47 protein-coding genes, 1 pseudogene and 1 riboswitch (1 of these 49 running past the window's edge) are annotated in these 57671 nt (G+C 67.1%); of the genes and pseudogenes, 23 read left to right on the top strand and 25 right to left on the bottom strand.

Annotated features, from left to right (window positions below; all coding sequences use genetic code 11):
* The 4 genes from H8S61_RS13100 to H8S61_RS13085 form a co-directional block, all read left to right on the top strand.
* A protein-coding gene (locus tag H8S61_RS13100) for a 4Fe-4S dicluster domain-containing protein (protein WP_114538447.1) crosses the window boundary here: on the top strand, positions 1–254 show its end. The gene continues 541 nt to the left of window position 1, outside the view; only the last 254 of its 795 coding nucleotides appear in the window; its start codon lies beyond the left edge, outside the window; the stop codon is at positions 252–254.
* Between the two features lie 16 nt (positions 255–270).
* The gene (locus tag H8S61_RS13095; RefSeq protein WP_186939287.1) at positions 271–2556 is read left to right on the top strand and encodes a molybdopterin-containing oxidoreductase family protein; all 2286 of its coding nucleotides are present in this window, start codon (positions 271–273) and stop codon (positions 2554–2556) included.
* Between the two features lie 69 nt (positions 2557–2625).
* A complete protein-coding gene (locus tag H8S61_RS13090) occupies positions 2626–3144 on the top strand; it encodes a cytochrome c3 family protein (protein WP_114538448.1) in 519 nt (172 codons plus the stop codon).
* A gap of 28 nt (positions 3145–3172) precedes the next feature.
* Positions 3173–3862 carry a hypothetical protein gene (locus H8S61_RS13085; RefSeq protein ID WP_186939286.1) on the top strand — a complete coding sequence of 230 codons (690 nt, stop codon included), beginning with the start codon at positions 3173–3175 and terminating at the stop codon, positions 3860–3862.
* A gap of 304 nt (positions 3863–4166) precedes the next feature.
* On the opposite strand, the gene H8S61_RS13080 is transcribed toward H8S61_RS13085, so the two are convergent.
* Positions 4167–5615: an alanine/glycine:cation symporter family protein gene (locus H8S61_RS13080; RefSeq protein WP_186939285.1), complete on the bottom strand. Its 1449-nt coding sequence runs from the start codon at positions 5613–5615 to the stop codon at positions 4167–4169.
* A gap of 104 nt (positions 5616–5719) precedes the next feature.
* Positions 5720–6220 carry an L-2-amino-thiazoline-4-carboxylic acid hydrolase gene (locus tag H8S61_RS13075; RefSeq protein ID WP_015760332.1) on the bottom strand — a complete coding sequence of 167 codons (501 nt, stop codon included), beginning with the start codon at positions 6218–6220 and terminating at the stop codon, positions 5720–5722.
* A 149-nt stretch (positions 6221–6369) separates the two neighbouring features.
* Positions 6370–6545, top strand: a riboswitch (FMN riboswitch).
* Between the two features lie 137 nt (positions 6546–6682).
* Between H8S61_RS13075 and H8S61_RS13070 the strand changes: the two genes are divergently transcribed.
* From H8S61_RS13070 to H8S61_RS13050, 5 genes are read left to right on the top strand one after another with little or no spacing between them, the layout of a single operon-like run.
* Positions 6683–7288, top strand: a complete 606-nt coding sequence (locus H8S61_RS13070; RefSeq protein ID WP_186939284.1) for an ECF transporter S component — start codon at positions 6683–6685, stop codon at positions 7286–7288.
* Positions 7289–7292: 4 nt separating this feature from the next.
* Complete coding sequence (locus H8S61_RS13065; RefSeq protein ID WP_015760330.1) at positions 7293–8114, top strand: energy-coupling factor transporter ATPase; 822 nt, start codon at positions 7293–7295, stop codon at positions 8112–8114.
* Complete coding sequence (locus tag H8S61_RS13060) at positions 8090–9067, top strand: energy-coupling factor transporter ATPase (RefSeq protein WP_186939283.1); 978 nt, start codon at positions 8090–8092, stop codon at positions 9065–9067. The genes H8S61_RS13065 and H8S61_RS13060 overlap by 25 nt, the downstream gene beginning before the upstream one ends.
* Entirely contained in the window at positions 9060–9854 is a 795-nt protein-coding gene (locus H8S61_RS13055; RefSeq protein ID WP_186939282.1) for an energy-coupling factor transporter transmembrane component T family protein, read from the top strand. Before H8S61_RS13060 ends, H8S61_RS13055 begins: the two co-directional genes overlap by 8 nt.
* A gap of 42 nt (positions 9855–9896) precedes the next feature.
* Positions 9897–10310, top strand: a complete 414-nt coding sequence (locus H8S61_RS13050; protein WP_009304866.1) for a pyridoxamine 5'-phosphate oxidase family protein — start codon at positions 9897–9899, stop codon at positions 10308–10310.
* 10 nt (positions 10311–10320) lie between these two features.
* Here the strand turns inward: H8S61_RS13050 and H8S61_RS13045 are convergent, their stop codons facing one another.
* Positions 10321–10539, bottom strand: coding sequence for a helix-turn-helix domain-containing protein (locus H8S61_RS13045; RefSeq protein ID WP_009304867.1), 219 nt, complete (start codon positions 10537–10539; stop codon positions 10321–10323).
* A gap of 135 nt (positions 10540–10674) precedes the next feature.
* Here H8S61_RS13045 and H8S61_RS13040 point away from each other — a divergent pair, with 135 nt between their 5' ends.
* Positions 10675–10869 (top strand): hypothetical protein, encoded by a 195-nt coding sequence (locus H8S61_RS13040; RefSeq protein WP_101721836.1) that lies wholly within the window; start codon positions 10675–10677, stop codon positions 10867–10869.
* A 22-nt stretch (positions 10870–10891) separates the two neighbouring features.
* Here H8S61_RS13040 and H8S61_RS13035 read toward each other — a convergent pair whose 3' ends face one another.
* Both H8S61_RS13035 and H8S61_RS13030 read right to left on the bottom strand, forming a co-directional pair.
* Positions 10892–11212 (bottom strand): DUF1292 domain-containing protein, encoded by a 321-nt coding sequence (locus H8S61_RS13035; protein ID WP_009304869.1) that lies wholly within the window; start codon positions 11210–11212, stop codon positions 10892–10894.
* Between the two features lie 93 nt (positions 11213–11305).
* On the bottom strand, positions 11306–12787 hold the full coding sequence (locus H8S61_RS13030) for a response regulator transcription factor (RefSeq protein WP_186939281.1): 1482 nt from the start codon (positions 12785–12787) through the stop codon (positions 11306–11308).
* Positions 12788–12986: 199 nt separating this feature from the next.
* Between H8S61_RS13030 and H8S61_RS13025 the strand changes: the two genes are divergently transcribed.
* Positions 12987–14204 carry a M20 metallopeptidase family protein gene (locus tag H8S61_RS13025; RefSeq protein ID WP_186939280.1) on the top strand — a complete coding sequence of 406 codons (1218 nt, stop codon included), beginning with the start codon at positions 12987–12989 and terminating at the stop codon, positions 14202–14204.
* Complete coding sequence (locus H8S61_RS13020) at positions 14201–15733, top strand: YfcC family protein (RefSeq protein WP_222617715.1); 1533 nt, start codon at positions 14201–14203, stop codon at positions 15731–15733. The genes H8S61_RS13025 and H8S61_RS13020 overlap by 4 nt, the downstream gene beginning before the upstream one ends.
* A gap of 608 nt (positions 15734–16341) precedes the next feature.
* Here the strand turns inward: H8S61_RS13020 and H8S61_RS13015 are convergent.
* Positions 16342–17841, bottom strand: coding sequence for a helix-turn-helix transcriptional regulator (locus H8S61_RS13015; RefSeq protein WP_009304873.1), 1500 nt, complete (start codon positions 17839–17841; stop codon positions 16342–16344).
* Positions 17842–18083: 242 nt separating this feature from the next.
* On the opposite strand from H8S61_RS13015, the gene H8S61_RS13010 reads away from it, so the two are divergent.
* A complete protein-coding gene (locus H8S61_RS13010) occupies positions 18084–19706 on the top strand; it encodes an FAD-binding protein (RefSeq protein ID WP_186939279.1) in 1623 nt (540 codons plus the stop codon).
* 83 nt (positions 19707–19789) lie between these two features.
* Here H8S61_RS13010 and secD read toward each other — a convergent pair whose 3' ends face one another.
* The 3 genes from secD to H8S61_RS12995 all read right to left on the bottom strand — a co-directional run bounded on the left by secD (position 19790) and on the right by H8S61_RS12995 (position 24639).
* The gene (gene secD, locus H8S61_RS13005; RefSeq protein WP_186939278.1) at positions 19790–22492 is read right to left on the bottom strand and encodes a protein translocase subunit SecD; all 2703 of its coding nucleotides are present in this window, start codon (positions 22490–22492) and stop codon (positions 19790–19792) included.
* A 190-nt stretch (positions 22493–22682) separates the two neighbouring features.
* On the bottom strand, positions 22683–23828 hold the full coding sequence (tgt, locus tag H8S61_RS13000) for a tRNA guanosine(34) transglycosylase Tgt (protein ID WP_186939277.1): 1146 nt from the start codon (positions 23826–23828) through the stop codon (positions 22683–22685).
* Between the two features lies 1 nt (position 23829).
* Positions 23830–24639, bottom strand: a complete 810-nt coding sequence (locus H8S61_RS12995; RefSeq protein WP_186939276.1) for an HAD family hydrolase — start codon at positions 24637–24639, stop codon at positions 23830–23832.
* Positions 24640–24718: 79 nt separating this feature from the next.
* Between H8S61_RS12995 and H8S61_RS12990 the strand changes: the two genes are divergently transcribed.
* Together H8S61_RS12990 and queA are read left to right on the top strand one after the other, a co-directional pair.
* The gene (locus H8S61_RS12990) at positions 24719–25456 is read left to right on the top strand and encodes an epoxyqueuosine reductase QueH (protein WP_186939275.1); all 738 of its coding nucleotides are present in this window, start codon (positions 24719–24721) and stop codon (positions 25454–25456) included.
* Between the two features lie 128 nt (positions 25457–25584).
* Positions 25585–26670: a tRNA preQ1(34) S-adenosylmethionine ribosyltransferase-isomerase QueA gene (gene queA / locus H8S61_RS12985; protein ID WP_160942876.1), complete on the top strand. Its 1086-nt coding sequence runs from the start codon at positions 25585–25587 to the stop codon at positions 26668–26670.
* 88 nt (positions 26671–26758) lie between these two features.
* Here queA and H8S61_RS12980 read toward each other — a convergent pair whose 3' ends face one another.
* From H8S61_RS12980 to H8S61_RS12940, 9 genes are all read right to left on the bottom strand, one after another.
* Entirely contained in the window at positions 26759–26962 is a 204-nt protein-coding gene (locus tag H8S61_RS12980) for a cold-shock protein (protein WP_015760322.1), read from the bottom strand.
* A gap of 181 nt (positions 26963–27143) precedes the next feature.
* A complete protein-coding gene (locus tag H8S61_RS12975; protein ID WP_015760321.1) occupies positions 27144–27602 on the bottom strand; it encodes a hypothetical protein in 459 nt (152 codons plus the stop codon).
* Between the two features lie 20 nt (positions 27603–27622).
* A complete protein-coding gene (locus H8S61_RS12970) occupies positions 27623–29308 on the bottom strand; it encodes an FAD-dependent oxidoreductase (RefSeq protein WP_160942877.1) in 1686 nt (561 codons plus the stop codon).
* A 172-nt stretch (positions 29309–29480) separates the two neighbouring features.
* Positions 29481–30977, bottom strand: a complete 1497-nt coding sequence (locus tag H8S61_RS12965; RefSeq protein ID WP_366458477.1) for a helix-turn-helix transcriptional regulator — start codon at positions 30975–30977, stop codon at positions 29481–29483.
* Between the two features lie 98 nt (positions 30978–31075).
* Entirely contained in the window at positions 31076–31576 is a 501-nt protein-coding gene (locus tag H8S61_RS12960; RefSeq protein ID WP_015760318.1) for a hypothetical protein, read from the bottom strand.
* Positions 31577–31619: 43 nt separating this feature from the next.
* Positions 31620–32708 (bottom strand): Holliday junction branch migration DNA helicase RuvB, encoded by a 1089-nt coding sequence (gene ruvB / locus H8S61_RS12955; protein ID WP_041691623.1) that lies wholly within the window; start codon positions 32706–32708, stop codon positions 31620–31622.
* A gap of 47 nt (positions 32709–32755) precedes the next feature.
* A complete protein-coding gene (gene ruvA / locus H8S61_RS12950) occupies positions 32756–33349 on the bottom strand; it encodes a Holliday junction branch migration protein RuvA (RefSeq protein WP_015760316.1) in 594 nt (197 codons plus the stop codon).
* Complete coding sequence (ruvC, locus tag H8S61_RS12945; RefSeq protein WP_015760315.1) at positions 33346–33924, bottom strand: crossover junction endodeoxyribonuclease RuvC; 579 nt, start codon at positions 33922–33924, stop codon at positions 33346–33348. The genes ruvA and ruvC overlap by 4 nt, the downstream gene beginning before the upstream one ends.
* 140 nt (positions 33925–34064) lie before the next feature.
* Positions 34065–35006, bottom strand: coding sequence for a helix-turn-helix transcriptional regulator (locus tag H8S61_RS12940; protein WP_186939273.1), 942 nt, complete (start codon positions 35004–35006; stop codon positions 34065–34067).
* A 277-nt stretch (positions 35007–35283) separates the two neighbouring features.
* On the opposite strand from H8S61_RS12940, the gene H8S61_RS12935 reads away from it, so the two are divergent.
* The 3 genes from H8S61_RS12935 (at position 35284) to H8S61_RS12925 (ending at position 39880) form a co-directional block, all read left to right on the top strand.
* Positions 35284–37134: an amidohydrolase family protein gene (locus H8S61_RS12935; RefSeq protein WP_186939272.1), complete on the top strand. Its 1851-nt coding sequence runs from the start codon at positions 35284–35286 to the stop codon at positions 37132–37134.
* A gap of 110 nt (positions 37135–37244) precedes the next feature.
* Positions 37245–37889 (top strand): TetR/AcrR family transcriptional regulator, encoded by a 645-nt coding sequence (locus tag H8S61_RS12930; RefSeq protein WP_015760312.1) that lies wholly within the window; start codon positions 37245–37247, stop codon positions 37887–37889.
* A gap of 158 nt (positions 37890–38047) precedes the next feature.
* The gene (locus tag H8S61_RS12925) at positions 38048–39880 is read left to right on the top strand and encodes an FAD-binding protein (protein WP_186939271.1); all 1833 of its coding nucleotides are present in this window, start codon (positions 38048–38050) and stop codon (positions 39878–39880) included.
* Positions 39881–39931: 51 nt separating this feature from the next.
* Here H8S61_RS12925 and H8S61_RS12920 read toward each other — a convergent pair whose 3' ends face one another.
* Positions 39932–40828, bottom strand: coding sequence for a MarR family winged helix-turn-helix transcriptional regulator (locus tag H8S61_RS12920; RefSeq protein ID WP_186939270.1), 897 nt, complete (start codon positions 40826–40828; stop codon positions 39932–39934).
* A 347-nt stretch (positions 40829–41175) separates the two neighbouring features.
* On the opposite strand from H8S61_RS12920, the gene H8S61_RS12915 reads away from it, so the two are divergent.
* Entirely contained in the window at positions 41176–43089 is a 1914-nt protein-coding gene (locus H8S61_RS12915; RefSeq protein ID WP_186939269.1) for an FAD-dependent oxidoreductase, read from the top strand.
* Between the two features lie 18 nt (positions 43090–43107).
* The gene (locus H8S61_RS12910) at positions 43108–43890 is read left to right on the top strand and encodes a 2Fe-2S iron-sulfur cluster-binding protein (RefSeq protein ID WP_186939268.1); all 783 of its coding nucleotides are present in this window, start codon (positions 43108–43110) and stop codon (positions 43888–43890) included.
* Between the two features lie 60 nt (positions 43891–43950).
* Here H8S61_RS12910 and H8S61_RS12905 read toward each other — a convergent pair whose 3' ends face one another.
* The 3 genes from H8S61_RS12905 to H8S61_RS12895 all read right to left on the bottom strand — a co-directional run bounded on the left by H8S61_RS12905 (position 43951) and on the right by H8S61_RS12895 (position 49611).
* On the bottom strand, positions 43951–46002 hold the full coding sequence (locus H8S61_RS12905) for a sulfatase-like hydrolase/transferase (RefSeq protein ID WP_366458404.1): 2052 nt from the start codon (positions 46000–46002) through the stop codon (positions 43951–43953).
* A 19-nt stretch (positions 46003–46021) separates the two neighbouring features.
* On the bottom strand, positions 46022–47947 hold the full coding sequence (gene yidC / locus H8S61_RS12900) for a membrane protein insertase YidC (protein WP_186939267.1): 1926 nt from the start codon (positions 47945–47947) through the stop codon (positions 46022–46024).
* A gap of 863 nt (positions 47948–48810) precedes the next feature.
* Positions 48811–49611 (bottom strand): YebC/PmpR family DNA-binding transcriptional regulator, encoded by an 801-nt coding sequence (locus H8S61_RS12895; RefSeq protein ID WP_186939266.1) that lies wholly within the window; start codon positions 49609–49611, stop codon positions 48811–48813.
* A gap of 239 nt (positions 49612–49850) precedes the next feature.
* Between H8S61_RS12895 and bfr the strand changes: the two genes are divergently transcribed.
* Together bfr and H8S61_RS12885 are read left to right on the top strand one after the other, a co-directional pair.
* Positions 49851–50315, top strand: coding sequence for a bacterioferritin (gene bfr / locus H8S61_RS12890; RefSeq protein ID WP_015760309.1), 465 nt, complete (start codon positions 49851–49853; stop codon positions 50313–50315).
* Between the two features lie 197 nt (positions 50316–50512).
* Positions 50513–51688 carry a phosphoglycerate dehydrogenase gene (locus H8S61_RS12885; protein ID WP_186939265.1) on the top strand — a complete coding sequence of 392 codons (1176 nt, stop codon included), beginning with the start codon at positions 50513–50515 and terminating at the stop codon, positions 51686–51688.
* Positions 51689–51790: 102 nt separating this feature from the next.
* Here the strand turns inward: H8S61_RS12885 and H8S61_RS12880 are convergent, their stop codons facing one another.
* Positions 51791–52705: a diacylglycerol/lipid kinase family protein gene (locus H8S61_RS12880; RefSeq protein WP_186939264.1), complete on the bottom strand. Its 915-nt coding sequence runs from the start codon at positions 52703–52705 to the stop codon at positions 51791–51793.
* Positions 52706–52952: 247 nt separating this feature from the next.
* Between H8S61_RS12880 and H8S61_RS12875 the strand changes: the two genes are divergently transcribed.
* Positions 52953–55724, top strand: coding sequence for a metallophosphoesterase (locus tag H8S61_RS12875; RefSeq protein ID WP_186939263.1), 2772 nt, complete (start codon positions 52953–52955; stop codon positions 55722–55724).
* A 152-nt stretch (positions 55725–55876) separates the two neighbouring features.
* Here the strand turns inward: H8S61_RS12875 and H8S61_RS12870 are convergent, their stop codons facing one another.
* Positions 55877–57370 carry an APC family permease gene (locus H8S61_RS12870; RefSeq protein ID WP_186939262.1) on the bottom strand — a complete coding sequence of 498 codons (1494 nt, stop codon included), beginning with the start codon at positions 57368–57370 and terminating at the stop codon, positions 55877–55879.
* Positions 57371–57455: 85 nt separating this feature from the next.
* Positions 57456–57671: pseudogene (locus tag H8S61_RS12865) on the bottom strand (putrescine carbamoyltransferase); the annotation flags it as partial.

Below are 57671 nucleotides of genomic sequence, written 5' to 3'. Positions count from 1 at the left end.
GCGACGCCGTGCGCGTGGACGAGACGTCGTTCTACTACGTGCCCATGAACGGCATGGACGAGAGCCTGCTGCCCACCGCAGCGGGCGGCGCCTATGCCGAAAGCTCGAAGGCGGCTCCCGGCATCGACCCCGTTGCGGCAACGATAGGCGTCGCCGCGGTGGCCGCGGTCGGCGTCGGCGTGGGCGTCGGGGTGAAGAAGTCGAAGGACAAGGCGAAGGCGCAGGCCAAAGCCGACGAAGCGAAGAGCGAGTAGGAAGGAAGGTGCACCCATGACCACGATTAACGACACCACGATGCAGGGCAACATCAGCCGCCGCTCGTTCGTGAAGGGCGCGTCCGCCCTGGCCGCCGGGGGCGCGCTGGCCGGCGCGTTCGGCTTCGACATCGCGCACGCCGAGGGCACGGTGGACCCCGACGCCCCCGTCGAGAAGCGCTACACGTACTGCGACATGTGCAACCAGGTGCCCAAGTGCGGCATGACCGCCTACGTGCAGGACGGCAAGATCGTGCGCGTCGAATCGCGCACGCCCCATCCCACCACGCCGCTGTGCGCGAAGGGCCTCGCCAGCATCCAGGAGCTCTACGACCCCAAGCGCCTGCAAACGCCGCTGCGCCGCACGAACCCCAAGGGCACGGGGCAGTCGCAGTGGGAGCCCATCACCTGGGACGAAGCCTACGACGCCATCGTCAGCGAGTTCAACCGCGTCAAGGAGGAGGACGGCCCCGACGCCGTGATGTTCTACTGCGGCGACCCGAAGGAGCCGCGCCCGCCCATCCAGCGCGTGGCCACGCTGTTCGGCAGCTCCACGTACGGCCTCGAAAGCTCGCTGTGCTCGACGGCCACGAACATCACCTCCCAGCTCGTGTACGGCCGCGGGCAGAGCTCGTCGGGCTCCGACCCCAGCGACGACACGGGCAGCTGCATGATCTGGAGCCTCAACGCGGCCTGGTCGCAGCCGAACCGCCACGCGAAGCTCATGGACCAGAAGGAGCGCGGCTGCAAGTTCGTCATCGTCGATCCGCGCATCACGCCCACCGTCATGGGGCTCGCCGACGTCCACCTGCAGCTGCGGCCCGGCTCCGACGGCGCGCTGGCCCTCGGGTTCATCAACATCCTCGTCCGCGACAACCTCGTGGACAAGCAGTTCGTCGACGAGTGGACGCGCGGATACGAAGGGCTCGCCGACCTGGCCGCGCAGTACCCGCCCGAGAAGGTCGAGGAGATCACCTGGGTGCCCGCGGCCAAGCTGGAAGAGGCCGTGCGTCTGCTGGCCGACAACGCGCCCAGCACGCTGGTCACCAGCTCGGCGGGGCTCGCCCACTCCTCCAACGTGGGCCACGCGCTGCGCGCCGTGTTCATGATCCCCGCCCTCATGGGCATGATCGAGAAGAAGGGCGGCGTCATGTTCGCCTCGGGCGGCCTGCCGCTCGACGTGAGCGCCTCCACTGCCAAGTTCCGCGCCGAAGACGTCTACACCGAGCAGAACTTCGCCGACAAGCGCGTGGACAAGGACGATTTCCCCGCCTGGGTGTCGTTCACCAAGCACTTCCAGACGGCGCGGCTGCCCGAGTACATCGACGAGGGGAAGATCAAGGCCGCCATCCTCGTGGCCAGCAACGTGATGATCTGGCCCGAATCGGACCGCTACCAGGAAGCCCTCGGCAAGCTGGAGTTCGTGGCCGCCGTGGACTACTACGAGCGCCCCTGGACCCACGACTACGTGGACATCCTGCTGCCCGCCGCCATGTGCCACGAGCGCATGGCCCCCTTCGCCGCCTACGGCCGCAAGCTGTTCTTCCGCGAGCCGTGCGTCCAGCCGGCCGGGCAGGCGCGCGAGGATTGGAAGATCATGCTCGACCTGGGATGCAAGCTGGGCTTCGAGGAGCAGTGCTTCGGCGGCGACGTGGAAGCGGCCCTCGACAACATCCTGCAGACGGCGGGCCTCGACGTCACGCTCGACGACCTGCGCGCGAACCCCGAGGGCCTGGAGATCCCCGGATCGCCGAACGAGGAGGGCAAGCACGCTGCAGGCAAGCTGCGCAAGGACGGACAGCCCGGCTTCAACACGCCGTCCGGCAAGCTGGAGTTCGACTCCGAGATCCTCAAGGGCTTCGGCTACGAGGGGCTTCCCGTGTACGAGGAGCCGGTGCACACTCCCTACGCGCCCACCGAGGAGGACAAGCGCTACCCGCTCGTGCTGAACGCGGGGTCGCGCCTGCCCTACTACACGCACTCCAAGCTGCGCGAGATCCCCTGGCTCAACCAGTTCATGCCCGAGCCCGTCGTGCGCCTGCACCCCCAGGACGCGCGCGACCGCTCCATCGGCACCGGCGACGTGGTGCGCGTGTTCAACCACCAGAACGAGATCGAGATGAAGGCCGAGGTGACGAACCTCGTGCACGCCGGCATGGTCGACATCTTCCACGGATGGCACCAGGCGAACGTGAACCTGCTGACCACGCGCGATTTCGATCCCATCACCGGGTTCCCGCCGTTCAGGTGCGGCCTGTGCGAGGTCGAGGCCACCGGCAAGGGACGCCTCGTCAGCCAGTAGCCAGCCAACGGATCAGCGGCCCCGCCCGCGCCGCGCATGCCGCGCGGGCGGGGCGTCAAGGAGGGAATCATGAACGATCGGAAGAGAACCAAGAGGCTCATCGCGCTCGGGGTGGCGGCGGCGGTCGTCGTGGCGGCCGGCGCGGGGTTCTGGGTATGGCACGAGCAGCCCAGCTTCTGCAACGCCATCTGCCACACGCCCATGGACCCGTACGTCGAGGACTACTACGCCGACGATGCCACGCTGCTGGCCACCTCGCATCGCGTGGTGGACGTCAGCTGCCTCGACTGCCACGTGCCCACGCTCAGCGAGCAGCTGGCCGAGGGCGTGACGTGGGTGGCGGGCGGCTACGCGCTGCCGCTCGAGCAGCGGCAGTTCGACAACGCGTTCTGCATGAACGGATCGTGCCACGACATCGGGCAGGACAGCCTGGCGCGGATCACCGCGCAGCGGGAGTACAACCCGCATAGCAATTTCCACGAGGAGCTGGCGTGCGGCACGTGCCACAAGTCGCACACCGCGTCGGTCATGCAGTGCGCGCAATGCCACAGCGACGCCGACGTGCCTGCCGGCTGGGTGGTTCGCTAACGGCCGGGAGGCTGGAAAGGAGGTTCCCATGGAGGTGTTGCTGGCGATTCTCATCAGCGTGCTGTTCGCGTGCGCGCTGCACAGGCAGATCAAGCGCTACGCCGTGTCGTTCTACATCGTGGCCGTGGCCGTCGACGTGCTGTTCCTGTCAGGGGTGCTGTTCGGGGTCTCGCGCGAGTTCGCCGCCGCGGTGTACCCGTACCTCACGCGGTGCCTGCTCGGGTTCGCCCTGTTCGCGCTCGTCATGTACATCGGGGCGCTGCCCGAAGGGTCGAAGGCGCGCCAGATGCTCATGCCCATCCGCGGCGAGCTGTCCATCATCGCCGCCATCCTGACCGTCGGGCACGTGGCGAACTACCTGGGCACGTACCTGGCCGACATCCTGTCGGGGTTCGCCGGGATGTCGGCGGGCATGGTCGCGTCGTTCGTCGTGTCGAGCCTGCTCATCGTGCTGCTGGCGGCGCTCACCGTCACGTCGTTCAACGCGGTGAAAGCCCGCATGAGCTCCGACGCGTGGAAGCGCCTGCAGAAAACCGCCTACGCGTTCTTCGGGCTGACGTACGTGCACCTCGTGCTGGTGCTGGCGCCCACCGTCTCGTCGAGCGGGCAGAAAGCCGCGTTCAGCATCGCCGCGTACACGGCGGTCATGCTGGTCTACGTTGCGCTGCGCGCGGCGACGCACCTGCGCGCGAAGCGGGCGCGGCCCGCGACGCCGTAGAGCTTCGAGCGCCCGGCTTCGAGCTCGCTTGGAGCCGGGCACGCCGTCGGGCACGGAAATTCGCCCGAAGCAAGCAATTTTTTCGTTTTGCGTGCGATTTCGGCCCTTCGGTTCCCCGCCGCAGAACAGGGGCGAGCATCGCCCCAGGTCAGTTTTGCCGCCTCGGACACCGCAGCCCTCGACCGTGCGCAAAACGGCAAAATTGCCTAGAATTCCGCGATTCCCGTGCCGGGCCGATGCCGACTCCCGCGGCAACCGCCCTTCCCGCGCAAAACGGGCGTGCGCAGCGCCCGGCGTCGCGGCGCTACTTCCCCTCCAGCTGCGGGATGGGCGTGTCGTCGGCCTCGTCGAGGTTGCCGTCGTACACGTAGTGGCGCGTCTCGCGCGCGATCATGCCGCTCAGCAGCAGCACGACGATGATGTTGGGGATGGCCATGAGCGCGTTGCCGATGTCCGAGATCGTCCACACGATGTCGCCCACGCCGATGGCGCCGAGGAAGGCCACGGCCACGTAGATCACCTGGTACGGACGGATGGCGTAACGCCCGAACAGGTACGTGATGCAACGGTTGCCGTAGTACGACCAGCCCAGGATGGTGGTGTAGCTGAACGCCACCATGCCCAGCACGAGGATGGGCGTGCCGATGTAGGGGATCTTCGCGAACGCCTCGCTGGCCAGCATCGCGCCGGAGTAGACGGTGGGGTTCGCCATGATGGACGACGCGATGTCGGGGTTCGCCAGCATCGTGGACACGAGCACGATGCCCGTGAGCGCGCAGATGACCACGGTGGACCAGAACGTGCCGGTCATCGCCACGAGCGCCTGCTGCGCCGGGTTGCGCGTGGAGGCCGCCGAGGCCACGATGGGGGCCGACCCCAGGCCCGACTCGTTCGAGAACAAACCGCGCGCGCAGCCGAACTGCAGCGCCATCATGATGCCCGAGCCCACCGCGCCGCCGAACGCGGCCTTCGAGGTGAACGCGCATTCCAGGATGAGCCCCAGCGCGTCGCCGATGAGCGCCCAGTTGAACGCGAGGATGACGAGGCAGCCGCCCGCGTAGGCGACGGCCATGATGGGGACGAGGCGCTCGCACACCTTCGAGATGGACTGCACGCCGCCGAAGATGACCACGGACACGAGCACCACGATGACCACGCCGACGACCCACGCGGGGACGTCCACGTTCGAGGTGATGATGCCGGACATGGCCGACGCCTGCACGGCCGAGCCGGTTCCGATGGCCGCGATGGCGGCAAACGCGGCGAACGCCACGGCGCCGAGCTTCGCCCACCAGGGAGTATGCCCGCCAGGGCTCGGGTCGCGCTTGCCCTCGGCGTTGCGCCTGAACGCGCGCTCCCAGATGTACATGGCGCCGCCGAGCATGGCGCCGTTGTGGTCGCGCACGCGGTACTTCACGGCCGCGTACACCTCGGCGTACTTCGTGGCGATGCCGAACACGCCGGTGATCCACATCCAGAACACCGCGCCCGGTCCGCCCGCGAGGATGGCCGTTGCCACGCCCACGATGGAGCCGGTGCCGATGGTGGCGGCCAGCGCCGTGGCCAGCGCGCCGAAGTGGCTGATGTCGCCCTTGCCCTCGGGGTCGCTCGACAGCGACAGCTTGATGGCCTGCGGCAGCTTGCGCTGGATGAACCCCGTCTTGAAGGTGAAGAACAGATGCGAGCCCAGCAAGAGCGCGATCATCGCGGGGCCCCATACAAATGCGTCGATGGTGTTGAGTAGTTCGAACATAATTCCGCTATTCTACCCCGTAGTTCGCCCGATCAGCAAAAACAACGCCCCCCGTCCACAAACGGTTACCCCGGCGCAGGCCGAGGCTTCCTGCGGCCGCCTTTTTAGCGGTGGTAGATCAAATGGCAGACGTCGTCGCCGCGGGCGATGGTCTTGGGCAGGTCGAGGTCGCAGCCGTAGGCTTCGCCGATGCCGCGGTCGCCGCACATGGCCCAGTCGCAGAGGTTGGAAATCTCCTCGTCGGTGCAGCCCTGCTTCTGCCACGCCTTCACGAGCGGGCAGTAGTGGAACTCCAGCTCGAAGCGGTCATCCTGCACGTCCTTGACGTCCATCTCGAACACCATCTGCGCCGGCTTGCCGAACAGGCCCTTCTTGAGGCTCTTCAGGCTGTTCGTGCCGCCGCCCTTCGCGACCAGCTCCGCGCCCTGGAACAACCCGCAGCGCTTCACGGCCGCCGGCGCGAACGCAGCCGGGTCGGCGCCCGCCTTCGCCGCCTCGTCGGTGAGCAGGTACAGCCACAGCGCGCGATGCTCCAGCAGCTCGCGGATGGCCTTGACGAGCGGGTTCTTGCTGCGCGGTTCGTTGACGATTCTGCTCTCGGCCATGGTGCCTCCCCTTCGTGCCGGACCCTCTTCGTTGCTGCGATTATACGGCAACGAGGCGCCGCCCAACCCACAAAACCTGCGCATTGTCCCCCATTCGGTCATTGCGTGGTTGCCAGACGGCAACAAGGCCGCTACAATGCAGCGCATGGATTCTGTTTCAGGGCGAGGTGCAATTCCTCACTGGCGGTAATCCGGCCGCGATGCCCCGCATCGGCGAGCCGGGAGTCCGCGACCCTGCGAACGTCCCCGATAGGGAGTGCGGTTGCAGGCTGATTCCGGTGCGATTCCGGAACCAACGGTATAGTCCGGATGGAAGAGGCAGAGATCCGCGTCGTCCACGCCCCGCGTGCGTCGGCTCGGACCCCAAGAAGCCTGTATGGAAGGAATTCATACGGGCTCGTTTTCTCTTTAGGCCGGGAAACGTGACCCGAACGTCACGGCCTGCAAGAGAAAGGGGTTGCCATGACCGGCAACGCACCGGGCACCAACGCCCAGGACACGTACGAATTCACCAACACCAACAAGTGGGACACCCGCCAGCTCGTGACGATGGCGCTCATGTGCGCGATCGGCGTGCTGCTGTCGTTCGTGGAGTTCCCGCTGCTACCCGGCGTCACCTGGCTCAAGTACGACGCCTCCGCCATGCCCGCCATGGTGTGCGGCTTCGCCTTCGGCCCGGCGGCCGGCCTCGCGGTGGGCGTCGTGGGCGCCGTCATCCACGGCATCCTCATGGCCGACTTCTCGGGCGCCGTCATGAACATCCTCGTGGTGGCCGGCTTCATCCTGCCCGCCGCGCTCGTGTACCGCCGCTCGCGCACGTTCAAAAGCGGCGTCATCGGCCTCGTGCTGAGCGCCATCACGGCCACCGTCATGGCCATCCTGGGCAACCTCGTCATCACGCCGATGTGGCTGGGCGTGCCGCTCGACGCCGTCGTGGCCATGATCCTGCCCATCCTCACGCCGTTCAACCTCATCAAGGCCGGCATCAACGCGGTGCTCACGCTCATCGTGTACAAGAGCATCTCCAATTTGATCACACCCAAGAAGAAGCAGGTGAAGGGACGCTAACCGCATGATCGAGTTCAAGGGAACAGGCTTCACGTACGACGGCGACCGCTTCGTGCTGGACGGCGTGGACGCGCGCATCGCCCCGGGCGAGTTCGTGTGCATCCTCGGCGGCAACGGCTCGGGCAAGTCGACGCTGGCCAAGCACATCAACGCGCTGCTCGTGCCCGACGAAGGCAGCGTCACCGTGCTCGACCACGACACGCGCGACGAGCGGTCCACCTACTTCATCCGCAGCCATGCGGGCATGGTGTTCCAGAACCCCGACGACCAGCTGGTGGCCAGCCTCATCGAGAACGACGTGGCCTTCGGTCCCGAGAACCTGGGCGTGCCCACCGACGACCTCCGCCAGCGCGTGGCCGACGCGCTGGCGGACGTGGGGCTGCAGGGTTTCGACAAGCGCGAGACCGCGGCGCTGTCGGGTGGGCAGAAGCAGCGCGTCGCCATCGCCGGCGTGCTGGCCATGGAGCCCTCGATCCTCATCCTGGACGAGGCCACGGCCATGCTCGACCCGCGCGGCCGCAAGGGCCTCATGCGCGTGTGCCACGAGCTGCACGACCGCGGCATGACCGTCGTCATGATCACGCACTTCATGGAGGAGGCCGCGCAGGCCGACCGCGTCATCGTGCTGGAAGAGGGTCGCGTCGCCTGCGACGGCACGCCGCAGGACGTGCTCGTGCAGGCCGAGCTGCTGGAACATCTCAACCTCGACCTGCCGTTCGCCGCCGAGCTGTCGCTCGAGCTGGGGCGGCGCGGCGTGCCCGTGGGCATGCACATCGAGACGACCACGTTGAAGGAGGAGCTGTGCCGATTGCTTTCGAAGGCGTAAGCTACTCGTACGCCGACCCCGCCCGCCAGGAGAAGCGGAAGTCGCGGGCGAAGCGCCGCCGCGAGGCCGGCGTGATCGAGGACGCCCCCTCGCTCGAGCGCGGCAAGCCGGCCTGGGGAGGCGACCCCGACGCCGTGTGGGCGCTGCGCGACATCACGTTCGAGCTGGAGGACGGCGAGTTCCTCGGCATCGCCGGTCACACCGGCAGCGGCAAAAGCACCCTCATCCAGCACATGAACGGGCTGGTGAGCCCCACGCGCGGGCGCGTGCTGCTGGACGGCCAGGACCTGGCCGACAAGCGCGCGGCGCAGGCCTGCCGCGGCAAGGTGGGGCTCGTGTTCCAGTATCCCGAGTACCAGCTGTTCGCCGCCACCGTGCGCGAGGACGTGGCGTTCGGTCCCCGCAACCTGGGGCTGTCCGCCGACGAGGTGGAACGCCGCGTGGCCGCCGCGCTGGAAAGCGTGCGCCTCGACATCGCCGAGCTGGGCGACAAGAGCCCCTTCGAGCTGTCGGGCGGCCAGCAGCGCCGCGTGGCGTTCGCGGGCGTGCTGGCCATGGAGCCGCGCGTCCTCGTGCTGGACGAGCCGGTGGCCGGCCTCGATCCCGTGGCGCGCGAGGAGTTCCTCGACCTCATCGCCCAGCTGCACGGCAGCGGGCTCACCGTGGTCATGGTGTCGCACAGCATGGACGACCTCGCCCGCCTGTCCGACCGCGTGCTCGTGCTGAACGAGGGCCGGCAGTTCGCGTTCGGCACGCCGTCCGAGGTGTTCGCGCACGGCGAGGGGCTGCGCGCCATCGGCTTGGACGTGCCCGCCCCCCAGAAGCTGGCCGACGAGCTGCGCGCAGCGGGCGTGGAGCTGCCGTCGAAGCTGTACGACGTGAAAGCGCTGGCGGACGAGCTGGCGGGCGCCTACCGCGCGGCCGTCGAAGCCTCGGAGGCCCCTCATGCCTGACATCGCGGTCATCGGACGCTACTGGCCGGGCACGAGCCCGCTGCATCGCATGGACGCGCGCGCAAAGCTGCTGCTGGCGCTCGCGCTCATGGCGGTGGTGTTCGTCGCGCAGTCGTTTCTCGGGCTCGCGGTGTGCGCGGCGTTCGTGTTCGGCTTCTTCAGGCTGGCGGGCATCCCCATCCGCTCGGCGTTCAAGTCCATCGCGCCGCTCGCGTTCATCGTGGTGGTCACCGCCCTGCTCAACGTGTTCTTCGTGCAGGGCGGCACGGTGCTGTTCGAGTGGTGGATCATCCGCATCAGCGAGGCGGGCCTGTGGCAGGCGGCCTTCATCGCCTGCCGCCTGCTGCTGTTGCTGCTGGGGATGAGCCTGCTCACCCTGACCACCGCCACGCTCGACATCACCGATGCGTTCGAGTACCTGCTGCACCCCTTCAGCCGCATCGGCGTGCCGGCGCACGAGCTGTCCATGATGATGGGCATCGCCCTGCGCTTCCTGCCCCAGTTCACCTTCGAGCTGCAAACCGTGTACCGCGCGCAGATCAGCCGCGGCGCCACGTTCTCCAAAGGGCGGCTGCGCATGCTCGCCTCCCTCATGGTGCCGCTGTTCACCAGCGCGTTCCGCCACGCGGAAACGCTGTCGTCGGCCATGGAGGCCCGCTGCTACCACGGCGGCGTCGGCCGCACGCGCCTGCATCCCCTCGTGTTCACCGCGCTCGACCGCAACGGCGTCGTCGTCATCGTCGCCATGCTGGCCTGCGTCGTGGCCACCAACTTCATCCCCTGGTAGGACCGCTCCGAAGCCGTCCTACTCCAACCGAAAGGAACCCCCATGAACGGAACGAACACCATCGTCGACTACCTCACGAGCGTCCCGGCCTGGTACCTGGCCACCTGCGAGGGCGATCAGCCGCACGTGCGCCCCTTCAGCTTCGCCGCCGTGCAGGACGGCCGGATCTGGTTCTGCACCGCCACCACGAAGGACGTGTACCGCGAGCTGGAGCTCAACCCAAAGTTTGAATTGACCGCCTGGAAACCGGGCAGCGGCTGGGTTATCATGCGGGGGGAAGCTGTTCTCGAAGATCGGGCGAACGATGAGGTTCGTCGTGCGGGGTACGAGCACATGACGGGGCTCGGCGAGAGCTACGAGGGGCCGGACGACAAGACGCTCACGTTCTTCACCGTGCGCGATCCCGAAGCATGGCTGTGCGACATCGACGGAAGCTGGAATCCCGTCGAGCTGTAGCGGCGACCCCTCACAGACCCTCGAACAGCTGGCCCACGGTGGTGTCCAAGCCGCCCGCGATGCGCTCGAGCATGTCGACCGTCGGATTCGCTTTTCCGCTTTCGATATCGATGAGGTATTTGCGGCTGACGCCCACCATGAGAGCGAAGGACGTTTGCGACACGTTCGCGCTCGCGCGGAGCCTCGCGATATTGGTTCCGAGCTGAGTTTTTAGTGAAGTGTTCTCCATGCCGGTTAAAGGCTAGTCCCGGCGGGAGGAAAAGTCGTAAACTATAGTTTACAGACCGTCAATAAAACAAGAGGTTTGTACTATGAGTTTATCGAGAGGGTCATTGCTTGAGGGCAAGATCGCCGGAGGTCGCACATGAGCGGAACCGAGTACGAAGAATTGATGGACACGATCAGACGCGCGGCAGCGCGCATTTTCGAATACGCCGAGACCGAGGAAGAGGTGTGCCGCCTGGAGCAAGCGATCAACCACGAGATCATGTACGTGGCGGCCATCGCGCAATCCGAGCGGGTCAAGCCCCCGACGGGCTGGGACCCGCTCGGCCGCTGACGCGCGCGCCAAGCCGGTACGGCTACGCGAAGTCGTACAGGTCCTTCGTGGCGGTGCGGAAGTCCTCGTAGACCTCGGCCGCCACCGCTTCATCCTCGACGAACTCGAAGGCCGCAGGTTGGCCGTCTTCGTCGAGCTCGGTCACCTCAAGCAGCACGACCTCGCCGGACGAGCCCACGGGCTCGTCTTCTGTTACGGGGAAGAAGAAGCCGTAGCTGCGGTCGTGGTGCAAGATGAGGCCGAGGAACTCGAGTTCCGTCTGCTCGCCCGTCTCGTCCTCGAGCACAAGGGTGACGCCCTCCTCGGTCGGCGGGCAGAAATTGGGAGCGCTTCCTTCGCGCATCGTAGGCTCCTTACCTTCAGCTTGATCGTTGGCGTTAGGGTACCACAAGCGCCGCCCGATGCGCAGGTGCGCGCCGGCAACGACAGACAAGCGTTAGACGATGAAGTCGCGTCCGCTTTCCACCAGGTCGATGAGCTCCTGCTGCGTGTGCACGCCCAGCTTCTGGTAGATGTGGCGGATGTGCGTCTTGGCGGTGTTGCGCGTCACGCGGCACTCCTCCTGGATGAACGCGCCGTTGCGCCCGCGCGCCAGCAGCGCGAACACCTCCCCCTCGCGCTCGGTGAGCCCGTGGACGGACGCCAGGTGCGCGCAGCGCGTGTCGATGGCGGCCTCGGGAGCGGCGGGCGCCTCCACCTCCTCCACCGGCTTCACGCCGCGGATGGCCGCCGAGAAGCTGAAGTCCTTGAGCCCGATCCACACGTACCCGACGAAGGCGGCCGCCACGAGCGCGAGCAGCAGCAGGCGTACGTCGGCGCCCGCGGCGTCGGCGGCGACGGGCAGATGCCCCAGCACGACGCCCGTCGTGGCGCCGAGGTTCGAGGCGCAGAAGCCCTGGCCGAGGGCCGCGATGCCGCCCGAGGGGTTGCGCGCCGCGATGATGGCGAGCGTCGCCCAGGTGAGGACGCTGAACATCTGCGCGCCCACGGTGAGCGCGCCGAGGGCCACCGACCCGAGCACGGCGGTCTGCGCGGCCGAGACGAAGAACCCGAACACCACGAGCAGCCCCGACACGTGGAACAGCGCGTCCTCGCGCGACGCGCGCTGCGTGCGCGCGCACCACGCGGCCAGCGCCAGCAGCGCGACGCCGCACGCTGCGCTCTGCCACCAGGCCGTCGGGCCCGCGCCGAACGTGATGGACAGGCCGAACGCCACCTCGAACAGGAAGATGCACACGAACAGCCGGTTGAACGGCCCGGGGAACGAACCCGGGTTCGTCAGCGCCAGCTCGCTGGGCGGGGCGCCGTCCGGCAGCGCGTCGCGCAGGCGCGCGACGGGGCCTGCCACGGCCGCGAGGGCGACGGCGGGCAGGAGCGCGTAGACGACCGGCGCGCAGGCGGCCAGCAGCGGGTCGAGCACAAGGTAGACGGCGTAGGACAGGCACACGCCGCCGGCCATGGTGACGAGCACGCCGCGCGGGCGCAGGCGCGTGAGCGACAGCCCCGCCACGATGACCGCCCAGCTGCGCCCGCACGACAGCAGCGCCGCGCCCGGAACGCCGAGCGCCGCCGCGTAGCCGTTCTGCACGCCGAGCATCCACAGCCCGCATCCCGCCGCGAGCGCCGCCAGCGCGCCGACCGTCACGGCCCGCACCGGCAGCGGCGAGCTGCTGCGGTGCGCCGCGAACGCCCACAACCCGAACGCCGCGCCGTACAGAAGCCCGCACAGCGCGAACCCCCACGGCACGACCGCGTTGAAGGGAGGGTACACGTAGCCGTTCTGCACGAACGTGGACAGCGACAGGGCGCACACGGCCACGAGGCTGCGCGCGTCGATCAGCCGATCGCGCGCGACGGCGGGGCGAGAAGGCTCGCCGCCGGCGTTCCGCCCGCTGGCGGTCCGTTCCGCATTCCGCATTTCGCCCCCGTTTCTCTACCGTTTACCGTCGAAAACCTACCGTTCGCCCTCGCGTAACGCCAGCGGGGTGACGATCACCCCCGCCTCGCCTCCGTATTGTACCCCGCAGAAGGCGCCCCGCACGCGGGGTGCAGGCAACGGACGGGATTCCCCAACGCAAGGGAGCCCCGCCCGCCTCGAGCGAAGGAGGCATCATCGTATGACGAGTGTCCTGGAAGAAGCCAAAGCGCTGGAAGGCGACATCATCGCCGACCGCCGCTGGCTGCACGAGCATCCCGAAATCGGGTTCGACCTCCCTCAAACGACGGCCTACGTGGCCGAGCGTCTGCGGGAAATCGGTCTCGAACCGGAAGAGATCGTGCCGGGCGGCCTCGTGGCCACCATCGGCGACCCGTCGGCGGGCCGCTGCTTCATGCTGCGCGCCGACATGGACGCGCTGCCCATCAAGGAGGAGACGGGGCTGCCCTTCGCCTCCCCGACCGACTACATGCACGCCTGCGGGCACGACACGCACACCGCCATGCTGCTGGGCGCCGCCCGCATCCTGAAAGGCCGCGAGGCCGAGCTGCCCGGCTGCGTGAAGCTCATGTTCCAACCCGACGAGGAGGGCTGCGCACCCGACGAGATCTGCGGCAACGAGGCCATGATCAACGCGGGCGTGCTGGAGAACCCGCACGTCGACGCCGCCACGGCCATCCACCTCATGCCGTTCGACTACCGTTTGGGCGAGATCGCCACGCGCCCGGGCACCGGCTTCTCGTCCATCGACGACATCGACATCGTCGTGCACGGCAAGGGCGGCCACGGCTCGCGCCCGCACCAGCTGGTGGACCCGTTCAACATCGCCTGCCATATCTTCTTCGGCGCACAGAACCTCATCGCGCGCGAGCTCGACCCGAACGACCAGGCGGTCATCACGTTCGGTGCCATCAACGGCGGCACGGCCGCCAACATCGTTCCCGACGACGTGCACCTGCTGGGCACCCTGCGCACCATCGACGAGGGCACCCGCGCGCATCTCAAGGAGCGCATGGAGGCGATGTGCCGCGGCATCGCGGAGGGCTTCGGCGGCAGCGTCGACGTGCGGTTCCTCCGCGGCGTGCCGAGCGTGTACAACGACCCCGAGCTCACCGACGAGCTGATCGGCTACGTGGAGGACCTCACCGGCCGCCCCGTCACCATCCTCGACAAGCCCATCTCGGGCTCCGACGACATGAGCGTCATCTCGCAGGCCGTGCCCACCACCTACTTCGTCATGGGCACCGGCTCGGAGGACGAAGGCGTGCGCTACCCCGTGCACAACTCCCGCGTGGTGTTCGACGAGAGCGTGTTCGTCGAAGGCGCGGCGATGACCGCAACGATGGCCCTGCGCTGGCTGGAAGCCCGCGCGCGCGACGACAAGGAGAACGAGCGATGAGCGAGAACGAGAAGCTGGCGACGGAAGCCGCCGAGGGCGCGCCCGCCGCCACGGCCCCCGAGCCCGGCGGCAAGAAGAAGCGCAAGAAGAAAGGCGCACCGGACTCCTTCATCATCCTCGTGGCGTGCCTGATCGTCGTGGCGCTCGTCACCGTGGTGATGTCGTTCTTCACGAGCGAGGTCACCGGAGCGTCGTTCGCCGACGTTCTGACCTCCCCGGTGCTCGGCTTCTCGAGCGCCATGCAGGTGTGCGTGTTCGTGCTCGTGCTGGGCGGCTTTCTGGCCATGGTGAACAAGACCGGCGCGCTCGACACCGGCGTCGCCACGCTCGTGCGCGCCCTCAAGGGCCGCGAGCTCGTCCTCATCCCCATCCTCATGCTGCTGTTCGGCATCTGCGGCTCCACCTACGGCATGATGGAGGAGACGGTGCCGTTCTACATCCTGCTGGCCGCCACCATGTACGCCGCGGGCTTCGACACGCTCACCGGCGCGCTCGTGGTGCTGCTGGGCGCGGGCGCGGGCTGCATCGGCTCCACGGTGAACCCGTTCTCCGTCGGCGTGGCCACCGCCGCCCTCACCGACATGGGCATCGCCATCGACCAGGGCGTCATCATCGGCTTCGGGCTCGTGCTGTTCGTCATCGCCGAGGCCATCTCCATCTTCTTCGTCATGCGCTACGCCAAGAAGGTCAAGGCCGACAAGGGCTCCACGTTCCTGTCGCTGCAGGAGCAGGAGGAGTCCGAGAAGGAGTACGGCCAGATGGAGGAGGATGCGGAGAACCCGGCGTTCTCGGCCGTCCTCTCCGGCAAGCAGAAGGTCGTGCTCGTGCTGTTCGCGCTCACGTTCGTCGTCATGATCGTCGGCTTCGTGCCGTGGCAGAACTTCGGCATCGACGTCTTCATGGCCGGCGGCTCGGTCGACGATCCGGCGGGCGCCTGGAGCGCGGTGCTCACCGGCGTGCCGCTGGGCATGTGGTACTTCAACGAGGCCACGGCATGGTTCCTGCTCATGGCCATCGTCATCGGCATCTTCGCGCGCTTCGCGGGCAAGGACATCGTGAAGACGTTCCTCGGCGGCTGCGCCGAGATGGTCAGCGTCGCGCTCGTCATCGCGCTGGCGCGCTCCGTCGCCGTCATCATGGGCGAGACGCAGCTCGACACGTTCATCCTCACGAACGCCGCGAACGCGTTATCCGGCGTGCCCGCCTTCATCTTCGCGCCCGCCACGTTCCTGTTCTACTTCGTGCTGTCGTTCGCTATCCCCTCGAGCTCCGGCATGGCCACGCTGGCGATGCCCATCATGGGGCCGCTGACGAACGGCCTGGGCTTCTCGGCCGAGGTCATGGTCATGATCTACGTGGCCGCCCACGGCCTCGTGGCCATCATCACGCCGCTGAACGGCGCCGTGCTGGCGGGCCTCGCGCTGGCGAAGGTGCAGTACGCCACCATGCTCAAGTGGGTGATGAAGGTGATCGTGGTCACCGGCATCGTGCTCGTGGTGGTGCTGACCGCGGCGATGCTCATCATGTAGGAGACCCCTTGGAGCGCCGCCGCGTCCTCCTTCGCGGCGGCGCATATTCGGGCATCGACCCGTCTTTGCGAGAAAGCGAGCTCCGGCCTGGGCTCGCTTTCTCGCGTTCGGAGGCTGGAGGCGGGAGGCTCTGCGCGGCTTCTGCACGCAAAAACTCTCCCAAATGAGCAAAAAACCGCGACGTGCGCCGCCTTACAACCCTCCCAATGTTTCCAGGGATCGCGCGAACTGGGGAAACGGCAGCCGTCACTCGCCAGGGGCGCATTCCGAAGCTCCGAGAGCCTCCCAAAACCCTGCCAACCACCGCACGTCGCGGATTATTGTGCAAAAAAAGGGAATTTCGCTTTCACGCCGACATCGGGAAGCGCGCCCGCACGAAACATGCCGATCTTGGTTCGACGACGGAAGCGCATAGACTCCCCTCCCCATGCCACGGCGGCGGAAAGCTAGCGCTCGCGAAGGCTCCCCGTATCGCTCAGCGGTTCCTCGATCGCCGAGTGATCCGAAACGCGAACGGGCCGCCTCTCCGAGCGCTTCGCCGCAGACGCGCAGCGGCGAAGCGACGCGACCGACCTCAGCGCTACCGCGATGCGCGGACGCTCGGCGCCTTACAGTCCCTCGTCGGCCGTCGCGCCCGCGCCTTTGCCGCCCTCGCGCGCTTCGACGCCCAACAGGTCGAACAACTCCTGGCGCGTGTGGATGTCGAGCTTCTGGTAGATGTGGCGCACGTGGGCCTTCGCCGTCCCGTTCGCGATGAACAGCTCGCGCTCGATGATGCCCACCGTCTTGCGCTGGGCCAGCAGCAACAGCACCTCCTCCTCGCGGGTGGACAGCTTGTAGGCGCGCGCGACCTCGGCGCAGCGGTCGGCCAGCTCCTGCTTGCGTATCATCGCGGCCGAGTCGGTGCCTCCCGCCAGGAAGTTCGCGCCCCAGCGGCTGGACAGGTCGCGCTCCGAGAACAGGATGGTGGTTGCGGTCACGATGGCCACCACCGTCAACAGCGAGATGAACAGCTCGCCGTTGCCCCCCAGCACGTCGAACGACTGCGCGCCGTCGGCCACGAGCCGCCCCAGCCACATGGACACCTGCCGCACGCTGCGCTCGATGCCGAACAGCCACAGGGCCGACACGCCGTAGCGGTAGCAGATGTTCGCCATGATGAGCATGATGAGGACGGATTGCGCCGTGTACCCGGCGGAGACGCAGAAGCTGGCCGCCATGCCCTGCACGTGCCCGAGCGTGGGAAGCAGGAACAGCGCCACCACCATGAGCGGCAGCGCCACCCGGTAGATGATGCCGAAGTCGAAGCGCCCGCCGCGCACCGCCACGCCCAAAAACACGAGCACGCCCACCGCCAGCGTCCCCGGCGCGGAGTGCGGTCCGAACGCGCCGGCGTACAGCCCGCCCTCCATGAGCCCGTACGCGAACGCGTAGGCCGCCATGAACAGCACCGCCTTCCACGGCACCGAGAACCGCGTCCACGACGTCGAGGGCAGCTCGGCCGTCGGGAGGCTGCCGAACCCGCGGCGCAGCAGCACGAGCGACGCCGCCGGCAGCAGGGACGTCATCACGAACAGCCACGGCAGCATGAACCCGCGGTACACGTACAGCACAAGCGCGCCCACCACGATGGACGCCGAATAGTACAGCGCCACGCGCAAGGGGTTCAGGCAGCCGTACAGCTCGCTCCAGAACAGGATGAGCAAGGCGATGCCGAACCCTCCCAGCAGCGTGGCCGGCACCCCCACCGCCGGCGCGATGCCGGGCAGCCAGCACGACGCGAACATGAGCACGGTGGACGCCGTCAGCGTCGCGGCGCACAGGGCGTAGACGGCCGGCTTGTCGAAGAACGGCCCGATCCTACGCGCGAGCAGCGTGCAGGCGACCGCGGTCACCACCATGGTCAGGTCGAACAGGTCCCGCCCCGAGAACGCCACCGCGGGGAAATCGACGAACGACCCCACGAACATGATCTCGATCCACGCGCGATACACGCCCAAACCCAAAAAGGCGACCGGCACCGCGATCGCGCCGCAGAACAGCCGCGACCGCCTCCGGACCGGCGCTTCCTGAGATTCTTCTTGATGATCTTCCCGTTCCACCGACATGTCGAGGAGCTCCCCTTCGTCCCGTCAAGCCTCGGGGCGATTATAGACGAAACGCCCCGAACCGAGAAACCGCGCGACGGGTGGTTTTGCATCGTCCGAGCAAAACAGGGGGTTATGCGCGGGGGTTACGATTTTTAAGCCTGCGAATCCCCGTGCGGTCGATGCGCGCATTCCGCCCGCTGCCCTATGGTGGGCCCGTTCCGCAGGGGACGAACCGCACCGACCGAGGAGGGAATCAACTCATGAGCACCATTTCACGTCGCGACCTGTTCAAATTCGGCGGCGTCGCCGCCGTCGGCGCCGCCGGGGCATCCATGCTGAGCGCGTGCGCGCCGCAGGGAAGCGCCGCCGGCACGGCCGCATCCGCCAACGCGGGCGCCGCGGCCGAGGACGGGCTGCCCAGCTTCTTCGCGAAACCGGAGCCCATCACCGACATCTTGGAGACGAAGGACTACGACGTCGTGGTCGTGGGAGCCGGCGCCGCAGGCGTGCCCGCAGCGCTGTCCGCCTTCGAGGCGGGCGCGAAGGTGGCGCTGCTGCAGAAGGAGGCCACGGCCATCTCGCAGGGCAACACCTGCGATTCCATCATCCTGGACCAGACCGACCCCGCCGGGGTCGAGGCCGTCGTGTCGCTCATCACGGAGGATTGCTGCCACCGGTCCGATCGCGAGCAGGTGCGCCTCTGGGCGTACAACTCCGGCGAGGCGCTGCAGTGGCTGTGGGATATCGCCCAGAAGGCGGGTGCGCAGGTGGTGGACTCCACCGCGAAGTGGACGGGGCCCATCAAGCAGATCGACGGGTACGACATCACGTACTTCGCCTTCGACTTCGGCCCCAAGCCCTACAACACGGGCAACGGCATGCGCGACATCGCCGACTACGCCGAGCAGCAGGGCGTCGAGATCTTCTACTCCACCCCTGCCGCGCAGCTCGTGCAGAACGACAGCGGCGCGGTGACGGGCGTGGTCGCCGAGGGCAAGGACGGCTACATCCAGTTCAACGCGTCCAAAGGCGTCATCATCGCCACGGGCGACTACGAGAACGACGACGAGATGATGGCCTATTACGAAGCGGAGATGGCGAACATCTACCGCAAGGAGCAGAACAAGACCGGCGACGGGCAGAAGATGATGGTGTGGGCCGGCGGGCGCATGGAGGACGTGTGCGGCTCGAAGGTGCTCCACGACTTCGATGCCGGCCCGGGGTCGATGGCCGACATGCCCTTCCTGTGCGTGAAGAACGACGGCACGCGCTTCTGCAACGAGAACCGCTCCGAGATGGCCACGATGGGCAACTTCCTCAAAAGCGAGGAAGATCAGGGCTGGTACACCCAGGTGTTCGACAGCAACTACATGACCGACTGCGCCGACTGGCCCGGGGCCCTCATCCCGCCCGAGGCCATGGTGAACTACATGCCCGAGGTCGAGGGCGAGAAGGAAGGCGTGTACGACACGCTCATCAACACCTACGCGGCCGACACGATCGAGGAGCTGGGAGAGAAGCTCGGCCTGACCGACGTCGCCGCCTTCGCGAAGACCGTCGCGCGCTACAACGAGCTGTGCGCGTTGGGCGTCGACGAGGACATGGGCAAGGCGGCGAAGTGGCTCAAGCCTATCGTCACGCCGCCGTTCTACGGCATCCACCGCCGCATCGGCCTGTCCACCATCATCCACGGCGTGAACGTGAACGCCGACATGCAGGTGCTCGACAAGGACGGGGCGCCCATCGAGGGCCTGTACTCCATCGGCAACTGCGCCGGCAACTTCTTCGGCAGCCCCGACTACCCCATGACGGTGCCCGGCCTCTCCCTCGGCCGCTGCCACACGCAGGGCTACGTGGTGGGACGCGCCGTCGCCGGCAAGTAGCCCCGCACCGCCCATCCTCGCGCGCCGCCCCCCTCCCGGCGGCGCGCTAAAGCAACGGCCCCGGATGTCCGGGGCCGTTGGCGTTACTTCTTGTCGGGGCGCTTCTTGCGCTTGCCCTTCGGGGGCTTCGGCGCGCTCTTCGCGGCGGTCGCGCCGTGCGGCTCTTCGACCGTCGGCTTCTCCGCCGCGGCCCCGACCGTCGGGACGGCCGTCGGGGCGGCCGTGGCCTTGACGGCCTTCTTGCCCGCGAGCGCCGTCGCCATCGCGTTCGGGTTGCCGAACTCGAAGCGACCCACCTCGGGCCCGAACTTCTTCACGAGCTTCTGGTAGCGCGGCTCGCGCGTCTTCCACATCGCGTACAAGGGCGACGCCACCGCGATGGACGAGTACGAGCCGCACACGAGGCCGATGACCATGGCGAACGCGAAGTCCTTGAGCGTCTCGCCGCCGAACAGCAGCATGGCCAGCACGGGGATGAGCGAGGTGAGCGTCGTGTTGATGGTGCGCACGAGCACCTGGTTGATGGAGTGGTTCGCCATCGTCATGAACGTGCACTTGATGTCGTCGGACTGCATGTTGTCGTTGATGCGGTGGAACACGACCACCGTATCGTACAGCGAGTAGCCCAGGATGGTGAGCAGCGCGGCGATGGTGTTCGGGTTCACCTCGCGGCCCACGAGCGCGTACACGCCCATGACCAGCACGAGGTCGTGCAGCAGCGCCACGATGGCGGTGACGCCCATCTTGTACTCGAAGCGGATGGCGATGTAGATGATGATGAGCACGATGGACACGAGGAACGCGATGAGCGACGACTGGATGACGCTGGCGCCCCAATCGGGCCCGATGGTGGTCACCTCGAAGCTGTCGGTGGACAGCCCCAGGCTGTCGGCCACCTGGTTCGCACGCTGCGTGGCCTCTTCGGCGCTCGTGGTGGTGGTGCGCACGAGGTAGCCCTCGTCGCCGTCGGCGTTCGTCGTCTGCACGACGGCATCGGGCTCGCCGGCCTGGTCGAACGCGGTGCGCATCTGCTCGGTGGTCACATCGCCCGTGCCGTGGAACGACACCGACGTGCCGCCCACGAACTCGATGCCGAAGTTCAGGCCCTTCACGCCCACGATGGCCAGCGACACGCACACGAGCACGGCGGCCACGCCGAGGAACACGCGGCGGTAGCCGAGGAAGTTGATGTCGTGCTTGATGAACTTGCCGCGCGGCTTGCGCGCCGCCTTCGCGGCCGCCTCGCCGGCAGCGCCCTCGCGGCGCTCGGCGGCCTCCTCGGACTCGGTCGGGTTGATGGTCTCGCCGGCCTCGGCCGCGGCCACGCTCGTGCCCTCGGCCGCGGCGAGCGCCGCGTAGTCCCTGGACGCGGCCAGGCTGTCCTTGATGCCCCAGAAGCCCGGGTGCCGCGCGATGACCTTCGGCGCCAGCACGCGGATGAGCGGCGCCTTGAACAGCAGCATCATGGCGATGTCGCACACGATGCCCAGCGCCAGCGTCAGGCCGAAGCCCTTGACCGAGGCGCTGGCCAGGAAGAACAGCGACAGCGCCGACACGAGCGTCACGAGGTCGGCGTCTACCGACGTGACGATGGCGTGCTTCACGCCCGTCACGGACGCGGCGCGCACGCTGCGTCCCATGCGGATCTCCTCGCGGAAGCGCTCCATCGTGAGGATGGACGAGTCGGCCGCCATGCCGATGGTCAGCACGATGCCGGCGATGCCGGCGAGCGACAGGCTGAACAGGCCGAACGACGACAGCGTGGCCAGGATGCCCAGGTACAGCACCGCGAATACGATCATGGCGGCGGCGGTGATGGCGCCGAGGCCGCGGTAGAAGAACAGCAGGTACAGCATGACCACCGCCAGCCCGATGAGGGCCACCAGCACGCCGGACGCCAGCGCGTCCTGGCCGAGCGTCGGGCCGACGGTCTGGCTCTGGGCGTACTCGAAGCTCACCGGCAGCGAGCCGCTTTCCAGCACGGTCTGCAGCGCCTTGGCCTCGTCGAGCGAGTAATTGCCGGTGATTTGGATGTTGCCGTCGGGGATCTCGGACTGCGTTGCGGGCGCCGATTGCACCTCGTTGTCCAGGATGATGACGATCTTGCCCTTCGTGGGCGCGAGGTCCTTCGAGGCCTCGGCGAACGCCGCCGCGCCGGCCGAATCGAGCGAGATGTTCACGGCGTAGTCGGTGGAGGTGTCGCTCCGCTTGCCGATGTCGACCTTCGTGATGTTCGAGCCGGTGACGATGGGCGTGTACGTGCCGTCCTCCACCTTGAGGTGCTGCGTCTCGCCCGTCGGCAGCGTGGCCACGCCGAGGTCGTCGGAGACGGTGCCCTCGCCGGAGGCCTGACCGTTCTCGATCTTCGTCTTCACGTCCTCGTCGGTGAACGAGTCGAGGCGCGCGAATTCGAGCTTGCCGGTCTTGCCGATGGTGTTGAGCGCGTCCTCGGTGTTGGTGAGGCCGGGGATCTGCACGAGGATCTGGTCGGTGCCCTGCACCTGCACCACGGCCTCCGAGGCGCCCAGCGCGTTCACGCGGCTCTCGATGATGGCGCGGCTCTTCTCCATGTCGTCGTTCGACACGGCCTGGCCGTCGGTGCTCTTCGCCGTCAGCACCACCGACAGGCCGCCTTGGATGTCGAGGCCCTGGTTGATCTTCTCCTGCGGCGGCGTGAACATGAAGACGGACCCCAGCACCAGCAGGGTCGTGATGATGAGCAGCCAGATGTTGCGCCGATCGGTGGGCCGAGCGGGTTTCTTCTTCGTCTTCTGCGTTGCCGCCATGTGACGTTCTCCCTCGTTGAGCTTCTCGTGCGTGCGTCGTGCGCGAGCCCGCAGGCTCCCTGCACAGTAACTGTCCCATTGTGCCACAACCCAGGAGAATGCGGAAGGAAGGGTGCCGAAAAGATCAGGGCTAATCCCTACGGTTAGGTTACGGCCCCGGTCAGGGAAAGCGCCCGCCCGAGCGCCTTCCCTAGTAGTCCTTCGCCGCGGGACTGGCCATCCAGGCTTCGAAGAACTCCTCGTACGCCCCCGCCAGCACCGCTTCGCGGGCACGGCGCATGAGATCGATGAGGTAGTGCAGGTTGTGGACGGACAGCAGGATGCCGCCCAGCATCTCGTTCTGCTTCACGAGGTGGCGGATGTAGGCGCGGCTGTGGTTCCGGCACGTCGGGCAGGTGCACGCGGGGTCGAGCGGGCCGAAGTCGCGCGTGAACTTCGCGTTGCGCATGTTCATGCGACCCGTCGACGAGAACGCCGTGCCCATGCGCGCCGTGCGGGTGGGCAGCACGCAGTCGAACATGTCAACGCCCTCGCGCACCGCGCGCACGAGCGTCGTGGGGTTGCCCACGCCCATGAGGTAGCGCGGACGGTCCTCGGGGCAGGCGCGGGCGACGGGGCCCAGCGTCTCGAACATCACCTCGTGATCCTCGCCCACCGAGTAGCCGCCGATGCCGAAGCCGCCGAAGCGGCGCCCGCCGCGCGCCAGGCTCTCGTCCTCGATCTCGCGCAAGCGGCGGATGGATTCCAGCCGCAGGTCCAGTTCCATGCCGCCCTGGACGATGCCGAACAGCGTCTGGTCGGGGCGCTGATGCGCCGCCAGGCAGCGGCGCGCCCAGTTGGCCGACAGATCGACGGCTTTCGCCACGAAGGCCTTCTCGGCCGGGTAGGGCGTGCATTGGTCCAGCTGCATGGCGATGTCGGCGCCCAGCTGCTCCTGGATCTCCATGTTGCTCTCGGGCGTCCAGCGCACCTTGGTCCCGTCGTAGATGGAGCGGAACGTGAGGCCCTCGTCGTCCAGCTTGAGCGTGTCGGCCAGGCTGAACACCTGGAACCCGCCCGAATCGGTGAGCATGGGGCCGTCGTAGTTCATGAAGCGGTGCACGCCGCCGGCCTCGGCCACCACGTCGGCGCCGGGGCGCAGCGACAGGTGGTACGTGTTGGCCAGCACCACCTGGGCGTTGAGGTCGTTCAACTGGCCCACGGTGACGCCCTTCACCGAGGCGCTCGTGCCCACCGGCATGAACATGGGCGTTTGGAACGACCCGTGCGCCGTTTCGTAGGACAGCGCGCGGGCGTGGCCGCTCGTCGCTTGGAGCTCGCAGTCGAACAGCGCCATGCTAGGCCTCCTTTGCGCGGGACAGCGCGGCCGCGCGGGCCGCGGCGTCGACGACGTCCGCGTCGATGGCCTGCGCGGGGTCGGCGCACGCGGGCAGCGCCTCGGCCCAGGCGGCGAACTCCTCCATGGTGCCGTGCTTGACGGCGCCCAAGTCGAAGCCCTCCGTCGGGTCGAGCAGGTGGTCGATTACGAGGAACGCGTCGGCGCCGAGCCCCTGGATGGCCAGGTCTTCCACCGTGTTGTTGCCCACCATGAGCACGTCTTCGCCGGCAAGACCGCAGGCCGCCACGTTCTCGGCGTAGTAGGCCAGCTTCGGCTTCACCGACGTGGAGTTCTCGAACGACGTGATGCGCGCGAAGCGTGCGGCGTCGACGCCCGCCCACGACAGGCGCCATTCCACGGCGCGGCGCGGGAACATGGGCATGGTGGCCAGCACGAGCGGGTAGCCCTTCGCCGCCAGCGTCTCGATGGCGCGCGCGGCGGCCGGGTTGGAGACGACGCCGGCGCCGATCGCGCCGAAATCGTGCTCGTAGAAGCCGGCGAGCAGCTCGTTCCACGCCGCCGCGTCGCGATCGGCGTGGCTGAAGAACGCCTCCCAGAACGCGTCGAAGTTCGTGCGCTCGTCGTCGTGGGCGGCCATGGCGCCGATGCCCGCCTTGAGCCCGGCGGAGAACGACGCCGCGTCGAGCCCGCGGGTGGCGACGAACTTCGCGATGGCCTCGAAGTAAGCGCCCAGGAACTCGTCGAGCTCCATGGGCAGCAGCGTGCCGTCCAGGTCGAAGAAGATTGCGCGATAGGTGCGAGATGCCATGGCGTCGATCCTTTGATTCGATGAATACGCTTGCAAGCATGGTAGTATACGTCACGTTGCGAAGGAGCGTGGAAACCCGATGAAATTACTGCTTCATGCCTGCTGCGGACCGTGCTCGCTCGAACCCGTGCGCCTGCTGCGCGCGGCCGGGCACGACCTGACCATCGCCTATATGAACTCGAACATCGCACCTGCTGACGAGTACGCGCACCGCCTGGCCACGCTGCGCGCCTGGGCCGCGGGCGAGCAGGTGCCCGTGGTGGAGGGCGCCTGGGACCCGGCCGCCTGGGAGGCGTGCGCGGGTCGCGTCGGCGAGGCGGCGCACGACCCCGCGCGTCGCGAGGCGCGCTGCCGCGCGTGCTACCGCCTGCGCTTCGAGGAGGCTGCGGCGCTCGCCGCCGAGCAGGGGTTCGACGCGCTGGGCACCACGCTGTCGGTGAGCCCCTACCAATATACCGACGTCATCCGGGAAGAGCTGGAGCGCGCCGCCTCCGCCGCGGGCGTGCAGCCGCTGTTCGAGGACTACCGCCCCTTCTACGACGAGGCCACGCACCGCAGCCGCGAGCTGGGAATGTACCGCCAGAACTACTGCGGCTGCCGCTTCTCGGACGCCGAGGCCGCCGCCGAGCGCGCCGAGCGCAAGGCGCAGCGGGCGGCCGCCCGCGAGGCGGAGGCTGCGGCCCGCGCCGCCGAGCGCGCGGCAGCCGAGGCCGAGCGATCCGCGCGCAAGGCCGAGCGCGCGGCCTACGACGCCAAGCAGGCCCGCAAGCGCGCGGTGCTGAAAGCCCTGCGCGATCAGGAACGCGACGAGGGGTAGGCGCACCCGGCATGCCGGCGAGATGCGACGCAAGATGGAGTGGGACGGATAAGCGCCCATCGGCGGGCAACAAGGCCTATAATAGGCAGTTCGCACCGCCGACCTCACGACGCACGAAGGACGCACGCATGAAGACCTCTGATTTCGATTACGATCTGCCCCCCGAGCTCATCGCGCAGGAGCCCGCCGCCGAGCGGGACGGCTGCCGCCTGCTCGTGATGGATCGAGCCACCGGAGCCATCGAGGACCGCATCTTCCGCGACATCGCCGACTACCTGCGCCCGAACGACCTGCTCATCGCCAACGAGACGCGCGTCATGCCGGCGCGGCTCCTCGGCGCGAAGCGCGGCACGGGCGGCTCGGCCGAGGTGTTCTTGCTGCGCGAGGTGCGCGACCGCGAGCCGCGCACGAACCAGAGCGCGCTGTGGGAGGTGCTCGTGCGCCCCGGCAAGCGCCTCAAGCCGGGCACCGGCGCCGTGGTGGACTTCGTCGACGCACGAGGCGAGGTTGCCCTGTCCGCCGAGATCGTCGACTGGGCCGAGAACGCGCAGAAGGGCGAGCGCCTCGCGCGCCTGACCACGCCGCTGCCCTCCCTCGACGAGGCGCTGCACGCCGTGGGCCACACGCCGCTGCCGCCCTACATCAAGAACTACGCGGGCGACGAGGAACTGTACCAGACGGTGTACTCCCGCCGCGAGAGCTCGGCCGCCGCGCCCACCGCGGGCCTGCACTTCACCCCCGCGCTCATCGAGCGCCTGCGCGAGCAGGGCGTGCGCTGGGAGACCGTGGAACTCGAAGTGGGCCTCGACACGTTCCGCATCGTGGACGAGGACGACCCCGAGCAGCACGTCATCCACACCGAGTACTACACGGTGCCCGAGCGCACGGCAGACGCCATCGCCGAGACGCGCGAGCGCGGCGGACGCGTGATCGCCGTGGGCACGACGAGCGTGCGCAGCCTCGAGAGCGCCTGGGACGCCGAGGCGGGCGCCGTCACGCCGCGCGATCGCGAGACGACCTCGCTCTACCTGCTGCCCGGCTCGCAGTTCCACGTGGTGGACGCCCTCATCACGAACTTCCACGTGCCGCGCTCCACGCTCATGATGCTCGTGTCCGCGTTCTCCACGCGCGAGCACATCATGGCCGCCTACCGCCACGCCATCGAAGAGCGCTACCGCATGCTGTCCTTCGGCGACGCCATGTTCATCCGCTAACGCGGGCGCGGTTCTAGAAACCTTCTGCGACGCAAAAAAATGACCCCGCTTTTGCGGGGCCATTTCAGCATTCTATAAGTAAGTCTGCTTATGCCTTCGTCACATTGCTTGCCTGAAGCTTGCCGTTCTGGCCGGTCGTGACGTCGAACTGCACCGCAGAGCCTTCGTCGAGCGTCTTGAAGCCGTCCATCTTGATCTCAGAGAAATGCACGAAGAGGTCTTCGCCATCCTTCTGGGAGATGAAGCCATAGCCTTTTTCCGGGTTAAACCACTTAACAGTACCTTCCGCCATTTTAAATCCTCTTTCCTCTCCTCGTCCCCGAGGAGGTAACACTGTGTGCTGCACGGCCGCAACACTCGCCCTCACCTCGAGGGCACATGCTTACTATACGCTATGCGGCAACAAAAAAGCTCGGGATTCTCTTTTTCGTCCTTATTTTACCAATCCGTTGCATGAGGGTTTGCCGGAGGACTCACTCCCCCTGCTCGCACTTCGCGAGCGTGCAGGCGTAGTCGCGTTGGTATGCGGCGATCTCGGCTTCGAGCGCTTGGCGCCTCTCAGGCTCCATGCGGGCGGACCGCGCATCGGCGACCGTGTCGAACGGGCTGGCGGCGAGGGCGTCTTGCAACGCGCGGTCGGCGTTCTGCCGCGGCGCGATGCGGAACCCCCGGAGAGCCGCCGCATGCAGCACGGCCCTCCGGGCGTCATCGCGCGCCGCCTCGTCGACGCCTTCCGCGCGGGCAAGGCGCTCCTCGGCCTGGCGAAGGCGATCGTCGGCGCTTTCCAGCAGCGACGCGCACGTCTCGCGCTCGTCCGCCAGCTGCGCAACGCGGTCCGCCCAACGCGCCCGCGCAAGCATCGCGCCCTTCTCCTGCAGGGCGGGCAGCGCGTCGAGCAGATCCGCCAAATGCTCGTAGGCTTCGTCGCTCATCCGAGTGCTCCTTTGCGGTCCTAGGCCTTCACCTGGTCGTACACGCCCGCCAGCTGCTCGCCCAAGCACTTGCCTTCGACGAGGCACCGACCGTGGCTGTTGCCCTGCACGTTGATGGGGTAGTCGTAAGCGTAGATGTCGCCCGCGCAGTTGCCGATGGCGTACAGGCCCTCGATCGGCTCGTCGGCGTCGTTGAGCACCTCGAACTCGTCCGAGATGTGCACGCCGCCGCACACGCCCAAGAGGCCCGGCGCCACCATGCACGCCGTGAAGGGGCCTTCCTTGATGGGGTACAGGAAGTGGCTCTCCTTGTAGAAATCGGTGTCTTCACCGGCCTCGCAGCGCTTGTTGTACTGCTCGACGGTCGCGAGGAACTCGTCCTTGTCCACATCGAGCTGCTCCGCAAGCTCCTCGAGGGTGTCGGCGCGCTTGTAGTAGGCCGGCGTCTTTTCCAGGCCGGTCTCCACCGTCTGCGCATGGGAGTCCACCGCGGTCTGGTAGTCGGTGCCGTAGGCGCGGAAGCTGTCCCAGAACATACCGCCGCCGTACTGCAAGCTGTCCAGCAGGTCGGTCTGCCAGTTGGCATCGAAGACGGACCACGCGTGATCGGAGCCGCCGTTCACCATGACGCCCACGCATTTGCCCTGCACCCACGTCGCCTCGTTCATGAAGCGCTTGCCGGCGGGGTTCACGAACAGGAAGGGGCCGTGGAACGCGGCCGCCGCCTGCGGGTGCATCATGGTCGGCCACGGAGCGGCCTGGAAGGCGCCGCCGGCCCAGGCGGCCATGTTGTGCCCATCGCCCACGTTGCCCTGGTCGGAGCAAAGGCGCGTCATCACCTTGAACGCTATGGGCGCGAACTCCTCCAGATACTCGTCGTTGTAGCTCACATCGCCCGTGGCCAGCACCACGCCCTTGCTGGCGTTGTACTGCACGTACTCGCCGTCCTTGTTCTCGCAGACGGCGCCCGTCACCTTGCCGGAATCGTCCTGCACGAGCTGCACGGCGGGCATCTCGTAGACGAACTGGGCGCCGTTCTTCAGCGCCTCGGATTCGAACAGGTACTCGACGAAATCGGCCATCGTGTGCTGCTCGAAGATATCGCCGCCCATGATCATATGGTAGCAGTCGATCTCGGGATGCACCGTGCTGCGCGATCCCACCGTGACCATGCACGTGGCGCCGTTGCTCTCGGCCAAGTCGAGGAACCAGTTCATGCAGCGCTCGGACTCGCGGAACCACTTCGCCACGAGCGATTCGCGGCACCGGTTGCCGCACGTGGAAACCCAACGTTCCATCTCGATGGACTTGTCGAAGCTGATGTCGAGCTTGTCGAGCTCGCGCGAGCCGATGGCGCCCGTGCCGCCCACCCCGTGGCCGTTCAGCATGGCGTCCTTCTCGACGAGGATCACCTTCGCGCCGTTCTCCGCCGCGCTGAGCGCGCAGCACGTGCCGGAATAGCCGCCGCCGATGACGAGCACGTCGGTGTCCACCGTCTCCTTGATCTTGTCGGCCGCGATGGGGTCGGGCTTGACCTCCCAGGTATGCTTGGCTCCTTCGGTCGCCGCGCCCGAGGCGGCCGCGTCGTCGGATGCGCCCGACGCCTGCGGGCTGCACCCCATGACGCCCAGCGCCGCCACGCCCGCCGCGCTCAACGCCGCTCCCTTGAGCAGGCTTCGCCTCGAGATTCCCGTTGACATGCTCATGCCGATCCCTCCTGATTCGTATGACTACCCTCCTGCGGACCTTCTATCCGCAGCTCGAGGCGAAGCATAGCCGTCAGGTGCGCGCGCCCGCATCCCATAGTTCGGGTTGTTCGGCCCCGCCGCAGGTGGTTCGGGGGAAATCCCCAACTTTAGGGGGAGTCGCCAGGACCCGCTATTCGAACAGGTCGATGAGTTCCTGGCGCGAGTGGATACCGGCCTTGCGATAGATGCTCTTCATGTGGTCGCGCACGGTGTTCTCGGAAATGTAGAGCTTGCGCGCGATGGCCGGCACGTTGTTGCCGCGCAACACGAGCGCCACCACCTCGCGCTCGCGCTTGCTGAACGGCTCGACCAAGCCGAGCGCGTCGACGCGCGCATCCCAACGCGCGGCATCGTTGGGCTCGCCAGCTGCCGCCGCGGGGGCGGGAGCGTTCGGCACGGGGGCGGCCGAAACCGCGTCCACGACGGCGAGCGGCTGGCTGCCGCCCACCACGGCCACGTCGATGGGAGCCGCACCCTGCGCGCTCGCGGCCCCGGAGGCGCGTCCGCGTCGGCGGAACGACACGAGGAACAGCACCATCGACAGCGCGTACACGCACAGGAACAGCACGTTCACGGCCAAGGCGAAATCGTAGGCGATGATGGGGTTGAGCTGCCGACCCAGCAGATCGCCGGCGAACATGGCCGCCAGCGTGGGGCCCACGCACAGCGCGTACACCTGCACCGCCGGCGCGTTGCGCTCGCTCGAATACACCGCGCACGTGACGATGAGCAGCAGGTTCAGTATCTCGAAGCCGAACAGCAGCATGCCCACCACGAGAGGGGCGAACTGCACGCCCAGCAGCGACGGCAGCATGAACACGCCGGCAACAAGGGGAAACAGCACCTGGTAGACGCGCAGCACTTCGAACCCGCGCTCCGAGAACAGCTCGATGAGCAGCACCACGGCCGCGGCCAGCGCCAGCCCGCCGATGCCCGCCGCCGACGACGCGTCGGCCGACACCATGAACAGCCCCGCCACGAGCTGCCACACGAACCCGATGGCGCAGGTGCAGAACACCGGCTTCCACAGATCCCGCACGGTGGCCGCGGCAAGCGCCTTCGTCATGCGCGGCGACGGATCGGGAGCGATGATCTCGCGCAGGCTCAACTTCAGCGACGCGGCTGCGGCGACGGGCAGCACCGCGATCGTGCACACCGCCTGCGCGATCTCGGGCAGCGCATGCAGCGCAACGCTCAGCGCCACCGACAGAACCGCCGACAGGGGGATGTAGATCGCCGTGCGCGACGCGCCTTCGGACGCGAAGAACTGCTGCCACGACACGTAGAAGAAACCGGCCGCCAACCCGAGCAGCACGCCGGCGAGCGCCGCACCGCCCACCGTGGGCTGCCCGGCGAAGAAAACGACGCGAAACGCGAGGGCGCCCAACGCCAGAATCGCGCCGGCGGGAAGCGCGTAGCGCGGCGAGAAGACGGGCGCCCGCCGCTCGACGAGCACCGCCGCGAGCACCGCGACGATGACGCACGCCTGCTGGCACATGCTGTACAGGTCGTACGTTTCCGACGACCCGGCGTGCGGCGCCGCCAGGCCGCCGAACATGATGGCCCACACGAAGGCGAAGCCGACGTGGTACCACCGCAGCGACCGCAGCAGCGTTTGAGCTTTCACTATGGACAACGAAGCATCCTCCCCTGGTAAACTTCCGTCCAACGATACCGCATCATGCCGCGCTCGTACACCGAGCAGCGCGATGCCGAGCGGAGAACCTACCGGTCGGCGTCGAGGGGCGTTTCTATCACGGCCGACGGGATGATGGGCTCGGTGCCGTACCCCAGCACGTCCATGGTGGAATCGGCCTCCTGCGCCAGCTCGGCGTCGGCCTCGTCCAGCAGCAGCGCCAACTCCTCGGGCGTGTCGGGCAGGTCGAGGTCGTAGGCGTCGGCCAAGGCGCGCGCCTGCTCGGCGCGCAGGGCGGACAGCTCGTGCTCGCCGGCCTCGCTCAGGTAGCCCGAGGCCAGCAGCAGGCTGCGCGCGATGTACTCGGACACGCGCGGGTCGACGCCCGACACCTGCATGACGCTCGCGATGGACTCCGGCGACAGCGACAGCAGCGTGGCGCCGTCGATGTCGGTGGCGTCGCCCACGGCGCGCTCCAGCATGTTGGCGGCGTCGCGCGGGTCGCGATCCTCCACCGCCCGCGACCAGCTGCGGCGGATGGCTTCCGCGAACTGCAGCAGGATGCGCATGAGGTAATCCTGTTCGAGCATGCGAGCTCCTTTCAAAGGCCCGGGCGAACCCGGGCACGCGAGGTTACGAGGATGACGGAACCTTGATTCCCAGGTGGTCGTAGGCCCGTTCGGTGCAGATGCGGCCCTTCGGCGTGCGCACGAGCAGGCCCTGCTGCATGAGGTAGGGCTCGTACACGTCCTCGAGCGTGTCGGTGTCCTCCGACAGCGCCGACGCGAGCGTGGTCAGGCCCACGGGCCGGCCGCCGAACTGCACGGCCAGCAGCTCGAGGATGCGGTTGTCCACCGCGTCCAAGCCGAGCGCGTCCACCTCGAAGAAGCTGAGCGCCTGCGCGGCCACGTCCTCGTCGATGACGCCGTCGCCGCGCACTTGCGCCCAGTCGCGCACGCGCTTGAGCAGCCGGTTCGCCAAGCGCGGCGTGCCGCGGCTGCGGCGCGCGATCTCGAGCGCGCCATCCTCCTCGATGGCGACGTCCAGGATGGACGCCGAGCGGCGCACGATGGAGGCCAGCTCCTCGGGCGAGTAGTACTGCAAGCGGAACGCGATGCCGAAGCGGTCGCGCAAAGGGCCCGTCAGCAGGCCGGTGCGCGTCGTGGCGCCGACGAGCGTGAAGCGCGGCAGGTCGAGGCGGATGGAGCGCGCCGCCGGCCCCTTCCCCACCACGATGTCGAGGGCGAAGTCCTCAAGCGCGGGGTAGAGCACCTCCTCCACCATGCGGTTCAGGCGGTGGATCTCGTCGATGAACAGCACGTCGCCCTCTTCGAGGTTCGTGAGGATGGCCGCGAGGTCGCCCGTGCGCTCGATGGCGGGGCCGCTCGTCGTCTTGAGGTTCGCGTCCAGCTCGTTGGCCACGACGGCCGCGAGCGTGGTCTTGCCGAGGCCCGGGGGGCCCGAGAACAGGATGTGGTCCACCACGTCGCCGCGCGCCTGCGCCGCCTCGATGAGGATGGCGAGCGATTCCTTGATCTTCGTCTGGCCCAGGTAGTCGCCCAGGCGCTTGGGACGCAGGCTGCGGTCGAGCGCGAGGTCGTCCTCGGTGAGCGTGGGCGTCACCGCGCGCGAGCGCGCGTCGGCCGGCGGCGCGTCGCCGCGCCCCGCCCCCGCGTCCGCCTCGAACACGAGCCCTTCTATTTCAATGCCGTTGTCAGCCATAGCCGCCTATCCGTCCCGACGGCGCGCGCGGCGCCGCCCGGCTTCGCCTAGTTCGTTCCCAGTCGCTTCAGCGCATATTGTAGCAGCACGCTTTCGGCCGCGCCCTCGGGAGCGCCCTTGAGCGCGACGTCGGCCTCCTCGGACGTGAAGCCCATCGACAGCAGCGCCTCCCGCGTGCCCGCGAGATTCGCCGCCGACGCGACCACGGGCGCCGCCTCGTCGAACAGGCCCGCAAGGCCCTCGTCGAACGAGCCCTTCAGCTCGAGGATGATGCGCGACGCCGTCTTCTTGCCCACGCCGGGGATGCGCTGCACCGCGGCCACGTCCTGCGCCTGCACGGCGGCCACGAGGCCCGCGGGCGAGAACGCCGACAACGCGGCGAGCGCCACCTTCGGCCCCACGCCGCCCACGCCGATAAGCCGCTCGAACAGCGCTTTCTCTTCCAGCGTGAGGAAGCCGAACAGCGCGAGGCCGTCGTCGCGCACCTGGAGGAACGTGTGCACCTCCACGGCGGCGCCCGCCTCGGGCAGCTTCGACAGGCCGGCCTGGGACATGCCCACGGCGTAGCCGATGCCGTTCACCTCGATGTAGGCGGTCGTGGCGGTCTTCGCGGCCAGCACCCCTTTGAGAAACGCGATCATAGCCTGTCCTTTCCAGCGGAAGCATCGCACGCGGGAACGCCGCGATCGGGAACGTCGTAGGCCGCGCACGCCGCGCCCGTGCGGCGCGCGAAGCCCTCGTGGGTGGTATAGCAGATGGCGGCCGCCAGCGCGTCGGCGGCGTGGTCGGGGCGCGGGATGTCCTCGAGCGCAAGCAGCTGGCGCACCATGTACTGCACCTGGTCCTTCTCGGCCGAGCCCGTGCCCACCACCGCCAGCTTGATCTGGCTGGGCGAGAACTCCAGCACCTCGAGGTCGCGCTCGGCGCACGCCACGAGCGCGGCGCCGCGCGCCTGCCCCGTGGCGAACGCGCTCTGCACGTTCACGCCGAACCACACCGTCTCGATGCCCACGCACGCCGGCTCGAACCGCGCGATTACCGCGGCCATCTGCTCGTGTATCTTCCGCAGGCGCTGGGCCAGCGGCAGATCCTTCGCCGTGGACACGCAGCCGTACGCCGTGCACGCGAGGCGCGGCCCGCGCTGCTCCACGATGCCCCAGCCCGTGTTGGCCAGGCCGGGGTCGATCCCTAGGATGGTTCGTTCGGTGCGTGCCATCGATTCCTTCTCGTCGTCGCGCTCGCCGCGTCCGCGGCGGGCGCGTTTCGGTTGCAAACGTTTGTTCGTTGACATCCTAGCACAAAGCCCGGGAGTCAACCCTTGGAAGGCGCGCTTTTTCACAGCCTCGTCAGAGGCCGTTACCCGCCCGTTCGCGCGGAACGCGCGTCGGCGCGATGGTCGAGGGAATCGGTCAGCTCGCGCTCGAGGAACTCGGCCAGATCGGCGCGGCCCTTGATGCCGAGCTTCGCGTAGATGTTGTGCGCGTGCGTCTTCACCGTGCCCACCGAGATGAACGCCTGCGAGCTGATCTGCTGGTTGCTCATGCCGTCGGCGAGCATTTCCAGCATCTCCTCCTCGCGCTTGGTGAGGTCGTAGCGCTTCGCGACGAAGGGCACCGCCGTCGGGGCCGACGCCTCGCGGCGCTTGCGGACGTACGCCTGCAGGTAGAGGCAGGCGAACACGAGGTTGACGCCGCCCGACAGCTCCACGAACACGTTGCGCGGGCTTCCCCACCCCGCCGCGAACGACCCGATCGACCAGGCGAGATAGCCCACCGAGCAGAACGCGAACGACGCGACCAGCGCCGCGACCGCCCGCGCGCCGAGCACCCCGTTCGCGCCGCGGCCGTCGCGCAGCCCCTTCACGCCGATGCCCATGATGTAGAGCTGCAGCACGCCGATGCACAGGTTCTCGGCGAACTCCTCCACCGTCGCCTCCGCAAGCGAGCCCGCCACCGCCAGGTACGTGCAGCACAGGATCCACAGCGCCCCTTCGCGCAGCGCCGGCGGCCGGTCGAAGATGAACCCCGCGATGAACCGGAACGTCAGCAGGATGCCGAGATGGAGGTACCCGTAGACGAACGGAGACGCCCCGGGAGCGGCGCTGAACACCGACTGGAACTCGGGCACGAAGTCGAACAGATACATGAGCATGATGTCGGCCGTGCTCAAGCCGAACAGGACGGCGAGCCACAGATGAAGGGCGTTCTTGCGCCGCACGAACAGAACGGCGAACGCGACGCAGAGAGCCGTGTTCGCCATCGTCATCGCCATATCGTAGAAAAACAGTAGGTAGACCACTACACCGCCTTTCCCCTCCGCCGCCGATTATACCATGCGCCGTTGGGCCGCCGGTGTGCGCTCCCCTCAGCGGCATCGGTAAGACGCGGCGCTCACCTGCGCCTACGCACGGGGATAGAGAAATATCCACCCCGGTTTCGCCCCGTATCGATCTTGGCGTTGATTGCGCGCCGCGCCGCGGGGCCGTAAGGTCGGGCGAGGCGACGCCGCGCGAGGGAGCCGGCGCGCCGCACCAGGGAACCATCGAACCGGGAAACCAGGGAAGGAAGGGATCGCGATGAATCACAGCGAGAACCAGGAGACGGGGCGCGGACGAGGGCGCGAAGGCGCCCGGGTCGCAGGAGCGCCCCTCACGCGCCGCACGTTCGTGGCGGGCGCGACCGTGCTGGCAGCCGGGGCGCTGCTGGGCGGCCCGCTGGGCTGCAGCGCGCCGGCGCAGGACGGCGCGGCGGCGCAGGCGGCCGGGGATGCGGCCGACCTCGTGTTCAAGAACGGGCACGTGCAGACGCTCGTGCGCGAAGGCGATGCGGCCGAGGCGGTGGCCGTGCGCGAAGGATCCATCGTGTACGTGGGCGACACCGCCGGCGTCGAGGCGTACGTAGGCGACTCCACGAAGGTGGTCGACCTCGAGGGCCGGTTCCTCTGCCCCGGCTTCATGGACGGCCACCTGCACGGGCCCCAGCCGTACTACGAGCAGATGTTCCAGATCTCCATCCCCGACGGTACGGTCGACAACGACGAGTACCTCCGCATCATCCGGAAGTTCGTCGAGGCGCACCCCGACGACGAGGTGTACTACGGCGGCCCCTTCATGCAGAACGCCTACCTGCAGCCCGACGGCTCGAACCCGGGCCCGCAGAAGGAGGATCTCGACGCCATCTGCGCCGACAAGCCCGTCATGATCCGCGACGTGTCGCACCACTCCTACTGGGTGAACAGCAAGGCGCTCGAGATCGCCGGCATCACAGCCGACACGCCCGACCCTGACGGCGGTTCCATCGTGCGCAACGCCGCAGGCGAGCCGAGCGGCCTGCTGACCGACGCGGCGAAGAACCTCGTGGCGGCGAAGATCGAGGTGCCCTACTCCACCGAGAACATGGCGAAAGCCTACGAGGCGTTCCAGGAGTACTGCCATTCGCTGGGCATCACGGGCCTCACGAACATCAACCTGTCGGGCGTCGAGCTCATCCACGCCGAGGCGCTTCACGACATGGACGCGCGGGGCGACCTGCACCTGCGCCAGCGCTTCCTCGTGTGGGGGCAGCCGGGCATGGGCTACGACGGTATCAAGGAGAAGCTCGACGCCGTGGCCGCCTACGACTCCGAGATGTTCCAGACCGGCACGGTGAAGATCGTCTACGACGGCGTGACCGAGGGCGCGACGGCCGTCATGCTGGAGCCGTACCTGCCGGCCGCCGGCAAGGGCGAGGGCTGGACCGCCACGAGCGACTGGTCGGTCGAAGAGCTCGACCAGGTGGTGGCCGACCTCGACAAACACGGCTACCAGGCGCACATCCACGCCATCGGCGACGGCGCCGTGCGCACCTCGCTCGACGCCTACGAGCGCGCCGAGGCGGCCAACGGCAAGCACGACGCGCGCCACACGATGGTGCACGTGTGCGCCATCACGCCCGAGGACATCAAGCGCTGCGCCGATCTCGAAGTGGTCAGCGACCTGCAGTTCCTCTGGATGTACAACGATCCGCTGTGCCAGCTTGAAACCGCGTTCGTCGGGAAGGAGCGCGCCTTCGCCATGTACCCGGCCAAGGACATGCTCGAGGCCGGCTGCATCCTCAGCGGCGGCAGCGACGGCGCCGTGACCGCCTACGACCCGCTGCTCGAGATCGAGGTGGGCATCACGCGCAACAGCCCCTTCCCCGGCGAGGAGGACGAGGACTTCTACCGCTGGCCCGAGCAGGGGCTGACCGCATACCAGATGCTCGAGATGTACACGAAGAACGTGGCGTACGAGAACTTCATGGAGGACGTCGTGGGCACCGTGGAAGTGGGCAAGAAGGCCGACTTCGTCGTGCTCGACCAGAACATCCTCGACATCGACCCCAAGCAGATATCCGAGACGAAGGTGGTGTGCACCGTCTCGAACGGCAACATCGTCTTCGAAGGCTAGCAGACCCTCCCCCGGGGCGGAGCCGCGTCGCGCGCGCCGGCCCGCCCCGGGCATCCGACGCCCCGAGCTGGTACACTACGGGCAGACGCCCGGCCGAAGGGGAGGCGACGATGCCCAACGATACGTTCTCCATCATAGCGAAGCGGTTCTTCATCGCGACGACCGCCAACGAGCTCTGCAAGAAGACGAGCTTGGACGAGATCGCCGTCGACGAGATCTGCGAGACGGCCGGCGTGTCGCGCTCCGGCTTCTACCGCGCGTTCCACAGCAAGTACGACATCGCCCCCTGGTGCCTGCGGTTCCCGCTCGAGGAGGGCGTCGGCAAGATGGGGCGCTCGCTGACTTGCCAGGAGGGCATCGCCATCACGCTTGAGATATTCGCGCTGTTCAAGGATCTGTTCAACGCCGCGAAGAAAACGTCCGAGATGCTGGTGTGCGACGAGGAGGAGCGCCGCCACGTGGTCGCCCTCATCCGCGAGACGCTGGAGACGCGCCACGGCACGAGCGTCGACGAGGCGCTGGCGTTCCAGATCGAATGGGTGACCGCGGCGGGCCTCGACGTTTCCGAGGACTGGATTCGCGGCACCATCGACAAATCGCCCGCCGAGCTGGCCGAGCTGTTTGCCAGCTGCTACCCTCCGCGGCTGCGCAAGCTGCTGGACGACCCCGTCGACCACGCCGATGACGGCGATTTCGACCTCAGCAGGTTCGTCGTGTCGATGCTGAGGCACGCGCCCGAGGAGACGCAGGCCTGAAACGCCCCGCCGCGCGCGTCCCCTGCTGGGACGGGCGCCCCATCGCCGTCCCACGTTGGAAACGAGCGCCCCGTTCGTTTCTTGAGGATGCGCGCGCTCCGCCCGATCATGGAACGAGAATCCGAGGGGATTCCAACCCAGGGAAACGGAGGGGCATCATGGAAACAACCGATCGCACGTTCTCGCGGAGGAGCTTCCTCAAAGGCGTCGGCATCGTCGGGGCCGCAGCGGCGACCGGGGCGGCGCTCGCCGGATGCGCGCCGTCCGGCGGCGACGCGCAGGAGGCGGCCGCGACGGGCGACGTTCCCGCGGTCACGCAGCGCCTGCTCGATCGCGGCATCATCGGCGCCGACCTGCCGGACGCGGCGCCCATCCTCCCCGCCGAGGCGCCCGAGCGCTACGACGACGAAGCCGACGTGATCGTCGTGGGCCTGGGCGGCGGAGGGCTGGCCGCAGCGGGCTATCTGGCCGAACAGGGGCTCGAGGTCATCGCCATCGACAAGGAGGCCACCGTGGGAGGCGCGAGCCGCCACGCGGCCGGCTACGTCGACATCCTCGGCGGCACCGAGGCCCAGAACGCGCTCGGGTTCCCAGGCGTGTACCGCGGCGACGACGATGCGGCCATCCGCGACGCGGAATCGAGCGCGAACTACTCCATCGACGAGAAGCTGCTGCGCACGCTCATCGACAACCACGTGGAGGCCGACGAGTGGATCACGTCGACGGAGGGCTGCAACCTCGTGTGCACCGGCGCCGCATGGAACGACGCCAGCCGCGAGGGCGGCGGGGGCGCGTTCTACAACGTGCTGGCTCAGGACAACCTCATGAACGCGCTCGAGAAGCGCGCGAAGGCGGGCGGGGCCGACATCCGTGTGCAGACGGCGGCGGCCCGGTTCGTGTTCGACGGGCAGCGCGTGACCGGCATCGTCGCCACCGACGAAGACGGCGCCGAGCACTATCTCAAGGCGAGGAAGGGGTTGATCCTCACCGCGGGCGGCATCGGCATGAACAAGGATCTCATCAGGGCGTACATCCCCAGCGCGTACGAGGGCGCCGTGCAGGGCGGCCCGATGCCCTTCCACACCGGAGAGGTGTTCCGCATGGGGCTGGGCGTAGGCGCCGACTTCTCCGGCTTCGACTCGTGGTGCTGCTGGGAAGGCGGCATCGACGAGAGCATCGCCGGCGGGGACGGCCAGTTCTGGCACTACTTCTGGCACGGCGAGCGCCAGCTGTTCCACAACCCGTGGCTCGTCATCGACAAGTACGGCCATCGCCAGCCCTACCACGCCCAGAACGTGCAGATCGACACGTACAACACCTGCCTGATAGGCGGCATGGGCGACCTGTCCACCACGAGCGCCTGGATGTCGGCCGTAGGGCACCACGCGTACAACATCTGCGACGCGAAGTTCCCCGAGGAGATATTCAAGAAGAGCGTCACCCCCGACAGCGTCAAGGACAAGTGCCGCATCCCGCTCGCCGACCCCGACCGGCTGCCCGAGAACAAGGGGCTCGTGTCCGCCGACTGGATCGGCGAGGTGGAGGCGGCCGTCGAGCGCGGCGCCGTCAAGAAGGCCGACACCATCGAGGAGCTGGCCGAGATGCTGCTGCTCGATCCCGCCGTGGTCAAGCGGGCCGTCGAGGACTACAACGCCCTGTGCGCGCAGGGCTTCGACGACGAGCTGGCCTTCCCCTACGACCCGAGCTGGCTGAGCCCCATCGACACGCCGCCCTACTACGCGGCCATCGTGGGCGGCCAGATCGGCAAGACGCTGTGCGGCCTGCGCGTGAACGATCTGTTGCAGGTTGCCGACGAGGACGGCAGGACGATCCCCGGCCTGTACGCGGGCTTCTCCACCATGGGCGGCATGGACGGCGAGGGCAACTACGGCTGCCTCGCCGGCAACGGCGGCACGTACTTCGGCGGCGTCGGCAGCTCGCTGATCACCGGCTACATCGCCGCCAAGAAGCTGATCGAGCACGAGGGATAAGCGAAAGAGCCGGAAGCACCCGCCCCCGGCCCGAACGCAACGGCGAAGCGGTCAGGCGTCGAGCCCGACCGCTTCGAAGTTCGCGTACATCCTCCGGTGCCAATCGCGCAGCCGATCCCTCTCCTGCTCGGTCAGGGAGACGTAGTAGCGATCCGTCGCCTGCACGAGCAGATCGCGGCCCCGCGTTGAAACAGCTTCCCCCTCCGGGGTGATCTCGACGATGAACGACCGCTTATCGTCGTCCGATCGCTGCGCCTGCACCAGCTCGCGCATGCGCAGCGATCGGACGATGCGCGAAAGGGCGCTCGTCTCGATGCGCAGCCTGCTGGCGATGTCGCCCTGCCTGAGCGGCGCGCCCTCTTCGGCGAGCAGGTCGAGCGTGCGGAACTCGCTGAGCGACAGGTGCACGCTCGACGCGAGCGTGGTGGTCCACAGCTGGTCGATATAGTGCAACGCCATGATCCATGCGGGGATGACCAGGCTCTCGTCATCGAGGGACGGCGCGCCTTCCTGTATGCCCAAGCCGTTTTCGACGAACACGCGCGAGTCGACCATCATGCCCCAATTGACGCGCTCATCGGCCGAGACCTTCCAAAACGCATCGAGCAGGGCATCGCGGATGGCGTGCGAAACGCCGTCGGCCAGATTCCGCCCGTCGACCGTCAGGCGGATCGTCGCCTTGCGGGAATCGCGCTCGTCGGCGCATTTCGACACCAGACCCCGCTCCTCCAACCTGCTGACCGCAGCCGAAACCGTGTTCCTGCGCAGCAGCAGGAACGATTTGAACTCGGACAGGCCCATGGGGCGCGCTGCGACGATCAGCTCCTGCAAGATGCAGTAGTCGGTCACCGCCACGCCGCCAGCCTGGGAGACGACCTTTTGGATGGTCCCGTTGGTGGCCGCGAGCACTTGCAGGAATTGATGGGAGAATATCGGCGTGACGCTCAAAGATGCTCCTTGCGCATGAGAAGATATTGCATATCGCGCATTATGGCAGATGCGCGGCGCGTTTCGACCGTTCGCGCAACCGTCTTCACGCGTGCGTCAAATCTCTTACGTTCCCGCGCACCGTTGCAACGGGAGCCTCTCATGCCATCGCCCCGGGAAAGAGCGCAACCCGTGCGATTCCGCACCCAACCCACCCATATTTACTTGATTGATTGACAAGTTGATTTATTGATACTACTATGGCGGAAACCGCAAGGAGGGCGCAGGGGGCGAGATGCCGTCCGCCTCCCCCCTCTCGCGGTTCGAAGCTCCCCAAAGGAGCGAGGTGTTCGATGAGAGGAGCAGGGATGAAGCAGGGAGAAGGGATCCCCCGGGACGAGGGGGCGTTCGCACCAAGCAGACGCGATTTCCTGAAAGGGGCCGGCGTCGTCGCCGGAGGCCTGACCATCGCCGGGATGTTCGCCGGCTTGACGGGCTGCTCCCCCACGGCAAGCGGCGCAAGCGGAGCGACGGAACGCCAGACGATAGCGGACGAAGCCGGCGGCTACCCGGTGATCGTCCACGAGACGGACGTGGTGGTGGTCGGCGGGGGCCTCGCCGGATGCACGGCTGCCCGGCGCGTCATCCAGGCAGGCAAGACGCTCGCCATCGTGGACAAGGGGCGCTTCGGGCACTCGGGAACGTCGGGCCAGAACTGGGGCGCCGATTTCATCTCGCCCGAGCTGGCCGCCGACGGAGGACAGGGCTTCTTCGAGACCATCGTCGCCGATTTCTTCGGCCTGTGCGACCAGGATTGGGCCTGGGCCTTCACGCAGGGCCTGCGCGAAGGCGCGCCCATGGTGACGGTCGAGAAGTCGGGCTGCGTGCAGCAGCGCAATCCCGACGGCAGCCTGTTCGGCACGTGGTCGACCGAGACTCCGATGTCGGACACGTTCGGGAACAAGGTGCGCCGCTTCGCCCAGATGCTGCATCGCATGGGCGCCGACGTGTACGACTACACCATGATGGTGGACATCATGCAAGACGGAGACGGCCATTGCGCGGGGGTCGTGGCCATCGACCTGAAGACCGGCGCGGCCCACGTGTTCCGCGCCAAGGAGACCATCCTGGCGACCGGCGTCAATTCGTGGGCGATGAAGCCCTCCATCATGGGGCCCGAGGACACCGGCGACGGCCACGCCGTCTTGGCCAAGCGCGGCGTGCCGCTCTGGGACATGGAGATGACCACGTTCGACTACACGGTGATCAAGCCCTACAGCATGACGGGAGCCGTGAACGAGCATGCGGGCATCCTCACGCTGAACTCGTCGGTGTGGGATCGCGCGCAGAACTCCCAGGGCGACAAGTACTGCACCGACTACTTCACCAGTGCGGAGCACGAAGCGAACCCCGCAGCCGGGTTCGTCACGTTCGAGCTGCTCACCATGCAGCAGATCATGGGCGGCGAGTCCATCTACATGGATTGCACCGGCATCGACCGCGACCATCCGATGTATCCCTACGGCATGATGCACGGCTTCTTCGATGACGTGCCCGAAGTGGGCTATTCCTACGCGAAAGCGGAGGAATGCCAGCAGGCCTGCATCACCTCGTGCGGGCACGTGCGCCAAAGCGCCACGATGGAAACCGACATCCCCGGGCTGTACAGCGCCATGCAGGGCCTCACCTACTACGGGCAGAGCCAAGCGTTCGGCCAGGGCTGGGTGGCCGGAGCGGCGGCGGCCGCGGCAGCGGACGAGATCGCGCTGCCCGCGTTCGACATGACGGAGGTGAAGCAGGTGCTCGACGGCGTGTACGGGCATCTGACCAAGGAGCAGCCGTCGAACGGCATCCGCGCCGCCGCCTTGCTGGAGAGCATCCGCGACAACTCGGCGAGCTTGCGCTACCCGCGCGATGCCGACGGGATCAAAACGGCCATCGACGGCTACGCGAAGCTTCGCGGCGAAGACCTGCCCGCCATGTACTGCGCCTCCTCCAGCCGCACGATGAACATCGAGTGGAAGAACGCCATCGAGGCCGAGCACGTGCTGATGTGCGGCGAGGCCATCGCGCTGGCTTCGGACCTGCGCAAAGAGACGCGCCCGTGGTTCTACCGCTCGGACTATCCCAAGATCGACAACGACAACTGGTTCAAGAACATCACGTGCTCGTATCGCGACGGATCGTGGACGCTGGGCACGGAAGAGGTCAACGCGAGCCGTATCAAGGCCGACGACGTCAAGAGCATGCTGATGGACATCGACCTGGATGCGACCATTTAGGCGAAAGGAGCAGAAACCATGGCTGAACCGATCACGTTGAACGTTCAAAGGTTCGATCCGTCGACCGACGCGGAACCCTACGTCGTCGCCTACGAGGTGCCGGTGGACGGCACGGCGGCGAACGAGGTGTGGACCGTGCTCAAGGCGCTGCACTACATCCATCGCAACGTCGAGCCGATCACGTACGACTACAACTGCCGCTGGGGAGGGTGCGGCCGCTGCGGCGTCGCCGTCGACGGCGTGCCCAAGCTGGCATGCTGGGCGCGCGTCGAACCCGGAAAATCGTACCGGGTGGAGCCGCTCGCCGGCTTCCCCATCGTCAAAGACCTCATGGTGGACAACGCCCGAGCCTACGACCGCTTCGTGCAGTCCGACCTGTCGATCAAGACGTACCGGCCCATGGACGAGGTGCGCGCACTCGATGCGGACGTATGGTGGGGCAAGGCGGACGGAAGCGACGACGCGGTGTCGCTCAAGCGCTTCAACCGCTGCCGGGAGTGCATGTCGTGCTACACCGTGTGCACCGCGCTCAACGACATGAACCGCTGGGATTCGTTCATCGGCCCTGGCGCCATGATGCAGATCGCAGCCCGCTACCTGGACACCGAGGACCAGTCCGACCGCCTGTCGCAAGCGGTGTTCTCGGGCGTGAGCCAGTGCATGCACTGCGGGAACTGCACGAGCGTGTGCCCGGCGCACATAGACATCGAGGCCGTCAACCGGAAGCTGCTCGACGACGCCGTAGCGCGCGGCTTGATCGACGGAAAGGAAGCGGCGACCCCGTCCTACCCGCTGCTGTAGCTGCCAGGCACCGACGACGAGGAACCCCGCGAGCTTGGCACCCGCGGGGTTCCTCGTCGATCAATCGTCGATGGGCCACTTGACTCCGGTTTCGCGCCAATTCTGCCAGTCGAGCGCGTCGCCGGTTATCTCCCATTGCTTGATGAAGGTGTACTCGTGCTCGGGACCTACGACCGAGGTGGCGTTGTAGTAGCGGGGACGCTCGGCATCGGGGACATCGAACACGTTCATGCCCGCGTACGAGGAACTGTCGCCCCCGGCGGCTTCGAGCAGCGTCGCCGCAAGGTCGATATGGCCTGTCGGCACCGAAGAGGACTTGATGGGTTCGTCGGATCCTCCCGTTTCCGTCGAAGGCTTCACGAGCAGCATAGGGCTCGTCGGCCCGGTTATCTCGTCAGCCAGATACCATTCGCCATGGTCTGCGGTCACCACGATGGTGGCGTCGTCGTACACGCCGAGCTCCTTGAGCTCCTTCAAGTACTCGCTCACGATATGGAGGGAGCCGAGACCTTGTTCGACGACGTCGGTACCGCCCTCGACGACCTCGACGTCGCGATTCAGCGTGAACGGCGCGTGGGTGCCGGCCAGGTGGATGAGACGGAAGCTCCCTTCCTCCCCGCCATCCGTCGTGCTCAAACCTTGCTCTTCGAGCATCGCATAGTATTTCGCATCGTCCATGGTCCACAACGAGTCCATCGAGTTTTCAGCGTTGCCGCCCAGCGCAGCGTTGTTCACCTGGTCGGTGTAGAACCAGAACGGCGGCTTCAGCACCCAAGGAAGATCACGGTACAGCGAACATTTCACCAACATCGCAACCGACGACAGGTAATCGATCTCACGTTCAGGCTGCCTGACGTTCTGCACCTTCTCGGAGAGCGCGCCGATCGCGTCGTGGATGTCGGTGGCGTACAGGTACGTCTCGTATCCCTGCGCATTGATGTCGTCGATCAAGCCCTGCTGCGTGTACCAGTCGATGATCAGCGACGTGGAGAAGGTCTCGTCCTCCGTCTCGAGGGTTCGGCCCGTCAACATCGAGGCCATGGCGTAGCGCGTGGGGATCATCGATCCGGTCGAATTCTCGAACCAGGTGAACCCGGTGAACTCGTCGAAGCAACCCGGATCGGCCGCTACCGCCTCCTCCAGGTATTTCGTGTCGAACGTATCGAGCACGAACATGATGATGTTGTTCTGTGCAGAGACCTCCGAAACGCCGTCTGTGGTTACGGACGGCCTCGCGTCGACGGGAGTCAGCCCGTTTTCAGACGGCGTGGTGAGAAGAAGGCCCAGGCTAACCGATTGAGCAACGATGCCCACCATGCACAGCGTCGCGGCGACGCCCTTGAACGTCAGCGACTTCTTCAGCGACAGGAACACGGCGAGCGCGATCAAAGCGACCCATACGGCGGCGCTCACCACCGTAACGGCCGTGTAGTCTTCCCAGACGACCTGCGTTCCATCGGCTGCAGGAAGCGAGGTGTTCAAGAACATCGCTTGAATATAGGCCGCAACGCCCACGGCTGCAATGATCGCAAAGCACACGTTGAACGCCTTCCCTCGCAACAGAGAGAGCGCCAAAGCGAGCGCGATGGAGCCCAGAAGCGCGACGACGGCGAAGGGAACCCAAACGTCCGCCGCCGTAAAGAGCAGGCTGCCCACGCTGCTTGCGACGATTTCGAGCGGACCCACCACCACGAGCGTGTAGAACAGCATGAGCGCTGCCGCCAACGCGAACAGAAAACGCGTGCCCCAGCACAGCTTTTCGGGCCTGTTCGATTTCAGCTCGGTCTTCATCCTCCGCGCTTCCACATCCGCACGTTCGAGACGATCCCGATATCCGGGCGCGTCGCCGTCGAGCGCATGAACCGCGCCCTCGACATGCTTCCCCTCGTTCTCGTCGATGCGGAGTATCCGGAGCAGATGCTTGCGCACGCGGCGCCAAACCACGCCGAGCACGGCGGAAAGCGCCACCGCGACGCCCGCCAGCGCCTGTATGGTGTAGGTCATGACGGAAGGATCGACGTAGGCGTAGGCCGGCGGGGCGAACCCGAGCACCAGAATTCCGGCGATCAGAGCCGGAAACATCCCGTCCGCTACGACCAGGCCGCCGCGCACGAGAATGCGCTTTGCTTCCCTATTCGCCATGGTGCACCGCCTCGGAGGCCCCGACGCTGCCATCCTGCTTCGCGAGCATGCGGCCGAGCAGATAGGCGCCGGCGACCTCGCCGCCGCGCCCCCTATGGTAGATCATGCGCGAGCGCACCTCCTCGATACGGTCCCGCCACGCTTCGGTATGGGAAATCATGTCGTCCACGACGTCGCCCAACCGGGCCAACTCTTCCACGGCCAACGATGTGCCGATCTGGTTGCGGATGGTCAGGTCGGTCGGCTCGATGCCGAGTTCCTCCCAATCAGGATTGCTCACCTTCATGGGCGTATCCACGAAAACGGAGGGCTTCATGGTGGTGAACGAGAACTCGCAGGCGATCGAGGACCAGTCGGTGACCAGCACGTCGGCATCGTAGATCGAATCCGACGTGGTAAAGTCCTGCTCGAAGTAGATATCGTCACGCGACCACGATGCGTAACGCTGCTGCAGCGATTCCCATCGCGCATGGTAGCGTTTGGTGTATTCGGGGTGCGGGCGCACGATCACGCTGTACCCGCGTCCCAGCAAAGGCTCGATGACTTCGTCTGCGCACAAGTCGAGCAGGCAGTCCTCCTGCCACGATGGGGCAACGAGGATGACGGGGCGCTGGGCTTGGGGTGCCTCGCGCAAGGCGTAAGCGGCAATCTGCCTATCGAGCAGGTCGTATCCGCATTCCACGAGGTTGCGCGCCGGAAGGCCTCGCACCTCTTCTGCCCGCTCGAGTTCTTCCTTCTGATGGGGGCCGACGCACAAAACGGTGTCGTAGTGGTCGAGCGCTTCCCGAGAGGAAACCAGATGGGTGGACGTCATATGGTGGAACAGGTATACGTATTCGACGTCTTTGCGGATGTAGGAGCGCTTGATGTAGAAGTTCTCCAGATCGTCGAGCGTCATCACGGCCACGTCGCATTCGAGCTTCATCATGAGCGTGATCAGGCGCTTGTCGCCGATGTAGTACGGAACGAGACGGGGTTTGCTCTTTTGCAGCTCGAAAACCTGGTCGTTGGGGTCGCTCGTGACGTAATGGATGTTCACGTCCGAGTTCGATAGCAGCCACTCGATCGCACCCTGGAAATACTTGTAGAACCCGCTGCGCTCGGAGTAGAACACGATGTGCTTGCCTACCACGCTCATGAAGCGCTTGTAGTCTTCCTTTTCGCGCTTCGCCAGAGGATCGCGCTTGTACCAGGGCGTCTTCCTCGCCGTGTAGGCGTTGAGCTCGTCAAGCTCGACGCGGCTTGCGGCAAGCTCGTCGTAGTCGATGTACTTCGAGGGCTTGATGATCAGGTTGCACAGCGCCTGCACGATGATGGCCATCAGGTTCGAGCATATCCAGTAGAAGGCCATGCCGGCCGCCACGTACACGCCCAGAACGAGCGACAGGACGATGGAAAGCCCGTTGGTGGTGTTCTTCTCCATCTTGGACTGCTCGCGCTGCAGAGGGTTGATCCTGTTCTGGGCGAAGCCCATCACCACCGCGGATAAACCCGCCAAAAGCGGCATGATCCACGAAAGCCCTCCGTCTTCCACCGGCACCATGCCCAAGAACTCGGTTCCCGGAGCGCCGTGGTCGGTGATGCCGTGAATCACTTCCACCAATCCGAACAGGACGATGATCTGCACCGCCAGCGGTATGAGCGAGAGCAGCGGATGGTAATGGTGCTTCTTGTTCAGCACGGTCTGCTTCTCGCCGATGGCCTCGGCGTCGCCGAAGTACTTCACCTTGATGCGATTGAGTTCGGGCATGATCTTGACCATGACGATGCTGTTCCACTGGCACCAGAGCGACAGCGGCATCAGGATGATCTTGATGATGACGGTGAACAGCAAAATGGCCATCCACCAGTTTCCCGTCAGATCGTAGCATGGCTGCACGATGTACGAGAAAAGATGCGCAAGCGCTTCTAGCATGTTTGTTCTTCCCCTGTCCCCTTCGCGCAAAAGCGCGGAGCGCAGCGCCAGCGCGCCGAACGGTGCGGGCGGTCGTCGATCGATGAATCAAGCAAGCAACCAGCTATTATACACAAGGGCAACGCCGCAGGGGACACGGCAGCTTCGCAACGCGCGTCGCCGGTCGCCTGGGCGCGAATCGGGACCTGTGACAATTTCCCAAGCGGATTCCGTTCCAGCTTCCTACCCGAGACGGGAAAGGGCCAGGTGGCATTTCGCAGCGCCGCCGGCAAAGGCGATCCGAGGCCCTCGATTTTGCCATGGCTGCCGATTTGCGTCCAAAACGTCGAAGACCGAGCGATGCCCCGAGGCGCCTCGACCCTGCGCGGTTCTGCGCTAAAGAAAGAATAGGAACGAACGGTTCACGTGAACCATTCGTTCCGATCCCCTATTCGGCGTGTAACGCCCGACCGGGTTCCGCGGCCCCGCTCCCGGTCGAGGCGTCGGCCGGAAGCGTATGCGCCGTCGCGTTCCCGCCTCCCCATGTGCGGAAAAATCGGGGTTTTGGCAATCTTTCCCCCTGCTTCGCCGTCGCGGGACGCCGCCGTCGCGGTCTCGGGCGGAGAAACCCCAGGTCGAGAGTTCTTCGCAGCGGGAAACCGGGGGCCGAGTTGCCAAAAGCCCGATTTTCCCGCACGCAAGGGAGCCCGAAGCGGCGCGGCCGGGACGCGGCCGGCGCGGCGGTGCCCCGTCGAGGCGGGCGGCCCGCCGGGCATCATGCGCCGAATAGGGAGTCGGAACATTCGTTCGCAAGGAACGCAAAAAACCGCCGCAAGCAGCGAGCTTGCAGCGGTTTTGCGTTCTGCGTTTCTGTTCCGAACCCGCTACTCGTCCAGGGCTTCGGCGATTTCGTCGGTGATGTCCATCACGTGGTAGACGTTCTGGAGGTCTTCGAGCTCCTCGAGGCGGTCGATGAGGCGCATGACCTTCTTCGCGTCGGAGACGCTCACCGTCGCGGGCGTGGTGGGCATCATGGTCATCTCGGCGCCCTTCGTGACGACGTCGGCTGCCTCGAGCGCCTTCTTCACGGCCATGAGGTCGCTCGGGGACGTGTAGACGATCCACTCGTCATCGGCGTCCTCGTAGTCGTCGCCGCCCGCCTCGGCGACGGCGAGCATGAACTCCTCCTCGCCGGCCGCGGCGCCGTTCGGCTTCACGGGATTCTTCTTGTCGCCGGTCTCGACCTCTTTGGGAACCATGATCTGGCCCTTGCGCTCGAACTGGAACGCGACGGAGCCGGACGTGCCCAGGTTGCCGCCCGCATGGCTGAAGGCCGCACGCACGTCGGCGGCGGTGCGGTTGCGGTTGTCGGTCAGCGCCTCGCACAGCACGGCGATGCCGGCCGGGCCGTAGCCCTCGTACACGACGGTCTCGTAGTTCGCGGCGTCCTTGCCGGAACCGAAGGCCTTGTCGATGGCGACCTTGATCTTATCTTTCGGCAGGGAGTAGCCCTTGGCCTTCTCGATGGCGGCCGCAAGCGATGCGTTGTTGTCGGGATTCGGGTCGCCGCCCTCTTTCGCCGCCACCGTGATGTTGCGCGACAGCTTGGAGAACAAGGCCGAGCGCTTCGCGTCCTGCGCCGCCTTGCGATGTTTCGTTGTAGCCCACTTTGAATGCCCAGACATATGCGTCCCTTCCACCATAGCAATACCAGCCGAGTATTCTAGCACATCAGTCAAATCCCCCGGTCGCCCTTCGCACGGTCTTCAAAAACGCAGGACGCAGGTTTCGGGAGAGCCACAGGACGGCTGCGGATTGGTAAGGAAGCGAACAGGCCAGCTCATCGACCGTACAATGACCGACGTCGAGGATCTCTCAAGGGCTGATCCTCCGAAACAACGTGCCATACGGAAGGAGCACTGCCATGAAGGGAAACCCGGAACTTATCGATAAGCTGAACTATCTGCTTGCTGGCGAATTGACCGCCATCAGCCAGTACATGGTGCATGCGGAGATGTGCGAGGATTGGGGCTACGATCGCTTGAGCGAGAGCTTCAAGAAGCGCTCCATCACCGAGATGCATCACGCCGAGCGCCTCATCGAGCGCATCCTGTTCCTCGAGGGCACGCCCATCGTGTCCAAGCTCGACCAGTTCAGCATCGGGTCCGCCGTGCCCGAGCAGGTGGACAACGACCACGCGATGGAAGTGCAGACGGTGAAGGACTACAACGACGCCATCGTGCTGGCCGGCAACGTGCTGGACTACGCCACGCGCGAGGTGCTGCAAGCCATCCTCAAGGACGAGGATCGCCACGTCGACGAGCTGGAGGACCTGCAGGACCAGATCGAGCAGATGTCGCTGCAGATCTTCCTGTCCACGCAGAACTAGCGTTTCCGCCCTCGCGGCGCGAGCGACCATGCGCGGCGCGAGGGCGCAGCCGGTGCGCGCTTTACCGAGATAAAGCGCGCACCGGCTGAACGGTGGTTGACAACGGGTTGCGGCCTGAGCACTATAGGAGGATGCAGCAAGCAACGGCGACGAGCCGCGCTTCAACGGAGCCGCCCGCCATCCTCGAAGGAGACCTCATGCGCAACATCCACTGCCTCAACAACATCTCGGCGTACGGCACCGATCTCTTCACCGACGACTACGAGCTCATCGACGCCCTCGACCAGGCCGAGGGCGTTCTGGTGCGCAGCGCCGCGCTGCACGACACCGCGTTCCCCGCTAGCCTGCTGGCCATCGCCCGCGCCGGCGCCGGCGTGAACAACATCCCGCTCAACCGCTGCGCCGAGGAGGGCATCGTGGTGTTCAACACCCCCGGCGCGAACGCGAACGCCGTGAAGGAGATCGTGGTGTGCGGCCTCATGCTGGGCAGCCGCGACATCGCCGGCGGCATCGCCTGGTGCCGGCACAACGCCGACGACGAGAACATCGCGAAGGCGGCCGAGAAGGCGAAGAAGGCGTTCGCCGGACGCGAGGTGAAGGGCAAGAAGCTGGGCGTCATCGGCCTGGGCGCCATCGGGGCCGAAGTGGCCAACATCGCTATCGACCTGGGCATGGACGTGTACGGTTACGATCCGTACGTGTCGGTGGGCGCCGCGTGGCGCATCTCGAGCGCCGTCCATCACGTGACGAACCTCGACGACATCTTCCGCACCTGCGACTACATGACCATCCACGTGCCGGCCATGGACGGCACCATCGGCATGATCGACGAGCGCGCCTGCTCGCTCATGAAGGACGGGGCCGTGTTCCTGAACTTCTCGCGCGACACGCTCGTGAACAACGAGGCCATGGCCGCCGCGCTGGCCTCCGGCAAGGTGCACGCCTACATCACCGACTTCGCCACGCCCGAGGTCATGCGAATGGATCGCGCCATCGTGCTGCCCCACCTGGGCGCCTCCACCGCCGAGGCCGAGGACAACTGCGCCATGATGGCCGTGCGCGAGCTCATGGACTACCTGGAGAACGGCAACATCGCGAACTCCGTGAACTACCCCGCCTGCAACATGGGCCCCGTGCCCGACGGCCTGCGCCGCGTGGCCGTGCTGCACGCGAACGTGCCGAACGCCATCGCCCGCATCACGAACGTGTTCGGCGACGCCGGCGTGAACATCGAGAACATGGTGAACAAGGCGCGCGGCGACAACGCCTACACGATGCTCGATCTCGACGCCGGCACCCCGGGGCACCCCGACGACGCCATCGACCGCCTGAACGCCATCGAGGGCGTCCGCCGCGTCCGCGTGGTGAAGTAACGGCGTCGCACGCCGACGAAGCCCCGACGCAGGAAGGCCCCGTGCAACCGCACGGGGCCTTCCTGCGTCGCAAGGACCCTTCGAGACGCTCCGGCGGTTTCCCTACGGCACGAGGACGTTCAGCGCGTGGGGGACGACGGCTATGTCGAAGGCGCGGCCTTCGATGAGCTCGCCGTCCATCTGGGCGGGCGGGGCCTCGTCGAACTCGACGCGCAGGGTGCGGCACTGGCGCAGCTCCACCTGCTTGAAGCGGACGTGCTTGCCGTCCTTGGCGCGCAGGAAGATGTAGAGGGCGCGGGCGGCGCTGACGGGCGGGTGCGCGATGCACACGTCGAGCAGGCCGTCGTCGATGCGCGCGTCGGGGCAGATCTTGAAGCCGCCGCCGTAGTAGGGCCCGATCTGCACGGCAAACGTGATGGACCGGGCCTCCACCGGCTCGCCCCCGTCGAACGACACGTGGTAGCGTCGCAGGTCGAGATGGTGGAGCAGCTGGTCGACGCCGCTTTCCATGTAGAGGATGGTGCCCGTGCGGCCCGTGCGCACGCGGCGCTCCATCGTGTCGAGGGCGATGGCGGCGTCGAGGCCGAACGAGAGCGTCTCCACGAACCAGCAACCGTTGACGCTTCCCACGTCCGCCGGGTGCGCGTGCGCCGTCAGCAGCTGGGCGCACGCCTCGTCCACCTTGCCGGAGATGCCGAGCGTGCGCGCGTAGTCGTTGCCCGACCCCACGGGAATCACCCCGAGCGTCGGCCGCTGCGCTTCCGGACGCCGCATGAGGCCGCTCGCCACCTCGTGGATGACGCCGTCGCCACCGAGCGCGATCACCGTCGCGCAGCCTTCGGCTCGCTCGGCGATCTCGGAAGCGTGCCGCGGCCCCGCCGTGCGGACGAGCACGACCGCGTCCTCCCCCAGCTGCGCGCGCAGCAGGGCGACGGCGCGCTCCGCGGCGGCGGCCCCGTTGCCGTTCTGCGCGGCGGGATTCGCGATGAGCAGGGTGGTTCCCTCGAATACCGGCATGGGCGTCCTTTCGACGTTGGAACGGCGAGCCGCCAGCGCGCCCGCGATGGTGCCTATTATAGGCGAAGGAACCCGGGAGGAAAGGGCGCGGGACCCTCCAGGGCGCAGCGAGCTCCGGAGGGGGCCGAGCACCGAGAGGAGGCGGAATCCTTACCCAATCCTTTCCTTCGCGCGACGTGCTTCTTGCAGGGATCTTACGTCGCTCGCCTACGATTGAACGCGTCACATCGTCGATCGAAAGGAAACCATGGACCCCCAACAGCTCGCGTCAGCTTTCGACCGCGGCACGTTCGGCGTGTCGCGCCGCACGTTTCTCAAGCTGGCCGCCGTCGCCGGCGTATCGGCCGCAGGAGGGATGCTCGTCTTCCCCGAGCAGCAGGCCGCAGCCGCGTTCACGCAACCCGAGAGCCCGCATTGGCCGAGCCTCTCCGGCGACAAGATCCGCTTCACCGTGCACAGCGACACCCACGTCGGCGCAAGCCAGAGCAACGACTACCGCGACAAGATCCCCGCCGCGTTCTCGGCCATCTACGCCCTCGCGCCCGACGTCGACGCGCACTTCTTCGTGGGCGACTCGGCCGACACCGGCCATCCCGACCAGTACGTCGAGCTCGCACAGCTGTTGAACGCGAACGCGCGCAAGCCGGTGGGCATCGTCATGGGCAACCACGAGTACTACAACTGGGGCGGCGACCAGCAGCGCGCCCAGGACGCGTTCAAGGCGTTCCTCGCCTCGGAGCTGGCCGTGGCAGGCTCGTTCCAGATCCCGGGCGGGGCGAACGAAGGCCAGGTGGACGCCGACTTCACCGTGGGCGGCTACCACGTGCTGGCGGTCGCGCCCGAGCCGGGCGGCTACGACAACAGCTGGTACGGGGCGAAGCGCGAGTGGATACTCGAGCACTGCGCAGCTGCGGCGGCGGAAGATCCCGCCAAGCCCATCTTCCTGTTCACGCACCACCCCTTCCCGAACACCGTGTGGTACTCGGGCTCGAACAGCTGGGACGGCCAGTTCGACGAGAACGCCAACACGGCGCAGTCCGGCGCGTTCTACCGCTCCCTGTGCCAGCAGTATCCGCAGATCATCCACTTCTCGGGCCATACGCACATCCCCCTGGCCGACCCGCGCTCCATCTACCAGGACGACGGGTTCACGCTCATCCAAACCGCCACGTTCGCCAACAACTTCTGGATGGAGAACGACGGGCACGACGAAGGGGGCAGCACGGGCGGCCACCCGAACGCCGGCTGGGACGCGAACCAGTGCGAGCTCGTGGAAATCGATCCGGCGACGCACGCCGTGTCGGTGCACCGCCTGGACTTCCGCAGCGGATGCGCCCTCGGAGCGCCGTGGGTCATCGAGCCGTCGAAGGGCGCGGCCGGGTTCCGCTACACGCACGCCGGCATGGCCGCGCGCAGCAAGCCGCCCCTCGTGCAGGACGGCGCCGCGGTGACGGTACCCGAGGAGTCCGTCACGGCGAGCGGCGCGTCCTTCAGCGTGACGGCTTCCCGGGTGGTGCCCGACCCCTCGGGGCTCGAGGACGACATCGTCATCGCGTACCGGGCGGAGGTGAGCGAGGAAGGGTCGCCCGACGCGCCGGTCTACGACGCGCGCTTCATGTCCGACTACTACAAGGCCGAGGCGAACCGCGCCGAGGTGTTCGAGCGTCCGCTGTTCGGCGCGGCGCTGGCCGAGGACACGGCGTACGTGCTGCGCGTGTTCGCCGCGAACCCGTTCGGGAAGGAAACGCTCGTCGGCGAGGCGGCGTTCCGCACGGCGGCCCGGATCACGCCGGCCCTGGGCGACCCGCTGCTGTCCGTGGATTTCTCCACAGGCGGCCACGCGGATGCCGCGCCGACGCCGCACCACGCCGTGCCCACCGGCGCGCTGACCTACGAGAGCGACACGTTCGGCGTGCCCGTGGCCGTGTTCGACGGGTCGTCGGCCGTAGGATACGACTTCACCGCCGATGACTACGCGGCCATCGCGCAGGCCGAGACGATCGAGGTGCTGTTCCAGTTCACGGCGAACCCGCCGAGCGGCTACTTCGACCTGTTCTCCAGCGCGCAAGGCGCCGGCCAGGACCTCAGCTACTACGCGCCCCAGCTGCAGCACTACGTCAACACGGGATCGGGCTACCGCTGCACCGAGGCCACCGTGCCGCTGAACGCCTGGACGCACGTGCTGGCCACCTACGACGGTGCCGTCATGAGCTACTACCTGAACGGCGAGCTCGTCTCGACGCTGGAGAACACGGGGTCGATCCCCGCCCCCACCGCCGCCGCCACGCGCTGGTTCGTGGGCGCCGACGTCAACTCGGACGGCGAGATGGAGAAGCCCATGACCGGCAAGGTGGCGTTCGCGAAGCTGACGCCCGGCGTGGCGACGGCGACGCAGGCCGCCGAGCTGTACGTGGCGGCGGCGCCCGTTGCGGCGCCGGTCGCGCCCCCGAGCGCCGACGCCATCGGGACGGCCACCGCAGGCGAGGTCTACGCCATCCCCCCGCTGCCGTTCGCCGACGCGAACGGGCGGGAGCTGCAGGGCATCCCGTCGGTCGTCGGTCCCGACGGGGCGGCGGTGGACGTCGTCAGGACGGAGGCCGAGGGGGTCGCCGCCTACCGCTTCACGCCCGCCGTCGAAGGCGCGCACACGGTGACGTACGCCGCCGGCTACGCGCAGCGGCCCGCGTTCGAGCTGGCCGTGGCCGCCGCCGTCGCGAAGCCCGACCCCGATCCGGAGCCCGATCCCTCGCCCGACCCGGAGCCGACGCCCGACCCGACGCCGGAGCCCGATCCCGAACCCGAGCCGACGCCCGATCCTGCGCCGGAGCCCTCCCCTGCTCCCGATGCCTTCGCGCCCGAGGTGGTGACGTCCTCGACGACGCCGCAGGCGAAGAAGCTGGCTCAAACGGGCGACCCCGTCGCCTTCGGTGGCATCGTCGCCGGCGTCGCCGCCACCGCCGGAGCCGCCATCTGCGTGGCCCGCAGCCTCATCAAAGGCGAGCTGACCGAGGAGGAGTAGGCGGCGTCCGCCGCCACCCGCCATGGCGCGGCGAAAGCGCACGGGCTCGTGCGTCTCTCGCCGCGCCGGTCGCGCGCCGGTCGCGCGCTTCGCGCATCGGCGCGGAAGCGTCTCGCGAACCGCACGCCGATCCCCGCGTCATGGGAGGGTTGCTACCCGCGCTCGAATTCCAAGTCGCGCTCGGCCGCTTCCTCCAGCCCCGCTTCCACTGCCGGGTCGAGGGAGCCGTGCGCCGCGTCCCACTCCTCGGGGTCGCCGTCGAGGGCCATGCCGCGGTACTCCTCCGTGCGCTTGCGAGCCGACACCACGCGCACGATCTCGCCGATCACCGCGAACGCCAGCACGCCGACCAGCATGGGGATCTTCGAGAGCTCCTCCTCCGAGCCGTTGAGCGGCACGATGGTGGCGATCATCGACAGGATGAGCAGCACGACGGGTACCCAGCACGCCACCGTCGCGGCGGCCTTGCCGCCGGGCATGCGGAAGATGCGCGTACGATCGGGGTCCACCGAGCGCAGCTTGAGGAACGCCGGGAACATCGGCATGTAGCAGATCAGCAGGAACACGATGTTCATCGAGAAGAAGATCCAGAAGAACCCGTCCAGGCCGACGGCCGACATGATGGGCGACACGAGCACGAGCGCGCTCGCGATGACGCCGTTCACGAGCGCCGCGCCGGTGGGCACGCCCTTCTTGTTGAGCCGCGCGAACACGCCGGGCATGTTCTTCTTGTCGGCCGCGTGGGCCGCCACGTAGTTCACGCCGAACGACCAGCTGATCATGTTGCCGAACAGCGTGACCAAGAAGACGACGCCGATGGCGATGAACAGCAGGCTGCCGTTGCCGGCCATGATGGCCACGGCGTCCATGATGCCCGAGTCGAGCGACACCTCGTTGGACGGGATGGCCGCGCCGATGCCGAACGAGCTGAACAGGTAGATGGCCGCGATGGCGATGCCGCCGGCGATGATGGCCGTGGGAATCTGCTTCTTCGGGTTCTCCATGTCGTTGGCGAACACGGCGATGGCCTCGAAGCCCATGAAGTTGAACAGGATGATGGACAAATACGTCAGGCTGCTCGCGTCCATCGACGGCAGGAACGTGGCCGGCGACATGTCGCTGGCGAAGCCGTTCGTCACGGCGTAGTAGATGCCGAGGCCGCCCACCGACACCGCGATGAGCACCTTCAGCACGGCGGACAGGTTGAGGATCCAGCCGGAATCGGACACCTTCGAGAAGCTCATGAACACGACGATCCACACGAAGGCCAGCTCGATGGCGAGCGTCGGGATCAGATCGAGCTCGAAACCGGTCATCAGCGCGATGGTCTCGGGGAACAGGAAGGCGAGCGACGCCATCCACAGCGGGAAGTTGATCCAGTAGTACCAGCTCACGCGGCTGCCCCACTTGTCGCCGAACGCGCGGCGCACCCAGTCGGCGATGCCGCCCTCGTCGTCGGCGTACGTGGTTCCCAGCTCGCACACGATGAGGCCGTACGGCATGAGGAACGCGATGATGAGGAAGATCCACCAGAAGAACTGGGAGTTGCCGATGGCGGCGGCAGGCGCGGCCGCTTCGGCGACGAACACGACGCAGATCACCGTGAGGATCGCGTCGATCATGCGGAATTTCTTTTTCTTGGCCATCAGACCATCCCCTTTACAGAGTGGGTTCCATGTTGGCGTAGCGGATGTCCCCCAGGGGAGCCGTCCCCTGGGGGACATCCGGAACCTACTTGCCGATCTTCCCCAGCACCGCGTTCATGCGGGCCTCGGCCGCGTCGGCGACGGCGGCGTCCTCCTTCACCTTGGGGCAGAGGTAGGCCAGGATCGCGCGGATGGAGTGCTTGCGGTTCTCGGCCTCCACCCAGCAAAGCGAGCGCTCGGGATGGTCCATGACCTCGTCGGTCACCTCCTCGCCGCGGGTGGCCGGCAGGCAGTGCATGAA

It is taken from the genome of Eggerthella hominis (assembly GCF_014287365.1).
Classification (GTDB): domain Bacteria; phylum Actinomycetota; class Coriobacteriia; order Coriobacteriales; family Eggerthellaceae; genus Eggerthella; species Eggerthella guodeyinii.
This window is presented reverse-complemented; position numbering and strand designations above follow the sequence as displayed.

Bases quoted from the DNA above. Each gene is read 5' to 3' on its own strand.
- H8S61_RS12885 (WP_186939265.1), top strand. From the start codon at position 50,513: ATGCGCAACATCCACTGCCTCAACAACATCTCGGCGTACGGCACCGAT.
- H8S61_RS12960 (WP_015760318.1), bottom strand. From the start codon at position 31,576: ATGCTCGAACAGGATTACCTCATGCGCATCCTGCTGCAGTTCGCGGAA.
- secD (WP_186939278.1), bottom strand. From the start codon at position 22,492: ATGGCGGCAACGCAGAAGACGAAGAAGAAACCCGCTCGGCCCACCGAT.
- H8S61_RS12925 (WP_186939271.1), top strand. From the start codon at position 38,048: ATGGAAACAACCGATCGCACGTTCTCGCGGAGGAGCTTCCTCAAAGGC.
- H8S61_RS13080 (WP_186939285.1), bottom strand. From the start codon at position 5,615: ATGTTCGAACTACTCAACACCATCGACGCATTTGTATGGGGCCCCGCG.
- H8S61_RS13035 (WP_009304869.1), bottom strand. From the start codon at position 11,212: ATGCGCGAAGGAAGCGCTCCCAATTTCTGCCCGCCGACCGAGGAGGGC.
- H8S61_RS13025 (WP_186939280.1), top strand. From the start codon at position 12,987: ATGACGAGTGTCCTGGAAGAAGCCAAAGCGCTGGAAGGCGACATCATC.
- H8S61_RS13075 (WP_015760332.1), bottom strand. From the start codon at position 6,220: ATGGCCGAGAGCAGAATCGTCAACGAACCGCGCAGCAAGAACCCGCTC.
- H8S61_RS12935 (WP_186939272.1), top strand. From the start codon at position 35,284: ATGAATCACAGCGAGAACCAGGAGACGGGGCGCGGACGAGGGCGCGAA.
- H8S61_RS12975 (WP_015760321.1), bottom strand. From the start codon at position 27,602: ATGAGCGACGAAGCCTACGAGCATTTGGCGGATCTGCTCGACGCGCTG.
- tgt (WP_186939277.1), bottom strand. From the start codon at position 23,828: ATGGCGCTGTTCGACTGCGAGCTCCAAGCGACGAGCGGCCACGCCCGC.
- H8S61_RS13055 (WP_186939282.1), top strand. From the start codon at position 9,060: ATGCCTGACATCGCGGTCATCGGACGCTACTGGCCGGGCACGAGCCCG.
- H8S61_RS12995 (WP_186939276.1), bottom strand. From the start codon at position 24,639: ATGGCATCTCGCACCTATCGCGCAATCTTCTTCGACCTGGACGGCACG.
- bfr (WP_015760309.1), top strand. From the start codon at position 49,851: ATGAAGGGAAACCCGGAACTTATCGATAAGCTGAACTATCTGCTTGCT.
- H8S61_RS12880 (WP_186939264.1), bottom strand. From the start codon at position 52,705: ATGCCGGTATTCGAGGGAACCACCCTGCTCATCGCGAATCCCGCCGCG.
- H8S61_RS13045 (WP_009304867.1), bottom strand. From the start codon at position 10,539: ATGGAGAACACTTCACTAAAAACTCAGCTCGGAACCAATATCGCGAGG.
- H8S61_RS13090 (WP_114538448.1), top strand. From the start codon at position 2,626: ATGAACGATCGGAAGAGAACCAAGAGGCTCATCGCGCTCGGGGTGGCG.
- H8S61_RS13040 (WP_101721836.1), top strand. From the start codon at position 10,675: ATGAGCGGAACCGAGTACGAAGAATTGATGGACACGATCAGACGCGCG.
- ruvB (WP_041691623.1), bottom strand. From the start codon at position 32,708: ATGGCTGACAACGGCATTGAAATAGAAGGGCTCGTGTTCGAGGCGGAC.
- H8S61_RS12875 (WP_186939263.1), top strand. From the start codon at position 52,953: ATGGACCCCCAACAGCTCGCGTCAGCTTTCGACCGCGGCACGTTCGGC.
- H8S61_RS13010 (WP_186939279.1), top strand. From the start codon at position 18,084: ATGAGCACCATTTCACGTCGCGACCTGTTCAAATTCGGCGGCGTCGCC.
- H8S61_RS13085 (WP_186939286.1), top strand. From the start codon at position 3,173: ATGGAGGTGTTGCTGGCGATTCTCATCAGCGTGCTGTTCGCGTGCGCG.
- ruvC (WP_015760315.1), bottom strand. From the start codon at position 33,924: ATGGCACGCACCGAACGAACCATCCTAGGGATCGACCCCGGCCTGGCC.
- H8S61_RS13070 (WP_186939284.1), top strand. From the start codon at position 6,683: ATGACCGGCAACGCACCGGGCACCAACGCCCAGGACACGTACGAATTC.
- H8S61_RS12870 (WP_186939262.1), bottom strand. From the start codon at position 57,370: ATGGCCAAGAAAAAGAAATTCCGCATGATCGACGCGATCCTCACGGTG.
- H8S61_RS13030 (WP_186939281.1), bottom strand. From the start codon at position 12,787: ATGCGGAATGCGGAACGGACCGCCAGCGGGCGGAACGCCGGCGGCGAG.
- H8S61_RS12990 (WP_186939275.1), top strand. From the start codon at position 24,719: ATGAAATTACTGCTTCATGCCTGCTGCGGACCGTGCTCGCTCGAACCC.
- H8S61_RS12930 (WP_015760312.1), top strand. From the start codon at position 37,245: ATGCCCAACGATACGTTCTCCATCATAGCGAAGCGGTTCTTCATCGCG.
- H8S61_RS12970 (WP_160942877.1), bottom strand. From the start codon at position 29,308: ATGAGCATGTCAACGGGAATCTCGAGGCGAAGCCTGCTCAAGGGAGCG.
- queA (WP_160942876.1), top strand. From the start codon at position 25,585: ATGAAGACCTCTGATTTCGATTACGATCTGCCCCCCGAGCTCATCGCG.
- H8S61_RS13050 (WP_009304866.1), top strand. From the start codon at position 9,897: ATGAACGGAACGAACACCATCGTCGACTACCTCACGAGCGTCCCGGCC.
- H8S61_RS13020 (WP_222617715.1), top strand. From the start codon at position 14,201: ATGAGCGAGAACGAGAAGCTGGCGACGGAAGCCGCCGAGGGCGCGCCC.
- H8S61_RS12915 (WP_186939269.1), top strand. From the start codon at position 41,176: ATGAAGCAGGGAGAAGGGATCCCCCGGGACGAGGGGGCGTTCGCACCA.
- H8S61_RS13095 (WP_186939287.1), top strand. From the start codon at position 271: ATGACCACGATTAACGACACCACGATGCAGGGCAACATCAGCCGCCGC.
- H8S61_RS12980 (WP_015760322.1), bottom strand. From the start codon at position 26,962: ATGGCGGAAGGTACTGTTAAGTGGTTTAACCCGGAAAAAGGCTATGGC.
- H8S61_RS13015 (WP_009304873.1), bottom strand. From the start codon at position 17,841: ATGTCGGTGGAACGGGAAGATCATCAAGAAGAATCTCAGGAAGCGCCG.
- H8S61_RS12895 (WP_186939266.1), bottom strand. From the start codon at position 49,611: ATGTCTGGGCATTCAAAGTGGGCTACAACGAAACATCGCAAGGCGGCG.
- H8S61_RS12910 (WP_186939268.1), top strand. From the start codon at position 43,108: ATGGCTGAACCGATCACGTTGAACGTTCAAAGGTTCGATCCGTCGACC.
- ruvA (WP_015760316.1), bottom strand. From the start codon at position 33,349: ATGATCGCGTTTCTCAAAGGGGTGCTGGCCGCGAAGACCGCCACGACC.
- yidC (WP_186939267.1), bottom strand. From the start codon at position 47,947: ATGCTAGAAGCGCTTGCGCATCTTTTCTCGTACATCGTGCAGCCATGC.
- H8S61_RS13065 (WP_015760330.1), top strand. From the start codon at position 7,293: ATGATCGAGTTCAAGGGAACAGGCTTCACGTACGACGGCGACCGCTTC.